50 protein-coding genes and 2 tRNA genes (1 of these 52 running past the window's edge) are annotated in these 56,177 nt (G+C 73.1%); 29 read left to right on the top strand and 23 right to left on the bottom strand.

All coding sequences use genetic code 11. The features are described 5' to 3' along the window. The 3 genes from ACFYMP_RS29220 to ACFYMP_RS29210 form a co-directional block, all read left to right on the top strand. Positions 1-517, top strand: partial view of an ABC transporter permease gene (locus ACFYMP_RS29220; protein WP_388863146.1) — the 3' portion only. 371 nt of this gene lie to the left of the window's left edge; the window shows 517 of its 888 coding nt (coding positions 372-888); its start codon lies beyond the left edge, outside the window; it ends in the stop codon at positions 515-517. A 93-nt stretch (positions 518-610) separates the two neighbouring features. Beyond that, the gene (locus ACFYMP_RS29215) at positions 611-1,636 is read left to right on the top strand and encodes an ATP-binding cassette domain-containing protein (protein ID WP_388863145.1); all 1,026 of its coding nucleotides are present in this window, start codon (positions 611-613) and stop codon (positions 1,634-1,636) included. Between the two features lie 247 nt (positions 1,637-1,883). After that, positions 1,884-2,573: a DUF1707 domain-containing protein gene (locus tag ACFYMP_RS29210; protein ID WP_388863166.1), complete on the top strand. Its 690-nt coding sequence runs from the start codon at positions 1,884-1,886 to the stop codon at positions 2,571-2,573. Between the two features lie 78 nt (positions 2,574-2,651). On the opposite strand, the gene ACFYMP_RS29205 is transcribed toward ACFYMP_RS29210, so the two are convergent. Beyond that, positions 2,652-3,971, bottom strand: coding sequence for an SGNH/GDSL hydrolase family protein (locus tag ACFYMP_RS29205; protein WP_388863144.1), 1,320 nt, complete (start codon positions 3,969-3,971; stop codon positions 2,652-2,654). A 260-nt stretch (positions 3,972-4,231) separates the two neighbouring features. On the opposite strand from ACFYMP_RS29205, the gene ACFYMP_RS29200 reads away from it, so the two are divergent. Both ACFYMP_RS29200 and ACFYMP_RS29195 read left to right on the top strand, forming a co-directional pair. Further along, on the top strand, positions 4,232-5,746 hold the full coding sequence (locus tag ACFYMP_RS29200) for a DUF445 domain-containing protein (RefSeq protein WP_388863143.1): 1,515 nt from the start codon (positions 4,232-4,234) through the stop codon (positions 5,744-5,746). A 170-nt stretch (positions 5,747-5,916) separates the two neighbouring features. Next, on the top strand, positions 5,917-7,611 hold the full coding sequence (locus ACFYMP_RS29195) for an MFS transporter (RefSeq protein ID WP_388863142.1): 1,695 nt from the start codon (positions 5,917-5,919) through the stop codon (positions 7,609-7,611). A gap of 125 nt (positions 7,612-7,736) precedes the next feature. Here ACFYMP_RS29195 and ACFYMP_RS29190 read toward each other — a convergent pair whose 3' ends face one another. Then, complete coding sequence (locus tag ACFYMP_RS29190; RefSeq protein ID WP_388863141.1) at positions 7,737-9,491, bottom strand: discoidin domain-containing protein; 1,755 nt, start codon at positions 9,489-9,491, stop codon at positions 7,737-7,739. Positions 9,492-9,710: 219 nt separating this feature from the next. Further along, entirely contained in the window at positions 9,711-11,066 is a 1,356-nt protein-coding gene (locus ACFYMP_RS29185; RefSeq protein ID WP_388863140.1) for an MFS transporter, read from the bottom strand. A gap of 156 nt (positions 11,067-11,222) precedes the next feature. Here ACFYMP_RS29185 and ACFYMP_RS29180 point away from each other — a divergent pair, with 156 nt between their 5' ends. Together ACFYMP_RS29180 and ACFYMP_RS29175 are read left to right on the top strand one after the other, a co-directional pair. After that, complete coding sequence (locus tag ACFYMP_RS29180; protein ID WP_388863165.1) at positions 11,223-12,254, top strand: GlxA family transcriptional regulator; 1,032 nt, start codon at positions 11,223-11,225, stop codon at positions 12,252-12,254. An 84-nt stretch (positions 12,255-12,338) separates the two neighbouring features. Beyond that, the gene (locus tag ACFYMP_RS29175) at positions 12,339-12,647 is read left to right on the top strand and encodes a hypothetical protein (RefSeq protein ID WP_388863139.1); all 309 of its coding nucleotides are present in this window, start codon (positions 12,339-12,341) and stop codon (positions 12,645-12,647) included. A 42-nt stretch (positions 12,648-12,689) separates the two neighbouring features. Here ACFYMP_RS29175 and ACFYMP_RS29170 read toward each other — a convergent pair whose 3' ends face one another. After that, entirely contained in the window at positions 12,690-13,727 is a 1,038-nt protein-coding gene (locus tag ACFYMP_RS29170) for a hypothetical protein (RefSeq protein WP_388863138.1), read from the bottom strand. A 544-nt stretch (positions 13,728-14,271) separates the two neighbouring features. Between ACFYMP_RS29170 and ACFYMP_RS29165 the strand changes: the two genes are divergently transcribed. The 4 genes from ACFYMP_RS29165 to ACFYMP_RS29150 all read left to right on the top strand — a co-directional run bounded on the left by ACFYMP_RS29165 (position 14,272) and on the right by ACFYMP_RS29150 (position 19,845). Then, positions 14,272-14,997 (top strand): hypothetical protein, encoded by a 726-nt coding sequence (locus ACFYMP_RS29165; RefSeq protein WP_388863137.1) that lies wholly within the window; start codon positions 14,272-14,274, stop codon positions 14,995-14,997. 127 nt (positions 14,998-15,124) lie between these two features. Next, positions 15,125-16,555: a hypothetical protein gene (locus ACFYMP_RS29160; RefSeq protein ID WP_388863136.1), complete on the top strand. Its 1,431-nt coding sequence runs from the start codon at positions 15,125-15,127 to the stop codon at positions 16,553-16,555. Further along, positions 16,552-18,369: a DEAD/DEAH box helicase gene (locus ACFYMP_RS29155; protein ID WP_388863135.1), complete on the top strand. Its 1,818-nt coding sequence runs from the start codon at positions 16,552-16,554 to the stop codon at positions 18,367-18,369. The genes ACFYMP_RS29160 and ACFYMP_RS29155 overlap by 4 nt, the downstream gene beginning before the upstream one ends. Before the next feature lie 129 nt (positions 18,370-18,498). Beyond that, positions 18,499-19,845 (top strand): DNA cytosine methyltransferase, encoded by a 1,347-nt coding sequence (locus ACFYMP_RS29150; protein WP_388863134.1) that lies wholly within the window; start codon positions 18,499-18,501, stop codon positions 19,843-19,845. Here ACFYMP_RS29150 and ACFYMP_RS29145 read toward each other — a convergent pair. From ACFYMP_RS29145 to ACFYMP_RS29135, 3 genes are all read right to left on the bottom strand, one after another. Beyond that, complete coding sequence (locus ACFYMP_RS29145) at positions 19,783-20,241, bottom strand: very short patch repair endonuclease (protein WP_388863133.1); 459 nt, start codon at positions 20,239-20,241, stop codon at positions 19,783-19,785. The genes ACFYMP_RS29150 and ACFYMP_RS29145 overlap by 63 nt on opposite strands. Positions 20,242-20,324: 83 nt before the next feature. Further along, positions 20,325-21,395: an SEC-C domain-containing protein gene (locus ACFYMP_RS29140; protein WP_388863132.1), complete on the bottom strand. Its 1,071-nt coding sequence runs from the start codon at positions 21,393-21,395 to the stop codon at positions 20,325-20,327. Between the two features lie 150 nt (positions 21,396-21,545). Beyond that, a complete protein-coding gene (locus tag ACFYMP_RS29135) occupies positions 21,546-23,093 on the bottom strand; it encodes an MFS transporter (protein WP_388863131.1) in 1,548 nt (515 codons plus the stop codon). Between the two features lie 136 nt (positions 23,094-23,229). On the opposite strand from ACFYMP_RS29135, the gene ACFYMP_RS29130 reads away from it, so the two are divergent. From ACFYMP_RS29130 to ACFYMP_RS29120, 3 genes are all read left to right on the top strand, one after another. After that, entirely contained in the window at positions 23,230-23,766 is a 537-nt protein-coding gene (locus ACFYMP_RS29130) for a winged helix-turn-helix transcriptional regulator (protein WP_388863130.1), read from the top strand. Positions 23,767-24,100: 334 nt separating this feature from the next. Next, positions 24,101-24,442, top strand: a complete 342-nt coding sequence (locus ACFYMP_RS29125; protein ID WP_388863129.1) for a DUF6412 domain-containing protein — start codon at positions 24,101-24,103, stop codon at positions 24,440-24,442. A gap of 217 nt (positions 24,443-24,659) precedes the next feature. Beyond that, entirely contained in the window at positions 24,660-25,478 is an 819-nt protein-coding gene (locus ACFYMP_RS29120; RefSeq protein ID WP_388863128.1) for a YidC/Oxa1 family membrane protein insertase, read from the top strand. A 144-nt stretch (positions 25,479-25,622) separates the two neighbouring features. On the opposite strand, the gene ACFYMP_RS29115 is transcribed toward ACFYMP_RS29120, so the two are convergent. Next, positions 25,623-26,129 (bottom strand): heme-degrading domain-containing protein, encoded by a 507-nt coding sequence (locus ACFYMP_RS29115; RefSeq protein ID WP_388863127.1) that lies wholly within the window; start codon positions 26,127-26,129, stop codon positions 25,623-25,625. Next, positions 26,126-27,268 carry a Gfo/Idh/MocA family oxidoreductase gene (locus tag ACFYMP_RS29110; protein ID WP_388863126.1) on the bottom strand — a complete coding sequence of 381 codons (1,143 nt, stop codon included), beginning with the start codon at positions 27,266-27,268 and terminating at the stop codon, positions 26,126-26,128. Before ACFYMP_RS29110 ends, ACFYMP_RS29115 begins: the two co-directional genes overlap by 4 nt. 206 nt (positions 27,269-27,474) lie before the next feature. Here ACFYMP_RS29110 and ACFYMP_RS29105 point away from each other — a divergent pair, with 206 nt between their 5' ends. Beyond that, entirely contained in the window at positions 27,475-28,584 is a 1,110-nt protein-coding gene (locus ACFYMP_RS29105) for an ROK family transcriptional regulator (protein ID WP_388863164.1), read from the top strand. A 122-nt stretch (positions 28,585-28,706) separates the two neighbouring features. On the opposite strand, the gene ACFYMP_RS29100 is transcribed toward ACFYMP_RS29105, so the two are convergent. Then, entirely contained in the window at positions 28,707-29,486 is a 780-nt protein-coding gene (locus ACFYMP_RS29100; RefSeq protein ID WP_388863125.1) for an HAD-IIA family hydrolase, read from the bottom strand. Between the two features lie 461 nt (positions 29,487-29,947). Here ACFYMP_RS29100 and ACFYMP_RS29095 point away from each other — a divergent pair, with 461 nt between their 5' ends. Both ACFYMP_RS29095 and ACFYMP_RS29090 read left to right on the top strand, forming a co-directional pair. Beyond that, the gene (locus ACFYMP_RS29095; RefSeq protein ID WP_388863124.1) at positions 29,948-31,321 is read left to right on the top strand and encodes an FG-GAP repeat domain-containing protein; all 1,374 of its coding nucleotides are present in this window, start codon (positions 29,948-29,950) and stop codon (positions 31,319-31,321) included. A 469-nt stretch (positions 31,322-31,790) separates the two neighbouring features. Further along, entirely contained in the window at positions 31,791-32,444 is a 654-nt protein-coding gene (locus tag ACFYMP_RS29090; RefSeq protein WP_388863123.1) for a transglycosylase SLT domain-containing protein, read from the top strand. Positions 32,445-32,555: 111 nt separating this feature from the next. On the opposite strand, the gene ACFYMP_RS29085 is transcribed toward ACFYMP_RS29090, so the two are convergent. Continuing rightward, positions 32,556-34,616: a BTAD domain-containing putative transcriptional regulator gene (locus ACFYMP_RS29085; RefSeq protein WP_388863122.1), complete on the bottom strand. Its 2,061-nt coding sequence runs from the start codon at positions 34,614-34,616 to the stop codon at positions 32,556-32,558. 101 nt (positions 34,617-34,717) lie between these two features. Here ACFYMP_RS29085 and ACFYMP_RS29080 point away from each other — a divergent pair, with 101 nt between their 5' ends. After that, positions 34,718-35,638, top strand: a complete 921-nt coding sequence (locus tag ACFYMP_RS29080; RefSeq protein WP_388863121.1) for an alpha/beta fold hydrolase — start codon at positions 34,718-34,720, stop codon at positions 35,636-35,638. Between the two features lie 37 nt (positions 35,639-35,675). On the opposite strand, the gene ACFYMP_RS29075 is transcribed toward ACFYMP_RS29080, so the two are convergent. After that, entirely contained in the window at positions 35,676-37,325 is a 1,650-nt protein-coding gene (locus ACFYMP_RS29075) for a glycosyltransferase family 39 protein (protein ID WP_388863120.1), read from the bottom strand. Between the two features lie 437 nt (positions 37,326-37,762). Between ACFYMP_RS29075 and ACFYMP_RS29070 the strand changes: the two genes are divergently transcribed. Both ACFYMP_RS29070 and ACFYMP_RS29065 read left to right on the top strand, forming a co-directional pair. Further along, positions 37,763-38,323, top strand: a complete 561-nt coding sequence (locus ACFYMP_RS29070) for a hypothetical protein (protein ID WP_388863119.1) — start codon at positions 37,763-37,765, stop codon at positions 38,321-38,323. Between the two features lies 1 nt (position 38,324). Continuing rightward, a complete protein-coding gene (locus tag ACFYMP_RS29065; RefSeq protein WP_388863118.1) occupies positions 38,325-39,011 on the top strand; it encodes a class F sortase in 687 nt (228 codons plus the stop codon). Between the two features lie 115 nt (positions 39,012-39,126). Here ACFYMP_RS29065 and ACFYMP_RS29060 read toward each other — a convergent pair. After that, positions 39,127-39,200: transfer RNA gene (locus ACFYMP_RS29060), tRNA-Lys, on the bottom strand. A 198-nt stretch (positions 39,201-39,398) separates the two neighbouring features. Between ACFYMP_RS29060 and ACFYMP_RS29055 the strand changes: the two genes are divergently transcribed. Both ACFYMP_RS29055 and ACFYMP_RS29050 read left to right on the top strand, forming a co-directional pair. Then, complete coding sequence (locus tag ACFYMP_RS29055) at positions 39,399-40,682, top strand: peptidoglycan-binding protein (protein WP_388863117.1); 1,284 nt, start codon at positions 39,399-39,401, stop codon at positions 40,680-40,682. A 47-nt stretch (positions 40,683-40,729) separates the two neighbouring features. Then, the gene (locus ACFYMP_RS29050; protein WP_388863116.1) at positions 40,730-42,139 is read left to right on the top strand and encodes an SPFH domain-containing protein; all 1,410 of its coding nucleotides are present in this window, start codon (positions 40,730-40,732) and stop codon (positions 42,137-42,139) included. 149 nt (positions 42,140-42,288) lie between these two features. Here ACFYMP_RS29050 and ACFYMP_RS29045 read toward each other — a convergent pair. Beyond that, positions 42,289-42,362 (bottom strand) — tRNA-Lys (locus ACFYMP_RS29045). Further along, positions 42,353-42,769, bottom strand: a complete 417-nt coding sequence (locus ACFYMP_RS29040; RefSeq protein WP_388863115.1) for a hypothetical protein — start codon at positions 42,767-42,769, stop codon at positions 42,353-42,355. The genes ACFYMP_RS29045 and ACFYMP_RS29040 overlap by 10 nt, the downstream gene beginning before the upstream one ends. Before the next feature lie 139 nt (positions 42,770-42,908). Here ACFYMP_RS29040 and ACFYMP_RS29035 point away from each other — a divergent pair, with 139 nt between their 5' ends. Further along, positions 42,909-43,382: a hypothetical protein gene (locus ACFYMP_RS29035; RefSeq protein WP_388863114.1), complete on the top strand. Its 474-nt coding sequence runs from the start codon at positions 42,909-42,911 to the stop codon at positions 43,380-43,382. Positions 43,383-43,472: 90 nt separating this feature from the next. On the opposite strand, the gene ehuA is transcribed toward ACFYMP_RS29035, so the two are convergent. The 4 genes from ehuA to ehuB form a co-directional block, all read right to left on the bottom strand. Beyond that, positions 43,473-44,321 (bottom strand): ectoine/hydroxyectoine ABC transporter ATP-binding protein EhuA, encoded by an 849-nt coding sequence (ehuA, locus tag ACFYMP_RS29030; RefSeq protein ID WP_388863113.1) that lies wholly within the window; start codon positions 44,319-44,321, stop codon positions 43,473-43,475. Then, a complete protein-coding gene (ehuD, locus tag ACFYMP_RS29025; RefSeq protein WP_388863112.1) occupies positions 44,311-44,955 on the bottom strand; it encodes an ectoine/hydroxyectoine ABC transporter permease subunit EhuD in 645 nt (214 codons plus the stop codon). Before ehuD ends, ehuA begins: the two co-directional genes overlap by 11 nt. Further along, the gene (ehuC, locus tag ACFYMP_RS29020) at positions 44,952-45,686 is read right to left on the bottom strand and encodes an ectoine/hydroxyectoine ABC transporter permease subunit EhuC (protein ID WP_388863111.1); all 735 of its coding nucleotides are present in this window, start codon (positions 45,684-45,686) and stop codon (positions 44,952-44,954) included. The genes ehuD and ehuC overlap by 4 nt, the downstream gene beginning before the upstream one ends. 99 nt (positions 45,687-45,785) lie before the next feature. Further along, positions 45,786-46,682 carry an ectoine/hydroxyectoine ABC transporter substrate-binding protein EhuB gene (ehuB, locus tag ACFYMP_RS29015; protein WP_388863110.1) on the bottom strand — a complete coding sequence of 299 codons (897 nt, stop codon included), beginning with the start codon at positions 46,680-46,682 and terminating at the stop codon, positions 45,786-45,788. Between the two features lie 186 nt (positions 46,683-46,868). Here ehuB and ACFYMP_RS29010 point away from each other — a divergent pair, with 186 nt between their 5' ends. Further along, on the top strand, positions 46,869-47,372 hold the full coding sequence (locus tag ACFYMP_RS29010; protein WP_388863109.1) for a DUF3830 family protein: 504 nt from the start codon (positions 46,869-46,871) through the stop codon (positions 47,370-47,372). A gap of 51 nt (positions 47,373-47,423) precedes the next feature. On the opposite strand, the gene ACFYMP_RS29005 is transcribed toward ACFYMP_RS29010, so the two are convergent. Both ACFYMP_RS29005 and ACFYMP_RS29000 read right to left on the bottom strand, forming a co-directional pair. Next, positions 47,424-48,920, bottom strand: a complete 1,497-nt coding sequence (locus ACFYMP_RS29005) for an amidase (protein WP_388863108.1) — start codon at positions 48,918-48,920, stop codon at positions 47,424-47,426. Positions 48,921-49,002: 82 nt separating this feature from the next. Continuing rightward, a complete protein-coding gene (locus tag ACFYMP_RS29000) occupies positions 49,003-49,998 on the bottom strand; it encodes a D-2-hydroxyacid dehydrogenase (RefSeq protein WP_388863107.1) in 996 nt (331 codons plus the stop codon). Between the two features lie 394 nt (positions 49,999-50,392). On the opposite strand from ACFYMP_RS29000, the gene ACFYMP_RS28995 reads away from it, so the two are divergent. The 4 genes from ACFYMP_RS28995 (at position 50,393) to ACFYMP_RS28980 (ending at position 54,338) form a co-directional block, all read left to right on the top strand. After that, a complete protein-coding gene (locus ACFYMP_RS28995; RefSeq protein ID WP_388863106.1) occupies positions 50,393-51,193 on the top strand; it encodes an aspartate/glutamate racemase family protein in 801 nt (266 codons plus the stop codon). 61 nt (positions 51,194-51,254) lie between these two features. Beyond that, positions 51,255-51,989, top strand: a complete 735-nt coding sequence (locus tag ACFYMP_RS28990; RefSeq protein ID WP_388863105.1) for a decarboxylase — start codon at positions 51,255-51,257, stop codon at positions 51,987-51,989. 498 nt (positions 51,990-52,487) lie between these two features. Continuing rightward, the gene (locus ACFYMP_RS28985; RefSeq protein ID WP_388863104.1) at positions 52,488-52,841 is read left to right on the top strand and encodes a beta/gamma crystallin domain-containing protein; all 354 of its coding nucleotides are present in this window, start codon (positions 52,488-52,490) and stop codon (positions 52,839-52,841) included. A 411-nt stretch (positions 52,842-53,252) separates the two neighbouring features. Further along, positions 53,253-54,338, top strand: coding sequence for an LLM class flavin-dependent oxidoreductase (locus ACFYMP_RS28980; RefSeq protein ID WP_388863103.1), 1,086 nt, complete (start codon positions 53,253-53,255; stop codon positions 54,336-54,338). A gap of 65 nt (positions 54,339-54,403) precedes the next feature. On the opposite strand, the gene ACFYMP_RS28975 is transcribed toward ACFYMP_RS28980, so the two are convergent. Then, complete coding sequence (locus ACFYMP_RS28975; RefSeq protein ID WP_388863102.1) at positions 54,404-54,583, bottom strand: DUF397 domain-containing protein; 180 nt, start codon at positions 54,581-54,583, stop codon at positions 54,404-54,406. Continuing rightward, positions 54,580-55,395 carry a helix-turn-helix domain-containing protein gene (locus ACFYMP_RS28970; protein ID WP_388863101.1) on the bottom strand — a complete coding sequence of 272 codons (816 nt, stop codon included), beginning with the start codon at positions 55,393-55,395 and terminating at the stop codon, positions 54,580-54,582. The genes ACFYMP_RS28975 and ACFYMP_RS28970 overlap by 4 nt, the downstream gene beginning before the upstream one ends. Positions 55,396-55,485: 90 nt before the next feature. On the opposite strand from ACFYMP_RS28970, the gene ACFYMP_RS28965 reads away from it, so the two are divergent. Then, positions 55,486-55,956, top strand: a complete 471-nt coding sequence (locus tag ACFYMP_RS28965) for an ATP-binding protein (protein ID WP_388863100.1) — start codon at positions 55,486-55,488, stop codon at positions 55,954-55,956. Positions 55,957-56,177: the final 221 nt, after the last annotated feature.

Below are 56,177 nucleotides of genomic sequence, written 5' to 3'. Positions count from 1 at the left end.
CACGCTGCTGGTGCGGCCCGCCCCGGTGCTCGCGCAGATCGCGGCGGACCAGTTCTCGATGAACCGGCTCGGCCGTATCGCGCAGGGTCTGTTCGTCCTGGCGTACGGGCTGTTCGCGGTCGACGTGCAGTGGGGCGTGGTGAAGGTCGCCGCGGTGCCGTTCATGGTGCTGAGCGGGGCGGGGATCTTCGCGGCGGTGTACGTCGCGGGCGCCGCCTTCCAGTTCCTCGCGCTGGACGGCGCGGAGGTGGAGAACGCGTTCACGTACGGCGGCCAGACGATGCTCCAGTACCCGCCGACGCTGTTCACCAAGGACGTGCTGCGGGCGGTCACCTTCGTCCTGCCGCTGTCCTTCGTGAACTGGGTGCCGGCCGCCTATGTGCTGGGGCGTCCGCTGCCGCTGGGGCTGCCCGGCTGGTGCGCGCTGCTGCCGCCGGTGGTCGCCGCGGCGTGTCTGGCGCTCGCGGGCCTGGGCTGGCGCGCGGGGCTGCGCTCGTACCGCAGTACCGGCAGTTGAGGACGGGAAGGCGCCGGGCGCGTGGGGCAGAGGGCGCGGGACGCCGTACGGGGATCGAGAGCCGAGAGTCGAGAGGCGGGAGTGGTGGTGACGGTGGCTGATGCGGAGCGGGGTGGCGGTGGCCCGGCGGCGGGGGACGAGGGGTTCATCGTCCTGGACGGGCTGGAGAAGGTATTCGACGTGCGCCGCAGGACGGGTTTCCTGCGGTACGAGCGGCGCGAGGTGCGGGCCGTGGACGGGATCTCGTTCCGGGTGGCGCGCGGCGAGATGGTCGGCTACATCGGGCCCAACGGGGCGGGCAAGTCCACGACGATCAAGATGCTGACCGGCATCCTCACGCCGAGCGGCGGCCGGCTGCGGGTGGCCGGTCTGGACCCGGCGCGCGAGCGGACCGGGCTGGCGCGCCGGATCGGCGTCGTGTTCGGGCAGCGTACGACGCTGTGGTGGGACCTGCCGCTGATCGACTCGTACCGGCTGATGCGGCGCATGTACCGGGTCCCCGACGCGCGGTACCGGGCGAACCTGGAGCGCTGTGTCGAGCGACTGGATCTCGGCGCGCTGCTGAACGTGCCCGTGCGGCAGTTGTCACTGGGGCAGCGGATGCGCGGGGACATCGCGGCGGCGCTGCTGCACGAGCCCGAGGTGCTGTACCTGGACGAGCCGACGATCGGCCTCGACGTCGTGTCGAAGGCGAAGGTCCGGGAGTTCCTGCGCGAGCTGAACACGGAGACCGGCACGACGGTGCTGCTCACCACGCACGACCTGACCGACATCGAGCAGTTGTGCCGCCGCGTCATGGTCATCGACCACGGCCGGCTCGTGTACGACGGGGGGCTCGCCGGTCTGCGCGAGGCGGGGGAGAGCGAGCGGACCCTCGTCGTCGACCTGGAGCGTGAGCTGCCGCCGATCGAGCTGGCCGGGGCGCGCACCGTGCGGGTCGAGGGGCCGCGCCAGTGGCTGGCCTTCCCGGCGGCGGACTCGGCGGCGCCGCTCGTGGCGCGGATCGCGGCCGACTACCCCCTCGCCGACCTGTCGGTGCGGGAGCCGGACATCGAGGCGGTGATCTCACGGATGTACTCGGAGCGGGTCCCGAGCCCGAGCCCCGAGCCCGAGTCCTAGCCCGGTCCCGGTCCCGGGCCGGGGGCGGCGGGGTGAGCGGGCCGGGCGCGGCGGGACGACCCGGCCGAGGGCGCGGTAACCCTCGTGGCCGGGGGCGCCGCCCTCATAAGCTGGGTCCATGAGCGATGAGCTGCCCGAACCACCCAGACTCTCCAAGGGACTTGAGATATCCGAGGGTTCCGGGAGATCCGGGGGCCCCGGCCGGAAGGACCCCCCGGGCCCGTCGCCCGCCCCCGCCCGAGCCGGGCTGCGGGCCTCCGACGCCGACCGGGACCGGGTCGCCGAACTCCTGCGTGAGGCGGTGGCCGAGGGCCGGCTCGACATGGAGGAGTTCGGTACCCGGCTCGACGCCGCCTACCGGGCACGGACGTACGGGGAGCTGGAGCCGCTGACCCGCGACCTGCCCGCGGCCTTCAGCGCGCCGTCCGCGGGGACGCGGCCCGCCGTCGGTGACGACTGGTCGTGGCGCGTGGGCCGGCAGCCGACCTCGCGCGGGGCCTTCGCGCTGTTCGGCGGCTTCGGGCGCTCGGGCCGCTGGGTGGCGCCGAAGCTGTTCACCGCGTTCGCGATGTGGGGCGGCGGTGAGATCGACCTGCGCGAGGCGGACTTCGAGGGCCGCGAGACGGTCATCTGCTGCTTCACGATCTGGGGCGGCATAGCGGTGATCGTGCCGCCGGAGCTGAACGTCCGGGTCACCGGTACCGGCATCATGGGCGGCTTCGGCGGCGACCGGGTGCAGGAGGGCGAACCCGACGCCCCGCAGGTCACGGTCACCGGCTTCGCCCTGATGGGCGGTGTCGGCGTCAAGCGCAAACTGCGCAAGGCCGAGAAGCGGCGCCTCAAGGAACTGGAGCGAGAACTACGGGAGCGGGACCGGGAGCGGGAGCGGGACCGGGACCCGGAGAGGCGGGAGGGACAGGGAGCAGGCGGGCGGTAGGACCGCGAACGTGCTCGCGACCGCCCGGTCCCGGCCCGCCCCGGTCCCGCCCCGCCCCGGTCCCGCCCCGCGTCACGCTCAGAGCTGCGCGGGTGCCGCGCCCTTCAGGTCGGTGAGGTTCACCGTCAGGGCCATCCGCCGGTAGCCCTCGTCGGTGAGGTGCAGGTGGTCGCCCGAGTCGTAGACCGCGCGCAGCCGCGTCGGGGCGGCCGGGTCGCGCACGGCGCGGTCGAAGTCGGCGTACGCGTCGAAGACCCGGCCCGAGCGGATCTCGGCGTTGACGGCCTGCCGTACGTTCTCGGTGCGCGGGCTCCAGCCCCGGTGCCCCTCGAACGGCATGAGCGTGGCCCCGGACACGTGCAGGCCCTTCGCGTGCGCCCGCGCCACCAGCTCCCGCAGGCCCTGGGTGATGCGCCGGGCGTCCGTCTGCCGCGGCGGGCGGATGACGTCGTTGATGCCGAGGTCGATGAAGACGGCCTTGACGCCGGTGCGGCCCAGGACGTCCCGGTCGAAGCGGTCGAGGGCGCTGGGGTTGTCGGCGGGCCGCCCGGCGCCCGGGAGCAGGACGCGGTTCCCGCTGATGCCCGCGTTGACGACGCTGTAGCGGGGCGCGCCCTGCTCGGTGCGCAGCCGCTGGAGGAGGTAGTCCGTCCAGCGGTGGTTGGCGCCGGTCGTGGAGGTGATGCCGTCGGTGAGCGAGTCGCCGAGCGCCACGAGGGTGCCCTGCGCCTGGTCGCTGAGTACGTCCACGGCCGTCAGGTACCGCCAGTACGGCGTCTGCTCGGTGTAGGCGCCGCCGTCCGGGTCGGTCGTGCGGTCGCCGTTCGCGAGGTAGCTGATCTGCCGCGCGTGGGCGTGGAAGGTGACGGGGCCGGACGGGGTCGGCGAGTACGTCGTGACGAGGAGGTCGGCGCCGCGCGGTACGGCCATCCGGACCGCGTCGCTGACGGTCTGCCCGCCCGCGGGGACGACGACGCCCGCGCTGCCGTTGAAGGTCAGGCGGTGCATGGAGCCGGTGGCCGCCGTCGGATTGCTGGGGGCCGCGGCCAGGGCGATCGTCGCGCTGGACACGGACAGCGGCTGCTGCCCGTACAGGTTGGAGAGGGTGACGCGGGCCGCCTCGCCGCCGAGGCCGGTGCGCACCACGTTGCGGATCGAGCGGCCGGCGAGACCGGTCACCTCGGTGCCGGGCTCGGCGCCGCCGGGTGCGGCGGACCAGGCGCTGATCCAGGTGCCCGCGGAGGCGGGGGCGGCGGAGCCGTGTGGGTGCGGGGCGGCGCTCAGCGTGTCCTGGGTGCTGCCCCCGGGACCGCCCGCGAGCGCGTGGACCGCTGCGGACACCAGCACCACGAGAGCGGCGACGGTGGCCAGCACGACATAACCGTGACGCTTGGTCATGCGCGTTGTGTTCTCCTCGGACAGGGGGAGCCCGAGGCTCCGGTCGGACAGTCCCATGATGGGACACGGGCGGGTGGCTGCTGTTCGCGTGCCCCCGTTCCGACAGACGCCGTAAACCGAAGATCCGTTCCCGTGCCGGGGCGGAAGGGGACAATGCGTACCGGCACCATGGGGACGAAACATGAGGCCACGGCGGCGGTACGGGCCCGGGAAACGGGGCACGGACGACGCGAGGGGACAGCGAGCGGAGGGCCGGGCTGATGAGCGGTACCGAGGACGGTGAGGCGAATATCACGGGCGCGCACACCCGTGAGGGGCCTGAGCCGGTCACGTCGGGCGGGCCGGGTGGTCTGGCCGGAGAGGGCGCGGCGGCCGGAGCGGGCGCGGCGGCCGGAGCGGGCGCGCTGCGCGGCGGGGGTGCTTCCCGGGGAGGCCCCCCGCGGGGCGGTTCCTCGCGGGGCGGTTCCTCGCGGGGCGGGGCCTCCGGCTCGTCCGGGGGCGGCGGGCGCAGCCCGGTCGACCTGACGCCCGCCGACGAGGAGAAGCGGCGCGGGGTGCGCCGTATGAAGGCTTTCGCGGGCGGGCTGCTGCTGTTCGTCGCGGTGGTCTACGCGCTCGCGACCTGGGCCGAGCACGCGGGGGCCGGCGCGTGGGCCGGGTACGTCGCGGCGGCTGCCGAGGCCGGCATGGTCGGCGCGCTCGCCGACTGGTTCGCGGTGACCGCCCTGTTCCGGCATCCGCTGGGCCTGCCGATCCCGCACACCGCGATCATCCCGCACAAGAAGGACCAGCTCGGCGCGTCCCTCGGCTCCTTCGTCGGGGAGAACTTCCTCTCCGCCGACGTCGTACGGGACCGGCTGCGGGCCGTCGGCATCGGCGGCCGGCTCGGCACGTGGCTCGCCGCACCGGCGCACGCCGACCGGGTCACCGCGGAACTCGCCACCGCCCTGCGCGGGGCGCTCACCGTGCTGCGCGACTCCGACGTGCAGGCCGTCGTCGGGGAGGCGATCACCCGGCGCGCCTCCAGCCAGGAGGTGGCGCCCGGCATGGGCAAGCTGCTGGAGCGGATCGTCACGGACGGCGGGCACCGCAAGCTCGTCGACCTCGTGTGCGTACGCGCCCACGACTGGCTGGTCCTGCACGGCGATCAGGTGATGGACGCCGTGCAGGGCGGGGCGCCCGGGTGGACGCCCCGCTTCGTCGACAAGCGGATCGGTGAGCGGGTCTACAAGGAGCTGCTGCGGTTCGTCACCGAGATGCGGGACATGCCGGGGCATCCCGCGCGCGGCGCCGTCGACCGTTTCCTGACGGACTTCGCGGGCGACCTCCAGTCCGACCCGGAGACCCGGGCGCGGGTGGAGCGCCTCAAGAACGAGGTGCTGGGACGCGGCGAGGTGCAGGACCTCATCGCCTCGGTGTGGGGGGCGGTCCGGCAGATGATCGTGGCCGCCGCCGAGGACGAGCGGAGCGAACTGCGGCTGCGGGTGCGCGCCTCGCTGCTGTCGCTGGGCGCGCGCCTCGCGGGCGACGACCGGCTGCGCGCCAAGGTCGACGGCTGGGTCGAGGGCGCGGCGGTGTACGTCGTGACGACGTACCGGGGGGAGATCACCTCGCTCATCACGGACACCGTGGCCGGCTGGGACGCCGAGCACACCTCGCGGAAGATCGAGGCGAACATCGGCCGTGACCTCCAGTTCATCCGGATCAACGGCACGGTGGTCGGCTCGCTCGCGGGGCTGGTGATCTTCGCCGTGTCGCGGGCGCTGGGGGCCTGAGGGCGGGGGCCGGAGCGGGCGGGGCGCCGGGCCCGGCGCCCCGCCGGGTTCACCACGTGTGGGTGAGTGTCACCGCGTGTGCGGCGGCGGCACCCGGGCACCTGGCGGATATTGGAATCCGTCTGCGGTCCCCGCAGTGTTGCGCCCGCCCGGACGAGGAGGTAGCTGCCGTGACGACCCCCGCCGCATCGGAGGAACCCGGAAGCAGGGACCAGCGACCGGGAGGTCCGGGCAGAGGCGGCGGCGGGAGCGGGCCGGGGGACGGCCGGGGCCCGGGGCGCGCCCGCGAGAACTCTCCCGGCGGTACGGCCGGCGGTCCTGACGCGCGGGACGAGGTGGCCGCGCCCGGCGACTCCGGGACCGGCGTCGTCACCACCGCCGTACCGGCCCGGCTGGACCGGCTGCCGTGGTCGCGCTGGCACTGGATGATCGTCATCGGCCTCGGCACGGTGTGGATTCTCGACGGCCTCGAAGTGACGACGGTCGGCAACATCGCGAGCCGCCTGTCGGAGGACGGTTCGGGGCTGGCCATCACCTCCGCGCAGGTCACCGGCCTGGCCGCCGCCCTGTACGTGGCCGGCGCCTGCGCGGGCGCGCTGTTCTTCGGCTGGCTCACCGACCGCTTCGGCCGCAAGAAGCTGTTCATGGTGACCCTCGCCGTGTACCTGGCGGCGACGGCGATGACCGCTCTCTCCTTCAACGCCTGGTGGTTCTTCGTCTTCCGCTTCCTCACCGGTTTCGGCATCGGCGGGGAGTACGCGGCCATCAACTCCGCGATCGACGAGCTGATCCCCTCGAAGTACCGGGGCCGGGTCGACCTCATCATCAACGGCAGCTACTGGCTGGGCGCGGTCGGCGGGGCGCTCCTGTCGATCGTCATGCTGAACACCGACTACTTCCCGAAGGACCTGGGCTGGCGCCTCACCTTCGCGCTCGGCGTCGTCCTCGGCCTGGTGATCCTGCTCGTACGGCGGCACGTGCCGGAGAGCCCGCGCTGGCAGTTCATCCACGGCCACGGAGAGGAGGCCGACGAGCTCGTCGGCTCCGTCGAGCGGGAGGTGGAGAAGGAGAAGCACGAGAAGCTGCCGGAGCCGGCCGGCGAGATCACGATCCACGAGCGCAAGAGCATCGGCTTCGGCCTCATCGCGAAGACCGTCTTCCACAGCTACCCCAAGCGCGCCGTGCTCGGACTGTCCCTCTTCATCGGGCAGGCCTTCCTCTACAACGCGATCACCTTCGGCTTCGGCGCGATCCTCACCACGTTCTACGACGTCAAGAGCGGTCACACCGGCTACTACTTCGCGGTCATCGCGGCGGGCAACTTCATCGGCCCGCTCGTGCTGGGCAAGCTGTTCGACACGATCGGGCGGCGCGTCATGATCGCCGGTACGTACATCCTGCCGGGCATCCTGCTGTTCGTCACGGCCTGGCTCTTCGACCGGGGCTCGCTCAACGCCAACACCCTCACGGCGTGCTGGTGCGTCGTGCTGTTCTTCGCCTCGGCCGGGGCGAGCAGCGCGTACCTGACGGTGTCCGAGGTCTTCCCGATGGAGACCAGGGCCATGGCCATCGCCTTCTTCTACGCGATCGGCACGGCGGCCGGCGGGATCAGCGGCCCGCTCGTCTTCGCCGACCTCACCGAGTCGGGCGTCCCCGGCGACACGGCCCTGGCCTTCTGCATCGGCGCGGGCCTCATGTGCGCGGCGGGCGTCGTCGCGGCCTTCCTCGCCGTCAACGCCGAGCAGCGCTCCCTGGAGGACATCGCGACACCGCTGTCCCAGGCGGAGAAGGGCAGCGGCGGCGGAACCGGGAAGCGGCCCGGCGGTGGCGGCGGCCCGGCGCCCGTGGGCGGCGCGGCGGGCTGACCCGGCGCGGTGGGCCCGGAGCAGTACGACGGGCCGGGAGCAGTACGACGGACCGGGCCGGCGCGGACACGCCGGCCCGGCCCGTACGAAGGGAGCGGGAAGAGGTCAGGACGGGGCGGGCGGGCTCAGCTCGCGTACACCGACAGGCCGGAGAGCTGGGCGGCCGGCCACCCCGTGTTCCCGGTGAACCGCACCCGTACGTACCGGGCGGTGGCCGCCGAGGCGAGCTGCACGGTCACCGTGTTGCCCTTGGCCGGGTCGAAGACGCGGCCCGCCGAGGCGGACAGCGAGGAGAACGCCGACCCGTCCGCCGAGCCCAGCACCTCCAGCGTCTGGGTCCGGGTGGACCACGCCGGGTCCGGCGGCAGGGCCAGCACGATCCGCTTCACGGGCCGGGCGGAACCCAGATCGACCTGGACCCACTGCGGGAAGGCACCGTTGGCGCTCTCCCAGTACGAACGGTCGTTGCCGTCCACGGCGTTGGCCGCGCCGTACTGCTGCGTCTGACTGCTCGCGCTCGCCGCGCCCCGCAACGCCAGGTCGCCCTTGGGTACTTCGGGGGTGGTGCCGCCGACCACGGGCTGCGTGGGGCGTACGGCGGTGAGCGGGATCTCACCGCGCAGCAGCCGGCCGCCGTCCCCGGTCAGCCGCAGGTAGTAGTCGGAGGAGCAGGGCGTACCGTCCTCGTCGAGCGGTCTGATGCCCGAACCGGCGGGCACCTGCGAGGAGTTCTCGGCGGTCTTCGCGATCTGATTGCCCTCGTTGTACTCGTCGAACATCGAGATGTAGATGCCCTGCACGCCGACGCGCTTCATGTTGTAGAACTGCCGCCACATGAAGTCGCCGTGCGCCCGGTGGCCGGACTGGAGATCGCCCGGCAGGACACAGGGCTGGTAGTCGATGCCGTGCGCGTCGCACTCCGCCTGGTCGGGGGTGTTGACGTTGGCGTAGAAGTTGTCGGCGTCGGCGATCGAGCCGATCCGGCCCACCATCCAGGGCGACAGCATGTCCAGCGCCCGGTACACCTCCATGTAGCCCGGCCGGGAGTCCTCGACGCCGCGCCGCCAGTGCGTCGGCACCCCGCCCATGACGTAACAGCCCTGCGCCTTGAACCAGTTGACGACGTCCAGGCACACCTCGGCCGACCACGCCTTATTGGCCTCGTTGAAGCCGAAGCCCCAGATGCCGACGACGGGCTTCCCGTTCTGCCGCGCGTACGCCGGGGACTCGGTGTACGCCCGCATCTTCGCGGTCCAGTCCGCCTTCATCTCCGGCTGCATGTTCGTCCAGCCGGTCGCGTCGTACATGATGTAGAACTTCACGCCGGCCCGTTCGGCGGCCGAGCGCACCTTCGCCGCCATCGCGTCCCGCGTGGCGCCCTCCCCGCCGTTGGGGTTGAACCGCTGGAGCGCCGCGGTGTCGATCCCGTACTGCCGCATCCACGCGAAGTGCGTGTCCACGGTCTGCTGGTCGTACGAGGAGAACAGCGTGGCCGGCTGGCCGCCGCCGAGCGCCGGGTAGGCCGTGCGGTACGTGTGCGTGTAGTCGCGTACGTCGGGCCAGCTCACGATCGCCGTGTTGCTCGGGGACGGCGACTGGCCCCAGTTCTGCGCCCAGTGCCACCAGCCGTTGATCGGGGCGCCGTCGCCCGAGCACGCGAACCAGCCCTGGTAGCCGACGGTGATCTTGCCGACCACGTCCCCGGGCGGGGAGGCGGCAGGGGCCGCGGACGGGGCGGTGGAGGCGGCTCGCGCGCTTCCGGCGGTCGCGACGCCGGCCGCCGTGGTCCCGGCGGCGGCCAGCGCGCCGGCGAGCACGGTACGTCTGCCGACGGGGTTCGGGGTGCTCGTGCCTGTGTCGGTGCTGGTACCTGATGCCATGGGGGTGGTCCTCGCAATCGGCTCTGGAGGTGGGGGTCTTGCGGGGAGGTGCACAGGGTCGGGGTGGGTGCGGTGGCGCAGGGTCGGGGAGCGTGCGGTGGCGTGGAAGTGGGTGCGTGAGGTGCCTGCGGTCGCCAAGGGGCGGTGCGGGACAACCTAGGGACGGCGAGCCGCGCCGACAAGACGCGCGACCGCAATTTCTTGACGCCTGAGCACAATTCACGGCGTGCGTGACGCAAAATCATTGCTTTCGGCCGAGTCGTCGACGGCGGCCGCGCCTTCCCGGCCTCCCCGGCCCGTGCGGCCTCTGTGGCCCGTGCGGCTCCTGTGGTCCGTGTGGACGGCGAGGGACAGCAGCGCCGCCCCCGCGCACAGGCCGCCGGCCGCGACCCACACCGGGTCGTAGCTGCCGAACACTTCGCGCGCCACGCCCCCGGCCCAGGCGAGCAGCGCGGCGCCGAGCTGGTGCGCGCCGTTGACCCACCCGAAGACGACCGGGCCCGCGGCGCCGAAACGGCTGCGGCACAGTGCGATCACCGGCGGTACGGTCGCGACGTCCAGGGCCCCGAAGACGGCCGCGAACGCCAGGAGTTGAGGGTCGGCGCCGGGGCCGAGCAGCAGCGGGAGCAGGCACAGGACGAGGCCGCGCGCGGCGAGGACACCGCCGAGCAGGAGGCGCGCGTCGAACCGGTCGGTGAGCCGTCCCGCGCCCAGCGTCCCCACGACATTGCAGAACCCGACCAGGGCGAGCAGCGAGGAGGCGGTGGTGGCGGGCATCCCGTGGTCGTGCGCGGCCGGGGTGAAGTGCGTCCACATGACCCCGTTCGTCGAGGCGCCGCACACCGCGAACACCCCCGCGAGCAGCCAGAACACCCGAGTCCTCGCCGCACGCAGCAGCACGGGAAGGGCGCCCGGTGCGCGCGAGCCGCGCGAGCCGGCCGCCCGGTGCGGAGGCTCCCGCAGGAGCAGCAGGACGAGGACGGCGACGGACAGCGCGGCACCCCCGAGAACGCGCAACGCGCTCTCCCAGCCGGGCCCCGACACGAGGCGGGACAGTACGGGCAGCAGACCGAACTGCCCCAGCACGGAGGCCGCCGTGAGCACCCCGGCGACCAGCCCCCGCCGCCGCCCGGACCAGCGCCCCGACAGCGTCGCCGCGAAGGCCATCGACAGGCCGCCACACCCGAGACCGACGAACACCCCCCAGAACAGCACGAGTTGCCACAGGCGCGTCAGCACGGTCCCGGTGAGCAGCGCCCCGCCCCCGGCGAGCACCAGCGCCCCCGCCGCCACGGCCCGCATCCCCAGCCGCTCCATCAGCGCGGCGGCGAACGGCGCGGTGACCCCGTACAGCGTCATGGTCACGGCCAGCACGGCGCCCACGGCCCCCGTGGACCAGCCGTACCGCTCCCGCCAGGGCCCGGTGAGCAGCCCGCCGAGCGGCAGGAACGCCCCGGCGCACCACACCGCGAGGAACCCGGCGCACACGGCGGCCCGAGCTCCGGGACGAGGGAGACGGAGGCCGGACGGGACGCCGGACGGAAGGACGGAGGAGGTGCGGGGGAAAACCTTCATAGGGACGACGGTGGCGCGCCCCCGCCGACCGCCCCAGTGGCCAGAAGGCCATCATGTGCAAAGATCTGGCCACGAGGACGGTACGGTCTGGCTACAAGGACGGTCGGGTCACGAGGGCGGTCCGGCCACGAGGACGTTCCGGTGGGAGGTACGGCGATGGTTCCGGAGCGGCAGGGCGGGCCGGACCGGGTGGCGGTCCTGGTGCGCCACGGGGTCATGCCGCTCGAACTGGGCCTCGTCCACCAGCTGTTCGGCGCGGCACGCGGACCGGCGGGGGAGCGGTTGTACGAGGTGGTGACCTGCGCCCCCGAGCCCGGCCTGATCCGCACGGACGCCGACTTCCCGGTGTACGCCGCCCACGGCCCCGAGGCGCTGGCCACGGCGCGCACCCTCGTGGTCCCCGCCTCGCACGAGAGCGACGAGGCACTGGAGGAGGGCGCGTCGCGGGACGAGCCGTGGGCGGGCCACCTGCTGGAGGCGGCACGTCCCGGCTCGGGGCGCCGGGTCGCCTCGATCTGCACCGGAGCCTTCGTCCTGGCCGCCCTCGGCCTGCTGGACGGCCGCACCGCGACGACGCACTGGAAGTCGGCCGCCCGCCTGGCACGCGCGTTCCCCCGCGTACGGGTGGACCCCGAAGTCCTGTACGTCGACGAGTCCGGCGCGGGAGAAGGCGTCCTGACCTCGGCGGGCGAGGCGGCCGGCATCGACCTGTGCCTGCACCTGATCCGCGCCGACCACGGCACCTCGGTCGCGGCACAGGTGGCCCGTACGACCGTGGTCCCGCCGCACCGGGAAGGCGGACAGGCCCAGTACATCCCGGCCCCCGTCCCCGACCGCCGCGACACCGGAACGGCGCCGACGCGGGCCTGGGCCCTCACCCGCCTCGCCGAGCCCCTGACCCTGCGGGAACTCGCGGAGAACGCCTCGATGAGCGTGCGCACCTTCAGCCGCCGCTTCGCCGCGGAGACGGGCACCACCCCGATGCGCTGGCTCCTGGACCGCCGCGTCGACCACGCGCGGCGCCTGCTGGAGGCCACCGACGACACGGTCGACACGGTCGCCGCCCGCTCCGGCTTCGGCACGACCGCGGCGCTGCGCGCCCACTTCCAGGACCGCGTCGGCGTCCCCCCGAGCACCTACCGCTCCACCTTCCGGGGCCCCGGAAGGACCCGCGAGCCGGGGGATTAACCTCGGACGAAGCAGACACCCACCCCGCATCTGGACGGCGACCCCGGACGGCCCGCCCAGGGCAGAACACGACGGAGGCCCCCGATGCCCAAGATCCCCACGGCCCCGATAGCGGCAGCCGGCCTGCTCGGCGGCTACGCCACGGCCCGCTGGACGAAGAACCGCAGGCTCGGCGGCGCCGTCCTCGCGGCAGCCGGCACGATCACCCACCTCCAGTGGCGCCACGCCCAGGGCCCCCGCACCGCCACCGCCCTGACCGCCACCTACCTCACCGCCTTCGGCGCCTCCCACCCCCTCGCCAAAAAACTCGGCGCCTGGCCCGCCGTCCTCACGGTCACCAGCGCGGTGGCGGGGGCGGCTTGGGTGGGGGTGGACCGCAAGCGGGAAGCGTAAGCAGACCGCTCTCCGTCAGCGGCGACCCGCGGCCCGCCCGGTTCACGAAGAACGGCGGGCTGCGGTCGTGAGGAGAGTGCGGAGACTGGTGGTCGCCTCTGCCTCATGGAGCGTGAGTGCGGCGTGGATCACATCGCTTGCCCGGCGCCGCCTCGCGTACGCGGTGAGCAGGCTGTCCGCCAGTCCGTCGAGGCCCGACTCCTGGAGGAGCCGAACGGTCGTCCCCATCTCTGCAGGTGTCAGGCTCTGGGTCGTCTCCAGGAGCAGAGCCAGGGCGGCCTCCCCGTCCTGACTCCCGCCTGTGTGGCGTCCGCTTAGGCCGCTTAGGCCGATGATGCGACGCACCAGCTGTTCCGCCGCCGGCTGCGGAACGGCTGGCCGGGCCAGACTGCTGTCTGGGGCCGCGCCCCCGTCCTCGTTTCGCTCGTCCGGAGCCGCGACAGCTTGCCGGTCCCCACTGTCCTGGCCGACCGGCAACTTCGTGGAAGGGGTGCGGACGGCGGTGTTGGCCGCCACTGCCAGCTCTTCTCCCTGCCGGGGAATGCTCGCCAAGCCGGCTTGCTCCAGGCGTCTCCGGAGGGTTTCTGCCTCCATACGCAAAGCCTCGTTCTTGGCGGCGAGCGCGGCGTTCTCCGCGGCGGTGTTGCGGCAGGAAGCGCAACACCGCTTCGTGAGCGTCTTCTCCCGCATGGCCTGCACTTCTTCGAGACTCACGCCGACCCGGTCCGCGCCAGATCGCTCGACGGCGAGTCCGTACAGGGCTGCGGCGAACCCGGCGTCGGGGGTGCGGCGGCCCGAGAGGTACCGGGAGTAGGCGGACTTGACGACTGGATACCTCCTCTTGCTCAGGGCCGAGATCACTTCGGTGGCTGTCCGCAGGCCGGTGAGCGCATGGAGATGCTGGAAGACGTCACGCATGTCCTGCCGCTCTGGCGTCATCGAGGCGGACGCCGGAGCGGCTGCGGTGGCTACGGCGCTGGCTGCCCGGGTGTCGGCGGTCGCGCCTTTCCGGTTGCGGGGAAAAGGCGCAACAAGACGCCCCTGTGCTGCGGCCCGGCCGTGCTGGCTGTTGTTTGCCACCAAAGCTCACCTTCTTGGCTCGTGTGTCCAGTGCGGATTCTGCTTAGTTGCCGGTCAGTTTCGCAGATGGATGGATGCTCGAAGGATACGTGCCGCGATCACAGTAGTTGCCAGCTGAACGCGCAACCCCGTAACGCCGTGGACATGGCCGGGCTTTTCGGGGAGGGTTTTCCCTGCCCCGCTACGGCCTTCTCCGTTCTGGGGTCTGGCGCTGCCGGGCTTCTCTGCCTGGTTGTCAGGCGAGAAGGGGTGTCTGTGCTGTTGGCTGTTGGCTGTTGCGTGAGAGGCTGCCGCGTGACGTGAAGGGAGAGGGGGATGTGTCCAGGTCGTGGGAGATCTGGCCTGCTTTTCGTTGTATTGCGTCTTTCGTCGCACTGTGTCAGTCCTGCTAGCGGAAGGCTCCTTTTTCGGCGCCGAGAAATCCCCTTGTCTGTGCAGGGGGTAGGCTCATGAAATTGGGATTTCGTGAGGGAAGGTTTCGGTGCTGTCGTTACCGGCAGGCGGTAGACGGAATGTCCGAACAGATGTGGAGGTATCGGAAAAGGTGACGTTTTCTCCCGAAAGTCTGCCGGATTGGCAGAATCCCGTCATCCGGGGGATGAAGCATGTGGGGGGCCGGGTCCGGGTCGCTCTGTGGCTCATCCAGGTCGTAGGTGAGGGCAACCCCTTCACGAAGGCGGAGCTGCGTGCCGCCTTCCCGGGGGATGCGCAGATCGACCGGCGTCTGCGCGACCTTCGCGACTGGGGATGGGTGGTTCACACGAGCCGTGACGACCCCAGCCTCAGGCAGGAAGAACAGCGTTTCGTCAGCGCTGGCGTGGCGGTCTGGATCCCGCATCAGACCCGCCCGGAAGAGGTCGGCGCGAAGGGCACCGTGAACAGTGCCGAACGTGCCCGCATCATGCGGGAGGACGACTACATGTGCCGTATCTGCGGCATCACCGCAGGCGAGGGATACGAGGATGGGCTCAGCACCGCGAAGCTGGTGTTGTCCCGCCGGGATGTCTCACGGCTGGATGGCACCACGGAAACCACTCGCGTCACGCTCTGCGAGCGTTGTGCGCGCGGTGCCTCGCCCAAGGTGGACATCCCCGGCTACATGTCGGCGGTGAGCCAGCTCTCTGACCTGGAACGGCGTGCCCTGCGCCGCTGCATGAAGGAAGGGCGGCGTCAGCGGAGCGAGGTCGAAGAGCTCTGGGGGGTCTTCGGCACACTGCCGGCCTCGGCCCGTCAGGAGATCCAGAACTCCCTCGACGAGTCTGAAGACTGAGGTTCCCCGTTCTGTCTCCGGCGTGCGTTGTGGGCCGGCCGGGCCAGGTGTCCGGCCCGGCCGGCCCACAACGTCCTAGCACTGCTTTCCTTACCGGTTACTGGTTCATCAGCAGAGAAGAGTGATCGTGCACAGCGAAACCCAGCTCCCGCCCCGCGCCGAGGAGTTCAGCGAACTCATCAAGAAGAGGCTGGAGGATGTCCGCACCAGTGGCGGCACACGCGAGACCGTGACCATCGAGTGGAACAGCCAGTTCCTCCACGTCGAGGTCGTCGAACTCCCGCTCAGCAGCGTGTACTACAACCCATGGACCCACCGCATCCGGGCCCAGCGGAGCCTCGACCCCGCTCTGGACAGGAAGATCGACGCTGAACCGTACGGCGATGACGGGCAGGCGTACCTGGGCACCCTGCTCACGGCGCTCCCCTCTGACCCCACCCGCCGCGATCCGGCTTACGAGAGTCTCAAGGCCGAACTCAAGGAGTTTGGCCAGAGCGAGCCCGGTCTGGTGACGCACCACGGCGTTCTGGTCAACGGCAACACCCGTGCGGCGGCACTGCGTGAGCTGGGCGAGCGGTCCATCCGTGTGGGAGTGCTGCCGGCGTCCTTCACCGCGGAGGACGTCAGCGCGGTCGAACTCGCCCTCCAGCTGCGCAAGGACAACAAGCGCGACTACTCCTACATCAACCGTCTGCTGGCGATGGAGGAGCAGGCGTCGATGGGCAGGACCCCGACACAGATCGCCCGTGAGTTCCGGGTCCAGGAGAAGACGTATCACCAGGAACGCTGGATTCTCAGCACGATCCGGGAGCTGATCAAGCGGAGCACCACCGCGGAGGGTGCGCAGCTCAGGCTGATCGACTTCGAGTTCGACCAGGAGAAGCTGAAGGAGTTGGAGCGGCTCTACAAGAAGGTCGCCTCGGCGGAGCCGGATGAGGCAGAGCTGATCAAGGAGTGGCGACTGGCTGGCATCTTGCTGGACTTCTCCAAGACGGACGTACGGCACATCGACCAGAACTTCGTCCAGCAGGAGTACCTGACGGACACGCTTCCGCCGGCGCTGCGCAATCTGACGGGGGACACCGCTCCTGCGGAGATCGCCATTCCCGGACTGGACGTCACCGTCAGCGCGGCCTCCTCGCGGGTGGCCGAAGCCCGTGCGCTCAACGACCGCATCATGCAGGCGAAGGCGGCCAGGACGGGTACGGCGCAGATCAGCGCCGAGCGTAAGGCCGAGATGGAAGGCATCCTCAAGAGCGCCGGAGCCGCGTTCGACGCCGCGATCGACCGGGCCGGCCGGGACGCCCGTATCCGCAAGCGCAAGCAATTGGCCCCGGCCCGGGTGGTGGAAGCGTGCGCGAACATCGATCAGGGCACTGACGAGCTCGTCAAGGCACGCACGAGTCACAGCCTTGACGAGGAGTCCCTTGACGAGGCGCTGCTCCAGCTCAAGGCCAGCCTCAGCAGGCTGGCCCGGCAGGCCGGCCGGGTCCCCGGAGAGCCGGGTGCGGGCGTCTCGTGGCTGCTCGACGCGGTGAGCAAGGGAGAGCGCCCGTGACAACCGCAAGCACAGCCGGAGGAACGTCACTGCGGCTGGAACTCGACCCCCTGCGCACGGGAGTCCTGCTGCGCGTCACCGGGGAATACCAGCAGGCCTTGGTGCAGTTGTCCGGGCTGTTCCCCTCGGGAAGCCAGCTGAATGCCCTGACAGCCCAGGTTGAGCTGGACGACTTCCTGGGGAATATCCAGCATCTGGCTTCCTGGCCGGATCCAGCCGGCGTGCTGTGGGCGGAGGATCTCAAGGCCCTCTTCCTCGGCAACCATGCTGACGCACAGCGGGTCAAGCGGCGTCTGAGTGACCAGGCCGGTCCGGACGAGGTAGCGGCCGCGGATGTCCTGGCACTGCTCGGCCCGGAGTGGACAGCGGACCTCACGGGCTTCCAGCGCCGGGACATCGCCAAGCTGCTCTCCTTGCAGCACGGCGCGAACTTCAGTGTTCCCGGTGCGGGAAAGACCCGCGTCGGCCTCGCGGTCTACGCCACCCAGCGCCACCAGGGGAGGGCTGAACGTCTCCTGGTGGTCTGTCCCAAGTCCGCCTACGAGTCCTGGCGGTACGAGACGGCCGTCTGCTTCCGGCAGAGCCTGCGCGTGCATCTGGTAGGTGAGGGCCCGATGGATACCTGGGCTGAAGTGGTCATGGTCAACTACGAACGGCTGGACCGCTCCCTGCCGAGGCTGTCGGCGTGGCTGTCCGAAAAGCCCTCGATGATCATTCTGGATGAGGCGCACCGCATGAAGCTAGGCGTGCGCGGCACCTATGGAGCGGCTTGTATGGCGCTCGGACCGCTGGCCCGTCACCGGCTCATCCTGACCGGGACCCCCGCTCCTAATGGGCGCCGGGATCTGGAGAATCTGATGGGCTTCGTCTGGCCCGGCCATGGGCAGCGCGCGGTGGAGGCTGCGGTGGCTGGTGGCGACCTAGCCCAGGCGAGTAAGGCCCTGCAGCCGTTGTTCACACGGACCACCAAGCAGGAGCTGGGCCTGCCCCCGATGGATGTCCGCCTGCGGCTGGTGGACATGCCGCCGCTGCACAAGCAGATCTACGAGGCATTGCTGGAGAAAGGAACGGAGGGCCGGGAAGATCTCAGCGCTCTCGGCAGGACGGCCCTGCGCCTGCTGATGGCTGCGACGAGCCCTGCCCTTCTCGTGGAAGGGAGCAGCAGGTATGAGCCGCTCGCCTACCAGCTGCCCCCGCTGGACGTGCCTCGCAGCAGTTCGTTGTTCGCCTTGCTCCAGCAACTGCCCGACTACGAGCTGTCCCCGAAGTACGCCGAGGCCGGGGCCATCGTGGCAGAGAACGCACAGCAGGGAAAGAAGACGCTGATCTGGACGACCTTCGTGCGCAGCCTCACCACGCTCGAACGACTGCTTTCGAAGTTCGCCCCGGCCTCGGTCTACGGCGGCACCCCGGATCGCGAGGAACAGCTCCGGAGATTCCGGGAAGATCCCTCCTGCATGGTGCTGATCTCCAACCCCGCCACCCTCGGTGAGGGAATCAGCCTGCACCACGCGGTCCACGATGCCGTCTATGTCGACCGGGACTTCATGGCCGGCCGGTTCCTGCAGAGCCTCGACCGCATTCACCGTCTCGGGCTCGCCCCTGGCACCGAGACCTCTGTCACAGTCCTGGCTGCCCGGCACACCGTGGATGAGGTCGTAGCCGCGCGGCTCGACCAGAAACTTGAGTTCATGGGCGCGATCCTTGACGATCCGGCTGTGCGGGAACTGTCCGACCTGGAGGAGGAGCCATCCGTCGCCGCCGGCCTGGACTCCGCCGATATGGAGGCTCTCCTTGCACACGTGAGCGGGTAGGGTGCGGTGTGGCCTGCCGTTTGCGGCAGGCCACACACCGCCTGACGCTGGAACTCGTGTGGTGCCCTGATCACACTGTGCAGCCTGCTGGTCAGGTGGTCGCTCTGTGTCCATACGAGGAGTTCAGCCATGGCTGGCGATCACCCGCGCCCGCATTTCGAAAAGCCGCTCACTTCCGTGGAGATCTGTGCTGGCGCGGGCGGACAGGCTCTGGGATTGCACAAATCCGGGTTCGAGCATCTCTCACTGGTGGAGTGGGACCCCAATGCGGTGACCACGCTTGCGACCAACTCTGTCACCACGTTTGGGTGGGAGCAGCAGAAGGCCGATGCGCTGCGTGCCACGGATGTGCGTGATTTCAAGGACACGGCAGAGTTCAAAGCCCTGCGAGAGGTCGAGGGCGGCATCGATCTCTTTGCTGGTGGCGTCCCCTGCCCGCCTTTTTCTCTCGCGGGCCACCAGCTCGGTCCTGATGACGAGCGGGACCTCTTTCCAGCCGCCCTTGAGCTGATCGGCCTGTTGAAGCCCAGGGCGGTCATGCTGGAAAACGTACGGGGAATCCTTGAGCCCCCTGAGGTATTTATCGACTACCGGCGGTACATCCTCGATGAATTGCGTTCATTTGGATATCGCGTTCCGGAAATCGACCCGAAGGCTCCCGCGCGCGTGCAGGCCAGGGCGATGAAGTCGGTCTGGCACCGGATGGACGCCAGCAGTTTTGGCGTCACCCAGCTGCGCCCCCGGGCCGTCCTGATCGTTTTCCTGGAGGATGCGATCAGAGATCAGCGTTTCCGCTGGCCAGTGCGGTCGGAAGAGGGCGCCGAAAGCGTCTTCGAGAAGCTGCATGACGGTATGCGGGCACGGTACCGGGAATTCTGGGACGAACGCCCTCTTGGTCCCGGCACCCGCACAGGGCGGGAGGCTTTCGAAAGCTGGGAGAGGAAAGCGAAGGAAGCGGACGCGCGTGGTCTGCGGGTCGCTCCCACTCTCGTCGGCGGATCACGGAAACACGGCGGAGCTGACCTGGGTCCCACCCGTGCGAAGCGGGCGTGGCAGGTCTGGGGAGTCAATGGTGAAGGGCTTGCCAATGACATGAAGGACTGTGACCCCGAGCGCGATCTCTTCCGCGACAAGGGGCCCATGCTGACGGTGGAGCAGGCCGCCGCCATTCAGGGATTCCCGGCAAGCTGGGTATTCGAGGGGAAGAAGACCACTCGCTACCGGCAGGTGGGCAACGCGTTTCCCCCGCCCGTGGCGGAAGCGGCCGGGCGCGCCATCGCAGCGGTCCTCCGCCCCGGAATGCGAGAGGAGTTGCTGAAGCCCTATCGCATGGAAGGTGAGGCGTTTGTCACCCCCGAGACCCGCGAAGAGATGCTGCCTGTGATCACGGACCCGGAGCCCCTGGTGCAGGAATCACTGCTTAACGCCGCGGCGGGCAATGACCGTCGCCGCGATCCGGTCAGCGCACTCTTCTGAGGGCTCGTGCTCCCAGAAGCGGAGCACGAGCCAGCCGGCGTCCCTGAGTCTCTGGTCTGTGTCGCGGTCGCGGGCCACGTTGCGCACGATCTTTTCTGACCAGTAACCCGAGTTGACCTTGGGTGCCTGGTAGTGCTCAGGGCAGCCATGCCAGTAGCAGCCGTCGACGAACACCGCGACCTTCGCCGGGCGGAAGACGAGGTCGGCGGTGCGGCGGAGTCCGGGTTCGGGGCGGGCGGAGACCCGGTACCGCAGCCCTCGTGCGTGCACGAGGCGCCGTATCAGGAACTCTGGCTTCGTGTCCCTGCTGCGGATCGCCTGCATATTGCGGCGGCGGCCAGCCGAGGACGCCCAGGACCCCTCTGGACGTCCCTCCCAGGTGGCGCTCTCTTCCATGGTTCCGAGGCTAACCTTCGCCGGCCAGCGGCCCGTGGCCGAGGCCGGAGAGTCCGCCACTGGCTGGCTCTGTCACGCGCGGCTCACTGTGCCGCCACCCCATGACACCCCCCGTACCCCCGTCCCGACCCGCACCAGCACGGGGTGTCGGGCTGTGGGGGCCAGGGGAGGGCTCGGGCTCGGGTGGCGAGGGTGGTGGTGTAGAGGGGGAGGAGGTGGGGGTCGGTGGGGTGGGCGGTTTCGGCGGCGGCGAAGGCCTCGTAGGAGGGGACGGTCGCCTCGACGACGCCCAGGTTGGGGGTGCCGGAGGCCGAGAGGTCGCGGAGGGCCGATTCGACTGCCGCCGTGTGGAGTTCGTGGGCCGTGTGCTTGTCGTCGGAGGGGTACTCCGAGGAGAGGTCCGGGTAGGCGGCCAGGAGTTCGGTGAGTTCCGCGGCCGGCCAGTGGAGGACCGCCACCGGGTAGGGGCGGGAGAGGGCGGCGCGGTAGGTGCCCAGTTCGGCCTGGATGCGGTTGATCTCGGCGCGCAGTTCCTCCGGGTTGTCCGAGCCCAGGGACCAAGTGCGGTTCGGGTCGTGGAGTTCGTCCAGGGGGAGCGCCGCCGTGTTCAGTGTGTCGGCCAGCGCGTCCCAGTCGTCGTGCGGGGCGCCCAGCAGGCGGCGCACCCGGTGCCTGCCGAGCAGCAGGGGGCGCGTCTCGTACGGCGGTGGGGTGGTGCCCTCGACGAGGAGGGTCGCGCCTTCCGTGAACGTGTCGTGCGCCTCCTGGAGTTCGTCGTGCGCCTCCAGGGCCTCGCCCGCCACGATCCACGGCGCGGGGGTGCGCGGGGCCGCCGAGCGGACGCCCGTGATGATCGCCCGAGCCTCCGCCTCGTGGCCGTACTCCCAGAGGTTCGCCGCCTTCAGCGCGCGGATCAGGACCGGGTCCTCCGGGGACTCGGCGGCCAGCAGGCCGTCGTACAGCGCCGAGGCACGCTCGCGGTTGTCGGCCAGTTCGTGGTGGGCCGCCGCCCGCAGGAGCAGTTGTTCCGCGTCCTCCGGGTACCGGCGGGCCATGCGTTCCAGGCGCGCGGCTTCCTCCAGGTGGGCCTTCCGGTCCACGTCGGTACCTGCGGGGGTCGCCGGGGTGGTGGGCGTGGGCGTGTCGGGGCGCATAGCGCCACCGTAGCGCTGTCGGCGCGGGGAGTGGAGGGGCGGGCGGGGTGCCGGGCCCGGCGGACGCGGCGGTCGCCCCGCCGTGCCCGACCCGGCCCCGGTACGTGCGCCCGTCACGTGCGTCCGTCACGAGCGCCCGTCACGTGCCGGTCACTCGCGCCGCCCCGCCAGTACCAGCACGGTGACCGCTCCGACGACCGACAGCGCCGCCGACACCAGAACGGTCCGGTCCAGGCCCGCCGACAGTGCCGCGGCCGGGGTGGCGCCGTCGGCCGTCGTGGCGAGCGCGATCGACAGGGCCACGCCCGCGGAGGACCCCAGGTAGCGCGCCGTGTTGTTCGCGCCCGAGCCCATCGCGGCCCGTTCCGGGGGCACGCTCTCGACCGCGAGCAGGGGGAGGGCGGCGTTCAGCAGTCCGCTGCCCGCGCCCGCGATCAGCAGGCCGGGGACCAGGCGCGGCCACGTCGAGCCCTCCGACAGCCCGTCCCACAGGGCCAGTACGCCGGCCGTCGAGAGCAGGAAGCCCGCCGCGAGACGCAGGGGAGGGGTGAGGGCGGCCGGCAGGCGGCGGGCCAGCAGCGCCACCGCGAACGCCGTGCCCGACCACACCGCCGAGAGCAGCGCCACCCCGAACGTGCCCAGGTGCAGCGCCGACTGCGCCAGCGTCGGGAAGTAGCTGAAGAAGCCGATGACCGCGAGGCCCGTGAACAGGCCGCCCGCCGTCGCGCCCACGAAGCGCCGCTGCCGCAGCAGGGACAGGTCGAGCATCGGCGCCGAGGCGCGCCGCTCCACGAGCCGGAACACGTGGCCCAGCGCGAGGGCCGCCGCGAACAGGCCCCACACCGGTGCCCGCAGCCAGCCGTCCCTGCCGAGGGTCAGCGCGGCCAGCAGCGCGGCCGAGGCGCCGCCCAGCGCCAGCGCGCCCAGCAGGTCGGGGCGGCCGGGACGAGGGGCCCGTGATTCGGTGAGCACCCGCAGGCCGTAGCCCGCGACGGCCAGTGCCAGCAGGCCCAGGACCAGATAGCCGGAGCGCCAGTCCGCGCCCGCCACGCCGCCGTGCCCGGCCAGCGGGCCCATCGCCCCCGTGAGCAGCGGGCCCAGCGCGATACCGCCGGTGACCCCGGCGCCCCAGATCCCCGTCGCCCTGATCCGGGCGGCGCCCGGCGGGTACGCCTGGACCAGCAGGCCCAGGCTGCTCGTGAGCACCGCCGCGCTCGCCGCGCCCTGGACGATCCTGGCCACCGTGAACAGGGCCGTCGTCGTGGCCAGCGCGCCCAGCGCCGTCGTGACGCCGAGCGTGAGCATGCCGAGGAGGAAGACCCTGCGGCGGCCGTGGTCGTCGGCGAGCGAGCCCGCCACCAGCAGGAGCGCCGCCAGGCCGAGCGGGGTGCCGTTGAGCAGCCAGGACTGCGCCGAGACGCTCGTGTGCAAGGTCGCGACCGTCGAGGGGACCGTCGCCAGCGGGGCCGTGTAGTTCATGATCGTCACGATGGTCGCCGCCGTCGTGACGGCGAGCGTGGCCGCCGGAGTGCGGGGCCGCCGCCCGGCCGCCGGAGTAGGGGGCCGTCCCGGCACCGGAGCGAGGGACCCCCCAGCCGCGGCCTCCGGGGCGCCGTCGCGCTCCGCCCGCTCTCGGGCCGCCCGCCCCCGGGCGCGTCGCTCCGGGTCCGGGCGGGTGGCCGGTTCCGTCTCCGTCATGAGTTCCCCCTTCGGCCGCCGTACGGCAGCACCTCGTCCACCTGGGTTCGGTGAATGAACCTTCGGTGGCGTGGGAGTCTAGCAGGGTCGGTTCGTTCAGTGAACTGATTGCGGGGGGCGTCGTAAAGTGGGCTCCATGGCTCTCGGCAAGGACTACGCGCAGCAGCAGTGCTCCATCGCCCGCGCGCTGGAGGTGGTCGGGGAGCGCTGGACCCTGCTGATCCTTCGCGACGCCTTCTACGGCGTGCGCCGCTACAACGACTTCCTCGGGCACCTCGGCATCCCGCGCGCCGTACTGGCCGCGCGCCTCCAGACCCTCACCGAGCACGGCCTGCTGGAGAAGCGCCGCTACCAGGAATCCCCGCCGCGCGAGGAGTACGTCCTGAGCGGGCGCGGGCGCGCGCTGTGGCCGACGCTCCACTCCCTGGGCGTCTGGGGGCGGGAGAGCTTCGGGGAGGGCGCGCCGCTGCGGGAGTTCCGGCACCGCGACTGCGGCACGACGATCGGGGTCTGGGGCGAGTGCCCGCACTGCGGGCGGGCCGTGGCCCTCGAAGAGATCGACATGGTGCCGGGGCCCGGCCTCGACCCCGATCCGCGCGACCCCGTCAGCCGCGTCCTGCTCGCGCCCCGCCGGCTCCTCGAACCCGTCGTGACCGACTCGCGCACGTCGTGAGGGCGGTGGGCTCGCGCACGTCGTGAGGGCGGTGGGCCCGCGTACGGCGTGAGGGTGCTGGGCTCGCGCGCGTCGTGTGGGCGGCGGGCTCCAGACCCAGCCCCGGAGCCCGGCCCCCGGCCCCGCCCCGTGCCCGCCCCGGTGGCGAAGTCACCCCGTACCAGGGCCCCCTATCAGAGCCCTGTAGCCGAGTCGCCCGCGCATACCGTGCCTTTACCGGGGCTCCTGTATAAACGGATACGGTGCGCCCGGACCGGGGGCCCGCCGACGGACGTACGAGGACCGCGGACGTACGCACGACTGAACTGCGGACGTACGCACGACTGAGGGGCAGGTGGCCGTGAAGGCAGGAGCGCTGACCGTGCCCCGCGTCACCTCAGGTCTTCCGCGGTCCGTCACGCTCGTTCTGCTGCTGCTCGCCGGGGCGCTCGTCGCCGAGGGCGGGCCGCTGTCCGGTGCCGTCGCGGGGGCCGTCGCCATCGCCGCGACCGGTGCCGCGCTCGCGCTGTGCGCCCTGGTGGCCTCGCGCAGCGTCCCCGTCGTCGCCCGCACCCGGGTCCGTACGGCCATGCGGGACCGCGAGCGGCGAACCGCCTTCCTGCCCCAGCGGGACCCGGACGCCTCGGGGCGTCCCAGGCCCCGAGCACCCGGCCGCCGTCTCCCGACGGCTGCCTGACCCCTCCCGCTTCTCGCTCCGCCCGGACGGCCCGCGCCCTCGCGCTCTCGCGTGGCGCCCTGGCCCTCCGGCGCCGCCCAGCGGACGGCCGCCGTCACGCCGGTCAACGCTCCGTAGTCACCCCACCGCGGCCCGGCTCTCCGGGCCGCGCCGGTGACCCCGATCCCGTGATCCGCCGCGCCCCGGCGCGGCGCGAGACGTCCCGGAGGGCTCCGTCTTGTCTGGTTTCTTCGTCACCTTCGCCGATCTCGTCGCGCATGTCGCCGACGTGATCGAGCCCGTCTTCCACACCACCGCGACCGCCGCCGCGATCGTGCTGTTCACCGCCTGCGTACGGCTGCTCGTCCTGCCGCTGTCCCGGGCCGCCGCGCGCGGACAGCGGGCCCGCGCGAGACTGGCCCCCGAACTCGCCGAGCTGCGCGGCAAGTACGCCAAGGAGCCCGAGAAGTTGCAGCGCGCCGTCATGGAACTGCACGCCCGCGAGAAGGTCTCCCCGCTCTCCGGCTGCCTGCCGATGCTGTTCCAGGTGCCGGCGTTCATGCTGCTCTACCACGTGTTCTCCAGCTCGCGGCTCGGCGGCGAGGCCAACGAACTGCTCGGCCACCCCCTCTTCGCCGCCCCGCTCGGCGGACGCTGGAAGGACGCGCTCGCCGACGGCGGGATGTTCGGCGCGCCCGGCCTCGTCTACGTCGGGATCTTCTGCGTCGTCCTCGTCGTCGCGAGCTTCACCTACCGCAGGAACAAGCGGCAGACGGCCGCGGCCGGCTCGCCCGTCGCCTCGCTCACCGCGGCCCCCTCGGGGGCGGCGGGGCAGGAGGGACAGGCCGTACCCGGGCTCGGGGCGATCACCCGGATCATGCCGTTCATGTCCTTCATGACGCTGATCAGCGTCGCCGTCGTACCGCTCGCCGCCGCGCTCTACATCGTCACCAGTACGACGTGGAGCGCCGTCGAACGCGCCGTGCTCTACCGCGATATGCCGCGGCCGGCCACCGGCACGTCGGCCGGGGCGCTGCCCGCCTCCGCCGCCTCCTGAGGCGCCAGGACGCCGCGGACGGCTGAGAGCGTCCGGACGGCGGCCGGCCCCGCGCCCCGTGCGGGGGACGCGGGGCCGGCCGCCGTCCGCCGGGGCGACGCGACGTCACCCCCGGCTCCACCTGCCGGCGTCAGTTCACCGGCGTCACCTCGCCGCGAACTCCTCCAGAGCCGCCACGACGAGCGCGTGGTCCTCGGTCTGCGGCAGGCCGGACACGGCGACCGTGCCGACGACCCCGGCGACCCCCGCGACCAGCAGCGGGAAGGCCCCGCCGTGCGCCGCGTAACGGTCCGGGTCCAGTCGCGAGGACTCCTCGAAGGTGCTGCCCTTGGCGCGGAACCGGGAGCCGACCAGCAGCGAACTCTCGCCGTACCGCTCCACGACCCGGCGCTTGCGCTCCAGCCACGCGTCGTTGTCCGCGCTCGAACCGGGCAGCGCCGCGTGGAAGAGCTGCTGTGCCCCGCGCCGGATGTCGATCGCGACGGGCGCCTCCCGCTCCCGGGCGAGCCGCACCAGCAGCACGCCCAGCTCCCACGCGTCCTCGTACGTGAACGAGGTCAGGGTCAGCCGCCGCTGCTGCTCGACGAGTTCCGCGAGGTCCCGCGGGGTCGAGGGCAGCGTCGTGGACGCCCCCGAGGGCTGTGCGGTCATGAACGGGCCTCCAGTTCCACGGTCCGGCCCTCACGTGCCGAGAGCCGGGCCGCCTCGATGACGTCCAGCGTGGCGGCCGCGTCCCGCGCGGTCACCGGGTTGGGCGCGCCCTCACGCAGGGCCGCGGCGACCGCCGCGTAGTACGCCGGGTAGGCGCCCGGACGGGTGGGCACCGGGGTGCCCTCGCCGGACATCGGGGACTCGCCCGCGCCGATCCGGCCCCACAACTGCTCGGCCTCCTCGCCCCACGGGGCGCCGGCGTCCGGGCGGGCCCCCTCGCGCAGCGCCGCCTCCTGCGGGTCGAGGCCGTACTTGACGTACCCCGCCTTCGAGCCGAGGACCCGGAAGCGCGGGCCGAGCTGCGCCGTCGTCGCCGAGACCCACAGGTGCGAGCGGACCCCGCCGGTGTGGGTCAGCGCGAGGAACGTGTCGTCGTCGGTGGCGGCGCCCGCGCGCCGTACGTCCGACTCCGCGTACACCCGCTCCACCGGGCCGAACAGGGTCACCGCCTGGTCCACGACGTGGCTGCCGAGGTCGTACAGCAGGCCGCCGATCTCGGCCGGGTCGCCCGACTCGCGCCAGCCGCCCTTCAACTGCGGCCGCCAGCGCTCGAACCGGGACTCGAAGCGCCACACGTCGCCGAGCGAACCGTCCGCGATCAGGTCGCGCACCGTCAGGAAGTCGTTGTCCCAGCGGCGGTTCTGGAACACGGACAGCAGCAGTCCGCGCTCCTCCGCGAGGAGCGCCAGTTCGCGGGCCTGCGCCGCGGTGCCCGCGACCGGCTTGTCCACGACCACCGGCAGGCCCGCCTCCAGCACCGCCCGCGCGAGCGGTACGTGCGTCTTGTTCGGGGAGGCCACGACCACGAGGTCGAGTCCGTCCGCGCGGGACAGCAGCTCCTCGGCGTCCGCCGCGAAACGCACCTCGGGGAACTCGGCGCGCGCCTGCTGCCTCCGCTCCTCGCTGCGCGTCACGATCGTGTCCAGGACGAGGCCCTCGGTCGCGGTCACGAGCGGGGCGTGGAAGACGGAACCCGCGAGCCCGTAGCCGATCAGCCCGACGCGCAGCGGCGGGGCGTCGGCGTCCACGGGCACGGTGACGGGGTCGGGCACGGTCTCTTCTTCAGTCGTACGAGGCATACCGCCCACTTTGGCAACGCTGTTGCCAAAGTGCAAGCGGACAGCACAATGGAGGGGTGAATCCCGTACCTCCCGCCGTGCCCGACGACCATCCACTCCCCGCGGGCCCCGCCCTCCACCGTTCCCCCGCCGAAGCCGAAGCCGAAGCCGAAGCCGAAGCCGAAGCCGAGGCCGTCGCGGGCCGGACCGGGGCGGGGCTCGGCGCGCTGCGCGGCCACAACACCGCCCTCGTGCTCGACCTCCTGCGCGCGGCGGGAGCGGAGGGGATCAGCAGGCCGGAGCTGGCCGCCCGCACCGGCCTGACCCCGCAGGCGGTCAGCAAGATCGCCGCGCGGCTGCGGTCGGGGGGACTGGTCGCCGACGCGGGACGGCGCCCCTCCACCGGCGGCAAACCGGCCACCGCGCTGCGTCTGGTCCCGGGCGCCGCGCACGCGCTCGGCGTCCACCTCGACCGCGACGAACTGCGCACCGTCCGCACCGATCTCGCGGGTACCGTCCTCGCCGCGCACCGCGCCCCGCTCGATCTCGCGGCGGGCGCGGAGGCGGTGGTCGAGACGGTCGCGCAGGGGGTGGCGGCGGTCGCGGAGGGGGCGGCGGCAGCGACCGCCGGGGAGGCGTCACCGGCCGTCCACGGCCACGAACCGCCCACGCGAGCCGGCGTCCTGCTCGGCGCGGGGGTCGTCCTGCCCGGACCTCTGGACCACCGGCGCGGGGTGCTGCACCGCGTCTCCGGCCAGCCCGGCTGGGACGGCTACCCGCTGCGCGCCGTGCTCGCCCGGCGGCTCGGGCTGCCCGTCGTCCTCGACAAGGACACCAACGCCGCCGCGCTGGGCCCGGCCCTCGCCTCGGCGGCCCGCTCCTTCGCGTACCTGCACCTCGGTACGGGGCTGGGGGCCGGGCTCGTCCTGGACGGGGCGCTGCACCGGGGCGCGCGGACCGGCGCGGGGGAGTTCGGGCATCAGGTGCTCGACCTCGACGGGCCGCCCTGCGTGTGCGGGGACCGGGGCTGTGTCGAGGCGCTGTGTCTCGCGGCGCTGCGGTCGGGCGACGTCGCGGAGGCCGCCCGGGTGCTCGGCGTCGCCGCCGCGAACCTCGTCGGGCTGCTCGACATCGACCTCGTCCTGCTCGGCGGACGGCGCGTCGCGGCGGACCCGGGGCCGTTCCTCGCGGGCGTCGCCGAGGTGCTCGCCGCGCGGGCCCGCAGGACCGGCGACGCGGGCCCGGTGCCCGTACGGCAGGCCCCCGGCGCGGACCACGCCATCGCCGAGGGCGCCGCGCAGCTCGTCCTGGGCCCGGTGTTCGGGCGGGCGGTGTAGGGGGCCTGCCGTACGGGCAACGGGGCGCGCCGGGGCTCCGGGCGGTCCCGGTCCCGGTCCCGTCAGCTCCGCGCCCCCGTCGGCCCCGGCGGGGGCGCCCGGCCCGGCGGGGGCGCCCGGCCTCAGATCAGGTCGACGAGGTCCGCGATGGAGTCGACGACCGTCGTCGGCCGGAACGGGTAGCGGTCGATGTCGCCGAGCGTCGTCAGGCCGGTCAGCACCAGGAAGGTCTCCATCCCGGCCTCCAGGCCCGCGAGGACGTCGGTGTCCATGCGGTCGCCGATCATCGCCGAACTCTCCGAGTGCGCGCCGATCGCGTTCAGCCCGGTGCGCATCATGAGCGGGTTCGGCTTGCCGACGAAGTACGGCTCCTTGCCGGTGGCCTTCGTGATGAGCGCGGCCACGGAACCCGTCGCGGGCAGCGCGCCCTCAGGCGAGGGGCCGGTGTTGTCGGGGTTGGTCGCGATGAACCGCGCCCCGTTGTTGATGAGCCGGATCGCCTTCGTCAGCGCCTCGAAGGAGTACGTCCTCGTCTCGCCCAGGATCACGAAGTCCGGGTCGGAGTCGGTCAGGATGTAGCCCGCGTCGTGCAGGGCCGTGGTCAGCCCGGCCTCACCGATGACGAAGGCCGTCCCGTTGGGATGCTGGGTGTCCAGGAACTTCGCGGTGGCCAGCGCCGAGGTCCAGATGTTCCGCACCGGGACGTCGAGACCGATACGGCTGAGCCGGGCGTGCAGGTCGCGCGCCGTGTAGATCGAGTTGTTGGTCAGCACGAGGAAGGGCCGCCCGGTCTCCTGCAACCGCTTGATGAACGCGTCGGCGCCCGGCACCGGGACACCCTCGTGCATCAGCACGCCGTCCATGTCCGTGAGCCACGAGGTGATGGGCTTGCGCTCTGTCATGGGTGCTGACTCCTGGCCACTGGACGGGGCGGTCATCCCGGGGCCGCCCGAGAGGGCGGGCCGCCGAGGCCACCATCCTATTCGTTCACCCGTACGCCGGTCCCGGCCCTCGACGCGGCCCGGGGGAAGCCCGTGGGCAGTCCGTACGGAGGGTGACACGAGCCGGCCTCCCGCCCCGCGGCCGGCAGGCCGGGGCAGCCGAGGCCGCGGCGGCTCCGGGGCCCGCCACCAGAACGCGGTCGCGGTGTGCGGTGTACGGACCAAAGGCCGGGCGGACGGCGCACTGGTATCAAGGACCGGATCGACGGTGTACTGGTTCAGGGGCCGGATCGGTGAGAAGGGCGCACGGCGGGAACCGGTCACCGCGCGGGGGCGTCACCGTGCCCGGTGGGCCGGGAACCATGCCCGGCCCACCGGGGGCCACGTCCGGCGGTACGAGCGGCAGGCGGCGAGGGGGACGGGTGAAGGGGACGGGGCCGGTGCGGGGGCGCGGACGACGGCTGGCGGGCGTCCTGTTGTGCTGCGGGCTCCTGCTCACCGGATGCGGCGGGGGCGGAGGGCGGGACGGAGACGGGGGAGAAGGGGACGGTCGCGGTGGCGGCCCCGCCCGGCCCGCCCCCGGCGCCGCCCACCACCCGCCCGACCCCGCGGACCTGAACGGCGACGGGCGCGCCGACGCCGTCCTCTCCGACGGGCACACCGCCGTCGTGCTGTGGGGCGCGGACGACGGGCTGGACCCCCGGCGTACCACCCGGGTCGAGGCCACCGCCCAGCCCCTGCGCGCCGACGTGGACGGCGACGGCTTCACCGACCTCGTCGCCACCACCGGCCTCGCCGGGAAAGAGCGGACCCTGCTGCTGCGCGGCGGCCCGCGCGGGCTCGGCCGCCCGCAGCGGCTCCGCACCCCGCCCGGTTTCGTACCGGGTGCGGCCGGCGACTTCGACGGGGACGGCGCCGTCGACCTGTTCGACGGCGGCCGGGGCGGCAGGGGAGACAAGGGCGCGGCGCCCGGCCGGGCCGGGGGCCGGCTGCTGCGCGGGCCCTTCTCCGGCCTCGCGCCCGCCTCGGCGCACCGGCTCGACCTCGGGCAGCACGGTTACAGCAGCCCCTCCTCGGTCGCCGCCGGGGACTTCGACGGCGACGGGCGCACCGACCTCGTCCTCGGTTACGCCTACGACGCGCAGGAGGACGAGTCCGCCCCCGGCGACCTCACCCCGGTGCGGTACGAGCGGGGCGGCCCGGACGGACCGCGCCGGGACCGCGCGGCCGAGGCGCGTCTGATCCGGGCGGCCGGGAGCGCGGAGGGCGGCTTCGCCGCGTCCGCCGGCGACGTCGACGGCGACCGGGCCGCGGATCTCCTGGTCCCGGGCGCGGGGCCGGACGGGCGCGGACGGCTCACGGTGCTGCGCGGCGGCCCCGGCGGCCCGGGTACGGGACGGCCCGCGACCCGGGTCCTCGAAGGCCGGCAGCGGTACTTCGGCGCCACGGCGCTGGCCGGCCGGATCGACGGCGACGAGCGCCCCGACCTCGTCCTCGGCACCCCCGACGCCCGGCGCCACGACGGACTCGTCACCGTCACGACGGCCGGTGGCGGCCGGCAGCGGCTGACCGCCCTGGACGACTGGATGCCCGGCCGCCCCAACAAGGCCCACTGGAACGAGTTCCAGCCGCTGGCCCTGCTGGACACCGACGGCGACCACCACGACGACCTGCTCGCCCTCGCCCCCCGCCACGACGGCGGAAAGGGCGTGTACGTCCTCCTGCGCGGCACCGAGGACGGCCTGTCGACCGGCCACGTACGGCATTTCGCGCCCCGGGAGATCGGTCTGCGGTGAGCGCGCCCCGCCGGGACTGACCCAGGGTGTCCGGGCCGGTGCGCGCCGTCCACCGCCACCCGCCGCCGGGAGCGGCGCGGAGTGAGGGAGCGACCGCCCGGCGTAGCGGCCCGGTGGGTCCGGAAGGGGAAAAGCGCCGCCATCCTGTGGGGTGGGGCACAGGACGTGGGTCATAGACCGGGCCGGTTAGTAGTGGCCGTTCGCGTACGGGCGCTGTGGTGTGGGGGCCGGCCGCCGGCGCGGGTCCCGTCTACGAAGTGTCTTCGCAGGTCACATGGTTGCCAGGGCGGACAGCCGTTGCCCATGGTGGGTGACGTACCGGGGAGCCGAGCGCCGGACCCGGGCCCACGGGCGTCACACCAGGACGCCGGGCCCGCCTCCAGACACCGGCCCCAAGACACGCGGCGGACACGGAAGTCCGCCACGGAGCACCACCCCCCCACGGGGCGGACAAACCACCTCGCTCCCCGTGTCGCCGACACACACCTCGTCTGTAGTCGGCCTCCCCTTGCCGTCCCCCTTGGAGAGGTACCCCATGACTGCCATCCGCCGCGCCCTCAGCCCCCGCACCGCCACCACCGCCGCGATCGCCACCACCGGCGCCGCCGCCATCGCCCTGACCCTGGCCCCCCAGCAGGCCCACGCCGCCGACACCGCCCGCCCCACCACCACCACCACCGCGGCCGCGCTCACCACCCAGGCCGAGCACCTGGCCGCCACCGCCAAGAGCGCCGGCGACGCCCAGCCCGCCACCGCCACCACCTCGGTCACCACCCTGCAGACCAAGGGCCTCAAGAAGTACGGCAACCACCTCGACGGCTGGATCCGCACCTCGCTGGACATCATGCACGCCAAGGGCATCCCCGGCACCTACAAGGGCCTGCACTCCAACATCCTGCGCGAGTCCTCCGGCAACCCCCGCGCCATCAACAACTGGGACGTCAACGCCCGCGCCGGCGTCCCCTCCAAGGGCCTGCTGCAGATCATCAAGCCCACCTTCGAGCGCTTCCACGTCGCCGGCACCAAGAACGACCAGTACGACCCGGTCGCCAACATCGTCGCCTCCGCCAACTACGCCGCGCACCGCTACGGCACGATCGACCTCGTCCACTCCGCGTACTGAGGCGGCCCCACAGACCGCCTGAGTCCCGGGGAACCCCCGCACCCCGCACAGCGGTTCGCGGGCAGGGGGGCTCAGGCACCCCCCCTTTGGCCGGTGGCCGGGACGGACCTCTCACGAGTCCGCCCCGGCCACCGGCCCTTCCCCGCGCCCGTCCAGCTCCTCCAGCCACCGCGCGACCGGCCCGAGGCTCAGCAACCCGCTGCCCGCACCCGCGAGTTCCCCCGCCGCGGGGGCCAGTTCGGCGCGGGCGCGCTCCACGAGGCCCTCCTCGCCCAGCGCCCTCGCCGCCCGTCCCGTCAGGCACCACATGGCCTCCTGGAGGTGGTCGCGGGGCGGGTCCGGAGCGGTGCGCAGCGCCTCGCGGGCCCGCCCCGGACGGTCTCCCGCGAGCAGCAGGAGCGGCCGTGCCCACGGCTCGTACGGGCCCCAGTCCGCGTCCTCCAGTGGCCGCAGGGGCAGTTGGTGACGCAGCCGTACGCTCAGCAGCGCCAGCGGCAGCAACCCCCGCTCCAGGCCCGGCATCCCCGCGCCCTCCAGCAGGCCGGCGGCCTCCTCGTAGGCCGCGAGGGCGACCGGCGCCGGGGCCTCGCTCCACGCCGTGCGCAAGGCCCCGTACCAGGCGGTGAACGGGGTCACGAGCGGCAGTTCGTGGCGGGCCGCCAGCTCGTCGGCGGCCCGCGCGTGCGTGTCGGCCGCCTCGAAGTCGCCCAGCGCGCACCTCGCTTGCAGCCGGACCAGGCGGCCCAGCACCTCGTACGTCTCCAGGCCGGCCCGCGCGGACACCGCGAGGATCTCCGCGCCGATCGCGTCGCGTCGCGCGGCCAGACCGGAGCGGTGGAAGGTCTGGAGGAACACGCCGTTCAGCGCGAAGAGCAGGAGCGCCCGGTCCTGCCGCCGACGCGCGATCTCCTCCGCCTCCCGGGCCGCGCGCGGTCCGCGCGACCGCACCGCCGCCCGGGGCGGCCCGTGCGAGGTGCCGCGCGACTCGATCGCGACCGTGGCGAGCAGCCGGGCGCGCGCCGCCTCGTGGCCCTCCCCGGGCAAAGCCCGCAACGTGCGCTCCGCGGCCCCGGTCAGCCACGCGGCCTGCGCGGGATCGTCCGAGCGGGTCCACAGCGCGGGCACGTCGTACACGCCGATGACGCGGGCGGTCAGCTCCGGGTCGCCGAGCTGTTCGGCCGCCGCCACCGCCGCCACCCGGTTCAGCCGCGCCGCCTCCAGGCCGCCGCCCCCGGTCACCGCCAGATCGCGCAACAGGCCCGCGCTGGTCTCCAGTTGCCTGCGCGACCCGGCCGGGGCCGCGCCCCGCCAGGCCGCCGCGGCCCGCGCCCACACCTGCGCGGACCCGCCCTCGCCCCCGGCGGACAGGTGCTCCGCCTGCCGCAGTACGTCCTCCTCCAGGCGCTGCAGCCGCGGGCCCGGGTCCACGCCCAGGCGCTCGCGCAGCATGCCGCGCGCCCGCCGCAGCACCGACAGGGCGTCGGCCTGCCGGCCCGAGCCGTACAGGGCGGAGGCGAGCAGGTGCCAGCCCTCCTCGCGCCACGGGTGCCGCGCGACGTGCGCGTCCAGATCGGCCACGGCCTCGGCGGGACGGCCCCGCGCGATCCTGGCCGCCGCGTGCCGCTCGACGGCGTGCAGCCGCAGCTCCGCCAGGCGCGCCCGTTCCGCGTCCGTCCACGGCTCGCCCGCGAAATCCGCGTACGCCGGTCCCCGCCAGCTCTCCAGGGCCCGCGCGAGCAGCGGGACGGCGCGGGCCGGCGGGAGGAGGGCCGCCGACTCGACGGCCTCCTCGAACCGCCACGCGTCCACCGACCCGCGCGGGGCGCGCAGCGCGTAGCCGGGGCCCTCCGTGACGAGCAGCCGGGCCGGGGCCCTCGGCAACCGCTCCGGTTCCAGCGCCCGCCGCAGCCCCGCGACGAACGTGCGGACGGCGCTCACCGCGTCGCCCTCGGGCTCCTCCTGCCACAGGTCGGCGACCAGCCGGGCCACCGGGACGACGCGGCGGCGCGCGACGACGAGCCGGGCGAGGACGGCGCGGTGCCTGGGGCCCCGGAGCGGGACCGGCCGCCCCTGCTCGTCCCAGGCCGCCACCGGGCCGAGCACCCCGAAGTCGACACGCACGCAGGCCGCCCTTCCCGTCCCGGCCGCACCGCCCGCGACACGTTCATCCATTGCTCATCCACCCCGCCGACCCTGAAGGGGCAAGCGCGTGACCGGGCACGACGCGGGTCCCGCCCGCGTCAGCCCGCCCCTGAGAGAGACGAGGCCCCCCGATGACGGACACGATAAAGGCGACGCACGCGACGGCCGCGCCCCCCGCCCCCGCCCTGCCCGGGTTCGCGTACCACCGGGTACCCGTGGCCGACGGGGTGTCGCTCAACGTCGCCGTCGGCGGCGCCGGGTCCCCCGTCGTGCTGCTGCACGGCTTCCCGCAGACCCACCTCATGTGGCGGCACGTCGCCGCCGACCTGGCCGGGAGCCACACCGTCCTCTGCCCCGACCTGCGCGGCTACGGGGACAGCGACAAACCCCGCGAGGACGGCCCCGACACCTACTCCAAGCGCACCATGGCCGCCGACGTCGTCGCCCTCGCCCGGACCCTGGGGCACGAGCGGTTCGCGCTCGCCGGGCACGACCGGGGCGCGCTCGTCGCCTTCCGGGCCGGGCTCGACCACCCCGGCGCGGTGAGCCGGCTCGCCTGCCTCGACGTGCTGCCCACCCTCGACATGTGGGAGGCGCTGCGCGGCACCTCGGCGGCCGTCGGCTTCCACCTCTACCTGATGGCGCAGCCGCCCGGACTGCCCGAGGCGCTGATCTCCGCCGCGCCCGACGCCTTCTTCGGCCACTTCCTCGACCTGTGGGCGCGGGACCCCGGGGCGGTCCCCGGCGACGTACGCGCCGCCTATCTGCGCGCCTGCCGCGAGGCCGTCCCCTCGATCGTCGCCGACTACCGGGCCTCCGCCGGGACCGACGTCGAGCACGACGCGGCCGACCGCGCCGCGGGCCGCCGGCTCACCATGCCCGTGACCGTGCTCCAGCAGGACTGGGGTGCCGCCCTCGGCTACGAGGCCGCCTCCTTGTGGGGCGCCTGGGCCGAGGACCTCGAACACTCCACGGTGACCAGCGGCCACTTCATGGCCGAGGAGGCCCCGGAGGAGATCGCGCGCGCCCTGCGGGACCTGCTCGCACGCTGAGCCCGCCACGGGGGCGGGGCAGGGGACGCCGGGGCCCCTACCCGCACCTCCCCGGCCGGGCGAACAGGGTGACGCGGGCGCCCGTCACCTCGATGGTCCGGCAGGCCACGAAGCCGTGCCGCAGCCCCTCGCGTTTGGCGCGCTCGACGGGCCCCGTGTCGAGCGGCTCGTCCGGCGGGTCGCGCAGCGCGAGGACCCGGGAGGCGCGCGCGAGGCGCTCCCGTACGGCCCGCGCGGGCAGTTCGGTGCCCTGGAGGGTGCGCGAGGCCAGGGGCGAGTCCTTCAGCGCGAGATCCCGCAGGCCGAGGAACGCGCCCCGCTCCGACATGCTCCACTCGCGTCTCCTGCCCGGCATGAACAGCACGGCGTCCCCCGGCCGGGACAGCTCCCGTACGGCGCCCGCGACGGCGATCACGTCGTCCTTGCGGCTGTCCGGGGTGCGCGACACCGCGTACCAGGGCAGCAGCATCGCGCAGGTGGCGGCCGCCGCGCCCGTCACGCACAGCGCGCGCGGCGCCCGGTCCGTCCGCCGCAGCCCCGCGTACGCCCGGCTCAGGGCGGCCCCCGCGACCAGCCCGAGGCCCTGGAACGTGTAGAGGCAGTAACGGTCGATGTACCAGGGGTGCAGCAGCGAGGCGGTGATGAGCAGCCCGGAGGGCAGGACGAGCAGCGGCAGCCCGAGCGCGACCAGCCGCGACCCGGCGTCCCGTCCCCGGTCCCGCCGCACCCGCGACCGCGCCGGCCAGGCCGCGAGGGCCACGCGCGCCGCGAGCACGCCGAGGGCGGTCACCCCGAGGAAGAGGAACCAGTCCAGGGGGCTCGGCCGCCCGAGCCAGCCGAGCTGCGCGTCCGACTGGCCGAGGCTCACGACGGCGAGCGGGGCCACCCCGAGCAGCACCAGCCCCGAGGCCGCCGCCCACCTCCGCCGTACGGACCACGGCGCCCCGCCCCACACGAGCGTCACCCCGTGCGCGAGCAGCGCGAGGAACGCGAACTCGTGCAGCCAGCAGGCGACCAGGCCCAGCAGCCCGTAGGCCACCCAGGTCCCGCGTCCGCCCCGGCCGGACAGCGCCTTCGCGAAGAAGTACGTGCACCACGCGACCGCCGCCGACACGAGCGCGTACGAACGGCCCTCCTGCGCGTACTGCTGCGTGATCGGGACGAGCGCGTAGACGAGGCCCGACAGCAGCGCCGTGCGCGGACCGGCGTACCGCAGGGCCGTCGCCGCCACCCCCGCCGCCGCGAGCGCCGTCGCCAGCACCGAGGGCAGCCGCAGCGCCGTCAGACCGCCGTCCCACAGCGCGAACACCGTGTGCATCAGCACGTAGTACAGGCCGTGCACCGCGTCGATCCGGCCCAGCAGGTCCAACAGCTGGCCCGTGGAACGGTGCGCGACCTGATACGTCACCGACTCGTCGCGCCACATGCTGCCGCCCCGGTCCAGCCCGTACAGGCCGAGCAGGAGCGCGGCGAGGGCCGGGACGAGCACGGCGGCGACGCGCCGGACGCGGACGGCCGCCCGGCGCGGCCGGGCCCCCGCGCCCGCCGCCGGTCCGAGTTCCGAGGCGTGCGGTGCGCGGGTGTGCGGCACGATCACCCGGCCGGGCGACCCGGGACTCCCCCCTTCGCGGGGCGGGGCGGCCCGCGAGCGGACGTCGGTGATCGGTCGGGCACGGCGGCCGGACATGACTCCCCCTTGCCCCGCCCGGCCGACGACCCGGCCCGGCGGGAACGCTCCGTACTTCTTCTCCGCCCGGCCCCGACTCCCGGCGACCGGATTCCCCCACTCCGCGACCCACTCCGCGACGGACCGGACTTCCGGGGCCGCGTCCCCCTCTTGTGTCCCAGGACGTTCTCTCGTGCCCCGGAGTTCCGGAGCCGGCGAGGCGACGGCGCCGGCGGTGGCGTGAAACCGCCCACGCCTTCCGCGCCCAGAACCCGGTACGTACGGACATGGGGCCGTCCGGCGTCCGCCACCCGGTGCGCGCTGGTGTCCGTCCGCGCGCCCCGGCGGTGTGCCCCGGGCCGGTGCCGTGGCGCACCCGATCGGCCCAATACCCGCGCGCAGCGGATGCGTACGGCCTCCCGACCGAGGAACCTCCTGAGTACTGGAGGAGGTTCACCATGCGTTCACCGCTCATCACCGTCTGCGCCGGTGCGGTGGTCGCGGCTGCTGCCCTGGCGCCCGCTACCGCCGCCCACGCGGGCGAGGACCACTACCCGGGAAAGGGCCGTCCGGGCGAGGTCTCACTCACGCCGTCCACGATCGCCCCGGGAGGCAGCGTCGAGATCCGCGTCGACGGCTGCGACGGCACGACGGGCTCCGCGCGTTCCGCCGCCTTCGTCTCCGAGGTCGCCCTCAACGGCAAGGACGGCCGCGAGAACCCGCTGTACGGCGAGGCCACCGTCGACCACGACGCGAGGCCCGGCACCTACCGCGTGCACGTCGACTGCGACGGCTACCGGGGCCCCAAGGGCGCGCTCCAGGTCCTGGGCGGTGCCCGGCCCACGCCGACCGCCCCGGTCCACGCCGGGGGCGGGGCCACCGCCCGGATCGCCGCGAAGGAGGCCGCGCCCACCGGCCCGAGCACCTCGCAGACCGTGTTCGGCGGGGTCCTCGCGGGCGCCGCCGGAGTGATCATCGCGGGCCGCGTCGTGCGCCGCAGGCGCCGCCCCCAGGGCTGACGTGGGCGGGGCCGACGTGGGCCGGGGCGAGGGCCGTCCGGGGCGCCGCCCCGGCGGCGGCCGCGCGGTCACCGCGCTGACCTGGGCCCTCCTGCTCCTCGGGCTGTGGCTGTGGGGCAGGCACTCCGGGCTGACCGGCGGGCCCACCCCCTCCGCGCAGGGCGCCACCACCGGCCACCCTCCCGGCTTCGCCGGGCCGCCCGCGCACGAGCCCCTCGACCCGGTCACACCCGTACGCGTCGAGATCCCCTCGATACACGTCCGGGCCCCCGTCGCCGCGCGCGGCCTCGACAAGGCGGGGGCGATCGACCCGCCGCCGTACGGCAACCCCGGGCTCGTCGGCTGGTACGGCGGCGGGGTACGCCCGGGGGCGCGCGGCGCGGCGCTGCTCGTCGGGCACGTCGACACCGACACCCGGCCCGCCGTCTTCTACCACCTCTCGACGCTCCGGCCCGGCGACCGCGTCCGCGTCACCCGCAGGGACGGCTCGCGCGCCGAGTTCACCGTCGACGACGTCCAGGTCCTCGACCGCGCCGGGTTCGACGCGCGCCGCGCGTACGGGCCGCGCGACGCGAACCACTCCGAACTGCGGATCATCACGTGCGGCGGCGACTTCGACCGCGCACACCGTACGTACACCGCGAACGTCGTCGTCTCGGCGTACCTCACGGGCGCCGCCCCCCGCTGACCACCGCCGCGCCCGGTTCGGAACGGAACGGACCCACGCGGCCCCCCCCACCGGCGCCGGGACCTCACGGACGTACGAAAAGGCCCCCCGCCAAAGCGAGGGGCCTTCGTGTCGGTGCGCCGCCAGGGACTCGAACCCCGGACCCGCTGATTAAGAGTCAGCTGCTCTAACCAACTGAGCTAGCGGCGCCTGCTGACCTGGAGAACTTTACCGGACGCCGGAGGGTGCTGTGTGCCGGGCCGGGGTCCGGCGCTGGTGGCGGGGGCCGGGAGGCGGCGGGGCGGGTGTGGCATTCGGGTCGTCAACATGCGGTCCGGGCAAGGCGTTGGAAAACTGACGTTCCGACAGATTCCCGATGTTCTGCCCCTGAGGTGTGACGTGAATCTCATGACCGGTCCGTCGTTCGAGGAGTTCCTCCCGGAGGCGGACTGCCCCTGCCCAGGCTGCGCGCGGGAGCGCGGCGGCACGTCCCGGCCGCGGGCCCGGCCCCGCGGCCGCCCGGGGACGCGGGCCGCCCGGCACGCGCTCGTGGCGGCCCTCGCCGCCTCCTCCGTCCTCGGCCTCGCACCGGCCGCCGTCCCGGCGCCCGCGGCGCGGCCCGCCCCGGCCGGTTCCGCCGCCGGCGCGGGGGACGCCGCGGGCACGTGGCAGGGCGGGGCGGGACCGCTCCAGGGCGGGGCCGCGCCCGCGGACCCCGGGGAGCGGGGCGGGCCGGTCGCGCGGACCACCAGGGCGGCGATCATCGCGCGGGCCAAGTCGTGGGTCGCGCAGGGCGTGCCCTACAGCCTGACCGCCTTCCACTCGGACGGGTACCGGCAGGACTGCTCGGGCTTCGTCTCGATGGCCTGGGGCCTGGGCTCCAACCAGTGGACGGGCAGCCTCCCCTCCTTCGGCACCCGCATCACCAAGGCGCTCCTGCGGCCCGGCGACATCCTGCTCTTCCACAATCCGGCCGACCCGGAGAAGGGCTCGCACGTCACGGTCTTCGGCGGCTGGGAGGACTCCGCGCACACCCGGTACACGGCGTACGAGCAGACCCCGCCCGGCACCCGGCGCCAGTCCACCCCGTACGCCTACTGGACCAACTCCGCCCAGTACGTCCCCTACCGTCCCGACCACCTCGCCTCCGGTACGGGCGGCTCCCGGGCGGAGCACGGGGCGTACCCGGGGGCGGGCGCGCTCGGGCCCGGAGCGCGGGGGCACGCGGTGACCCGGCTCGGCGACATGCTGGTGCGGCGCGGCGGCGGCCGCTTCTACGCGGTGGGCCCGGGGCCGCGCTGGAGCGAGAGCGACCGGCGGGCGACCCGGGCCTTCCAGCGCGCCCAGGGCTGGAGGGGCGAACCGGCCGACGGCCTGCCCGGCTCCCGCACCTGGGAGTACCTGATCACCGGGCGCGGCAAGGACATCCCCGCCGCCGCGTCCTCCCGCGCGCTGCCCCGGTACCCGGGTGCGGAGGCTTTCCGCCCCGGCCGCCCGGACCCCGCCGTCACCCGGCTCGGCCGCCGCCTCGTGGAGAAGGGGTTCGGCGGGTTCTACGCGGTAGGACCGGGCCCCCGCTGGGGAGAGTCCGACCGGCGGGCGACCCGGGCCTTCCAGCGCGCCCAGGGCTGGCGCGGCGCGTCGGCCGACGGCCACCCGGGCCCCGAGACCTGGCGCCGCCTCTTCTCCTGACACCCGGCGGGAGACGGAACTCCGTCCGCGAACCGAGGAGACACACGATGAGCACGACGACACCGCAGGACGGGACACGCGACGAGGACGGGACGAGGGAGGGGGACGGAACACGCGGCGAGGGCGCCCGGCGGCGCGCGGCGACGGGCGCCCGCCTCGCCGGGGAGGCCCCTGCGGCGGGGCCGCCCCGTCACGAGTCCACGATGGAGATCCCGGTGCACCTCCTGTTCCGCGACGACCCGCGCCACGGCCTCCGCGACGACCTCCGCGACGGGCCCGGGGGCGGCCTCGCGGCCGCACCGGCGGACGGAGCGGCGGACGGAGCGGAGGCGGGCCCGCCGGACGGGCCGGGGGACGGACTCGTGCACGGCGTGGGAGGGCTCTCCCTCCTCCCGCCCGCCGCCGGGCCGTCAAGCGCGCCGCGCTGGGACCGGTGGCGCCCCGCGGCCCCCGGCCGCTCCCCGGGCGCCCGCGCGGGCCGGGGCGCCACCGAAGACGCCCCGGACGCCGGCCCCGCGCCGGGCCGCCGCCCAGGGCGCCCGAAGAAGGAGACGGCGCCGTGGGGGCGTCCGCGTGGCGGTGACCGGGTGGCGCCCGTCCCGAGCCCCGACGAGCGCCCCGCCCTGTCGCTGCCGGGGCTGCCGGTGCTCGCGGCGGGGCTGCTGGCCACGGTCGGCGCGGTGGGCCTGCTGTGGCGGGAGCGTCCCGAGCCGGGCCCGGCGACCGTGCTGGCCGCGCTGCTGTGCGGGGTACTGGCCCTGTTCGCCTTCGCCGGACTGGAACGCGGCCGGGTCGGTACGGCCACGGTACTGACGCTCGCGGGCCGCTACCGGGGCACCGTCCGGCGCACCGGCCTGCTGTGGGCCGACCCGCTGCCGCGCCGCCGCCCCGTGGACGTACGGCTGCGGCACTGGCGCAGCGAGCCGATGCCGGCCGTGGACGCGCGCGGGGTCGGGCTGCGCGTCGTCCTGCTCGTGGTGTGGCGGGTCGCGGACACCGCGCGCGCGGGCTTCGCCGTCGAGGACCACGCCGCGTACCTGCGCGACACCGTCGAGTCGGCGGCCGGCGCCGTCCTGGCCCGCCTCCCGATGGACGCCCCGGCGGGCAGCCCCTCACTGCGCGACACCGAGGCGCTCGGCGCGGCCCTCACCCGGCAGGTCGCCGCCGACGCGGAACCGGTGGGCCTCGACATCGAGGCGGTACGGCCGCTGCGCCTCGTCTACGCCCCCGAGTTCGCCTCCGCCATGCACCGCACCCGGATCGCCGCGCTCGACGCCGACCACCGCGAGGCCACACTCACCACCGTCCTGGACGCGGTCGAGGACACCCTCGCCCAGCTCACCGCGCGCGGACTGGCCCCCATCGACGAGGCCGGGCGCCGCACCCTCGTGAAGGACCTCACGGTGGCGTTCTGGGAGGGACGGGGCGGGGAGCGCTGGGATCAGGGGGTGGGGTAGGCGTCCCGGTGACGACCGACGGCGGGAATCCGGGGGACCGGCGGCCGTTCCCGAGGGTGTACACGGCCCGGTGCCCGCCGGCCGGCCGCCTGATCCGGTCGCGCGGACACGAAGAAGCCCCCCGCCAAAGCGAGGGGCCTTCGTGTCGGTGCGCCGCCAGGGACTCGAACCCCGGACCCGCTGATTAAGAGTCAGCTGCTCTAACCAACTGAGCTAGCGGCGCTTGCTGACGTGGAAATCATACCCAAGGTTTCGGGGTGCCCGGGACCACCCCGGCGACGGCCCCACCGGGCGCTGTATCGCCAGGGACAGCAGGACCGGGGTGGCGCCCCGGTTCAGGGTGTCCGCCGCCCGGTAGAGGCGGTGCGCGTGCTCGCACTCGCTGTTGAGGGAGGAGCCGAGCAGGGACAGCGTCTCGCCGGTGACGTACCCGCCGTCGCTCAGGCGCTCGACGTAGCCCTCGGCGCGCAACATCTCCAGCAGGGCGGCGAGGCGGTCCGGGGGCAGACCGGTGTCCCGCTCGACGTCGGCGGGCGCCGCCCCGGTCCCGTGCCGGGAGATCGTCCCCAGGACCCGCGGGGCGTCCCGCACCGACCGGTGCGGCTTCGGCGGCTCGTGTGTCAACGGCACGTCCTCCCCCTGCTGCGGATTTATGCATTCCTTTTGCGGCGATTATCTGGACAAGGCGTTGTTGCCCGGGAACCCGGGAGATAGTTTCGGTGCCGCGGGCGGAATGCGCGTGGTTCGGCCGACGATGGGGGAGTGCGCTGTGAAGCTGAATTCCAGGAGGATCAGGACGGGGATCGCGGTCGGGGCGATGGCCTCCGCCGCCGTGGTGTGGGCCGTGGGCCCGGCCGCCGCGCTGACGGTGTACAAGGAGCACGCGCGCGCGGCGGCCGGGCCGCCCGACAGCACGTCGAAGGCGCCGTGTGTCACGGTCCTGAACGAGAAACACCAGACGGGGGCGCAAGGCTGTTTCGAGAAGTACGGGGACGTGTTCTGGATCAAGGACAGGGCGGCCGACGGACACCACGTCGAGATGTCGGGAACGACCAACAGCCAGGAGGGGAAGGTCGGCTTCCGCTGTTGGGAGGACGGCGGTTCCGCGGCCGGGTGGCAGAAGTGCACCAGTTTCTCGGGGAAAATACCCGAGACCTCCACGGAGAGGGTGATTTACACGGTGGCGATCTACGAGGGCAGTAAGTACATCAACGGCATCACGCAGATCTCGGCGACGAAATAGCCGGCCGCGGGCCGTCGTCAAGCGCAAAGGGCGCACCGGGGAATTCCCGGTGCGCCCTTTGCGTAGGTGCCGGTCGCTCGCGGGGGCCGGTCACAGCACCGCGCGCAGAAACTCCTGGGTGCGGTCGTGCTCGGGCGCGGTGAAGATCTGCTCGGGCGAGCCGGACTCGATGACGCGCCCCGAGTCGAACATCATGACGCGGTCCGAGATGTCCCGCGCGAAGTTCATCTCGTGGGTCACGCACAGCATCGTGATCTCGGTGCTCGTGGCGATGTCCCGCAGGACGTCCAGGACCCCCGCGACCAGCTCCGGGTCGAGGGCCGAGGTCACCTCGTCGAGCAGCAGGATCTCGGGCCGCATCGCGAGGGCGCGGGCGATGGCCACGCGCTGCTGCTGGCCGCCGGAGAGCTGTGTGGGGTGCGCGTCGACCTTCTCGCGCAGCCCGACGAGGTCGAGCAGTTCGCGGGCGCGCTCCTCGGCCTCGGCGCGCGGGACGCCCAGGACGTTGACCGGGGCCTCGGTGATGTTCTGCAGCACGCTCATGTTGGGGAACAGGTTGAACTGCTGGAAGACCATGCCGATCTTCTTGCGGACCTGCCGCTGGTGCTTCTCGGTCGCGGGCTTCAGCTTCCCGTCGGGGGCGCGCAGGTGGCTCAGCGGTTCCCCGTCGACCCAGATCACCCCGTCGCTGACCTTCTCCAGGGTCATCAGCAGCCGCAGGATCGTGGTCTTGCCCGAGCCGGAGGGCCCGATGAGCGTGACGTGCTGTCCGCGCTGGACGGTGAAGTCGAGGTGGTCGAGGACGACGTGGTCCCCGTACCGCTTCACCACCTGCTCGAAGTGGACGAGGCCGGCCGAGGCGTCCCGTCCGCTCAGGGGCGTCTCCTCGCGGGGGGCCGGCACCGGCTTGTCGGTCGGCTGCACGGGTTCAGTGGCCAAGGCGCTTCTCCAGCTTTCTCATCAGCAGCGAGGTCGGGTAGCTCGCCACCAGGAAGATCAGTCCCGCGAGGGTGAAGGTCTCCGCGTACGCGAAGTGCGCCGAGCCGTACTCGCGGGCCTGCAGGACCATCTCGCCGACCGTGATGACGGCCAGGAGCGGGGTCTCCTTGAACATGGCGATGGCGTAGTTGCCGAGTGCGGGAAGGACGTTGCGCACCGCCTGCGGCAGGATCACGGCCTGCCAGGTGCGGCGCGGCGACATCGACAGCGCGCGGCACGCCTCCCACTGCCCCTTCGGCACCGCGTCGATGCCGGCGCGGTACGCCTCGCCCATGTACGAGGCGTAGTGGACACCGAGTACGACGATCCCGATGACCAGGGGCTCGACGGTGTTGAAGACCGCCCAGGTTCCGGCGAGCTGGACCAGGAGCGGAGTGGAGCGGATGAACTCCATGACCGCCTTGACCGGCAGCCGCACCCAGCGGGTCGGGGCCCGGCCCGCCATCGCGACGAACAGGCCGAGGACGGCGGCGACGAGGGTGCCGAGCGCGGTGGCCAGCAGCGTCGTCCAGAAGCCGTCGAGCAGGAGGGGGAAGGAATCGCCGAACGCGTCCCATTTCCACTCGTAGTTCACTTGACACCCCCGGTGGGCGCGGAGGCCAGTTCAGCGCTGCGGCTGCGCAGCAGCCCGCCCGGATCGCGCTGTCCCAGCCGGGACTTGGCGGCGCGTTCCAGGGCGTTCATCGCGAGCGTCAGCGCGTAGGCGAGCAGGAAGTAGATGACCAGCAGCGTCAGATAGGCCCAGGCGGTCGCGCCCGTACGGTCGCGCAGCTCCTGGACCACGGCCGTCAGGTCGGCCGCCGTGATCAGCCACATCAGCGGGGTCGCCTTCAGCAGCATGATCAGCAGATTGGTGAAGGACGGGATCATCTGCACCCACGCCTGGGGCAGGATCACCCGGCGCATCCGCTGGAAGGGCGTCATGTTGAGGGCGATCGCCGCCTCGTACTGGGCCCTCGGCACGGCGTTGAGCGCGCCGCGCACCACCTCGGAGCCGTACGCCCCGTAGTTGAGGCCGAAGGCGACCACCCCGCAGAACAGGGGCGTCAGTTCGTAGCCGGTGAGCATCGGCAGCGCGTAGTACAGCCAGAAGAGCTGCACGTACAGGGAGGTGCCGCGGAAGAACTCCACGAGGACCCGGGACACCCCGCGCACCAGCATGGGGCGGCTGTTCGCCATGAAGCCGAAGACGAAGGACAGGACGAAGGCCGCGAGGCCGCCGAGCAGGGTCGCCTCCACGGTGACCCACAGGCCCGAGCCGACGTCGCCGATCCGGTCGAAGAAGAGCGAGAAGAAGTCACCCATGCGCCCGCGCCCCCCGCGTCCGCCTCGTCCGGGTGATCCTCCCCGGCCCGTGCGGGCCGCCGGCCGCGCGCGGGAGGGACAGGGACTGGTGCACGCTCATCAGCCCTTGCACAGGTCGGCGGTCTTCAGGTCCGCCGGGGGCGCCTCGGTCTCCGAGAAGCCGTACGGCTTGAGCAGTCGCGCGAACTCCGCCTTGTCCGAAGTGATCTTCTTGAGCTGCTCGTTGAAGGCGTCGCGCAGTTCCTCGCTGCCCTTGCGGAACACCGCGCCCCCGGGGCTGTACTGCTTCTTCCCGTCCAGCTCGGGCACGAAGGCCTCGGTGACCTCCAGGCCCGGGTTGGTCTTCGCGAGCCAGCGCAGCGAGATCCCGGTGAGCACGAAGGCGTCGACCCGGCCGCCCTTGACGGCGTCCGCCCCGTCCTGCTGCTTCTGGATCGTCTTGATCTTGCCGCCGGAGATCCCGGCGCCCTCGACGTAACTCTTCTCCACCGCACCGGACATGACGGCGAGCGTCGCGCCCGTGGCCTTCGCGGAGGCCAGGTCGGTGATCTTCTTCGGATTGCCCGCCTTGACCAGCATCGCGGTCGGCGAGATGAACTCGGGCTCCGAGAACAGGGCGTTCTCGCAGCGCTCGGGCGTGATCGCCATCCCCGCGCTGATCACGTCGTACTTCCCGGCCTGGAGTCCGGGGATCAGGCCGTCGAACTCCGAGAAGGTCGGGCGCAGTTCGTCCACACCGAGCGCCTTGAATATCCGGGCGTGCAGCGTCGGCGCCTCGCCCCTGAGCTTGCCGCCGTCCTTGTAGCCGTACGGCGCCTCGTTGGCGTACGCGACCTTCACGTACCCCTGCTTCTTCAGCTTGTCGAGGCCGCCACCGGAACCACCGGAGTCGGTCTTGCTGCACGCGGCGAGGAAACCGGACACGGACAGTGCGCCGCCGACAGCCGCGGTGCGGGTGAGGAAACCTCGCCTGGACAGGTGGGGGAACTCGGCCATGGGTGTGCTACCTCCGGGACGTGCACCTCGGTTGGATACAAGGGGGCCGCCTTCCCGAGGGCGGGAAACTATGCGGAAACCCCTGCCGGTGTGACCCGATGGTGGCCGGAAGGTGACCTTCCCGTTGTCATATCACGGAGAAATAGGGAGGTATGGCGATTGCCGTGACGGGGGAGGCTCCTGGGCATGGCTGAGCGATTCCTGGAAATCTCCCTCGACAAGCGTCAGGTGAGCTGTACGGCGAAGCTCCTCGACGACCGCGCCCCGATCACCTGCGCCGCCGTATGGGACGCACTGCCCCTCGCGGGCGACGTGTACCACGCGAAGTACGCGCGAAACGAGGTCTACGCCCTCTTCCCGCCCTTCGCGGCCGAGGAACCGCCCCTGGAGAACCCGACCGTCACCCCCATCCCCGGCGACCTCTGCTACTTCTCCTTCAACGGCACCCAGCTCGGCAGCCAGGCGTACGGCTACGGGTCGACCGGCGCGGGCGTGCGGGCCGGGGCGACCCTCGTGGACCTCGCGCTGTTCTACGAGCGCAACAACCTCCTGATCAACGGCGACCTCGGCTGGATTCCCGGCATCGTGTGGGGCCAGGTCGTCGAAGGGCTCGACGCGATGGCGGACGCCTGCCAGGACCTGTGGCGCTCGGGCGCGGTCGGGGAGTCGCTGAGCTTCCGCCGGGCCTGACGGCGGGCGGCCGGGCCGGGGGGCGAAGAACGATCCCCGGCCCCGCCCCGCTCACAGCGCGGGCGCCGGTACGGAGTCCGCGACCCCCGCCTCGTACAGCGCGTGCGCCGCGCGCAGCACGAGCGCGTCCGCGTGCCGGGCCGCGACGAGCTGCACACCGACCGGCAGCCCCCGCGCGTCCACCCCGCACGGCACGGTCGCCGCCGGCTGCTGCGTCAGGTTGAACGGGTACGTGAACGGGGTCCAGCCCGTCCACCGCGCCAGCCCCGAACCGGCGGGCGTCTCGCGGCCCGCCTCGAAGGCGGTGAGCGGCAGCGTCGGCGTCACCAGCAGGTCGTACGTCTCGTGGAAACGGCCCATGCGCCGCCCCAGGTCCATCCGTGCGTCGACCGCCGCGAGGTAGTCCAGCGCGCTGTACCGCTCCGCCCGCGCGCACACCTCCGCGAGCCCCGGATCGAGCAGCGCCCGCTGCTCGGGCCCCAAGTGCTGGACCACGCGCGCCGCCCCCGCGAACCACAGGGTGTGGAAGGACCGCGAGGGATCGGTGAAGTCGGGGTCCGCCTCCTCCACGTACGCGCCGAGCCCCGCGAGCAGTTCCACCGCCCCGCGTACGGCGCGGGACACCCCGGGGTCCACCGCGACCTGCCCGCCCAGATGCGGCGAGTACGCGACGCGCAGCCCCCGCACCCCCTCGCGCAGCCCCGAGCGGAAACTGCCCGGGGCGGGCGGCAGCGCCGACCAGTCCCGCGCGTCGGGCCGCCCGATCACGTCCAGCATGAGCGCCGCGTCGGCCGCGTCCCGCGTCATCGGCCCGACGTGCGAGAGCGTCCCGTAGGCGCTCGCCGGGTACAACGGCACCCGCCCGTACGTCGGTTTGAGCCCGAAGATCCCGCAGAACGCGGCCGGTATCCGGATCGAGCCGCCCCCGTCCGTGCCCAGCGCCAGCGGGCCCGCGCCGATCGCGACGGCCGCCGCCGCGCCCCCGGAGGAGCCGCCCGAGGTGCGCGTCGAATCGTACGGATTGCGGGTGACGCCGGTCAGCGGGCTGTCCGTCACGCCCTTCCAGCCGAACTCCGGCGTCGTCGTCTTCCCGAGGAACACCGCGCCCTGCTCCCGCAGCCGCGCCACCGAGGGCGCGTCCTCCTCGCCGACCGAGGCGGGGACCGTACGCGAGCCGCGCCGGGTCGCCGTCCCGCGCTGCACCAGGATGTCCTTGACGGTGACCGGCACCCCGTCGAGCAGACCGGCCGGCTCCCCGCGCCGCCAGCGCCGCGCCGACTCCTCGGCCCGCGCGAGCGCGCCCGACGCGTCGACCCGGGTGAAGGCGTTGAGCGTGGGCTCCGCCGTCTCGATCCGCTCCAGCGCCGCCCGGGTCGCCTCCACCGGGTCGAAGGAACCGGAGCGGTAGCCCTCCAGCAGTTGTACGGCGCTGAGCGCCGAGAGCCCGGAACGCCCCGCGAGCGCCGCACCACCACCGGCCTCCGCGAACTCCGTGGGCCGCGCGGGCTCTGCCCCGCCCGTCTCTCCTGTAGCCGTCCGCTCGGTCAACTGGCCTCCCCTGTCGGGTACCTCTGCCGGGTGCTGCGCGCAGTACCGCGCCGGCTCGCCCCGCCGGACGCGGCACGTGGTCTCAGGCGCCTGGGACATACCCACGTTCCTTGTCGACCACGTTCCACAGCGGCTTTCCGTCCGCCCAAGCCTCGTACAGATCCACGAACTGCGCACCGAGCCGGTCGCGCCAGCCCGCCACGTCCCCGCTCATGTGCGGCGAGACCAGCAGGCCGGGGGCCGTCCACAGCGGGCTGTCGGCGGGCAGCGGCTCGTGCTGGAACACGTCGAGCGCGGCACCGGCCAGCGAGCGACTGGTGAGCGCGGTCAACAATGCCTCCTCGTCCACGAGTTGACCACGCCCGATGTTGAGGAAGTGCGCGGAGGGCTGGAGCAGGGCGAAGCGGCGCGCGCCGAACATGCCCCGGGTCTCCTCGGTGAGCGGGGCCGCGCACACCACCCAGTCGGCGCGGGCCAGCAGCCGGTCCAGGTCCTCGGGACCGTGCACCCCGGCGCGCGCCCGCCGCCCCACGAGCGCCGTCGTGACACCGAGCGCCCCCAGGGTCGTGGTGACGGCCCGTCCGATCGGTCCGGTGCCCACGACACAGGCCCGCGTCCCGGCCACCGAACGGCTCTCGCGGTGCCTCCACTCGCGCCGCCGCTGGGCCTCCAGCGTGCCCGGCAGGTCCTTGGCCAGGGCGAGGACGAGGGCGGCGACGTACTCGGCGATCGGCTGGTCGAAGACGCCCCGCGCGTTGGTCACCACGGTGTCGCTCGCGGCGAGTTCAGGACACAGCAGCCGGTCGACGCCCGCGCTCGCCGTATGTGTCCACAGCGGCCGCCGCCCCCCGCCCGGCCAGGCGTCCCGTACCGCGTCCGACAGGAAGTCCCAGACCAACAGGACGTCCGCTCGCGGGAGTTCGGCGGCCAGTCCGGCCTCGTCGGTGTACGCGACCTCGGCCCGGCCCAGGAGGGCGCCCAGGCGCGGGCGGGGCGTTCCCGGCGGCCCGTCGAGCACGAGAACCCGAGGCCGGGACGGGCGCGGGCGGCTCGCGCCGCGGTGGGCGGAGACCGACATACCGGGGAAACCGTTTCGCAATCCGGGTTCGCTTCCCTGAGTGGGTGACCGCACCCGGAAGGAGGGCGCGGAGCGTCCGGAAGACGCTGATTGACCACGCTCGCAGCCGGCCCTACCTTCGTCAACACGCCCCCCACAGGGGCGGAAGAACCACTCGTACCACCGGGTGACGGCGTACCCGTACCGCGGTGGAGCGCTGCTCCCGCGCGGCCGGAAGCCCCCCGCCACCAGCGGTTTCCGCAAGGTTCTGTCCCGACGTCCCCGCCTTCGCCGGTGTCCCGATCGGCTCCGTATCCACCGGGCTCGACCTGTGCCGGCCCGGCCGCACCTCCCGGCCGCCGGCCGGCCTCCTCCCGCCATGATCGAGCTGTTCGACCGAACAATGGGGCCAGCTATGGACGTCTCCTTTCTCGGTGGACCCCACCCGCAGCGCGGTGTGGGTGTCGTCGCCCCCTTCGACTTCGCCCTCGACCGCGAACTGTGGCGCTGGGTGCCCGACGAGGTGTCGCTGCACCTCACCCGTACCCCCTTCGTCCCCGTCGAGGTGAGTCTCGACCTCGCGCGGCTGGTCAGCGAGCACGAGACGCTGCGCGACGCGACCCGCGCGCTGAGCGCCGCCGAACCCCGGGTCCTCGCCTACGCGTGCACCTCGGGCAGTTTCGTCGGCGGCGTCGCCGGGGAGCGCGCGATGTGCCAGGCGATGGAGAGCGGCGGCGAGGTGCCCGCGCTCACCACCTCGGGCGCCCTCCTGGAGGCGCTCACGGAACTGGGGGTGCGGCGCGTCGCGATCGTCACCCCTTACACCCGTTCCGTCACGCAGTCCCTGGAGGACTACCTCGCCGAGGCCGGTGTCACCGTGGCCGGCCGGGAGGGGCTGGGGCTGACCCGGCACATCTGGAAAGTCCCCTACCGCGACGTGGCCGACATGGCGCGTCATGCTGGGAGGGGAACGGCGGACGCGGGGCCGCCGGAGGCGCTGTTCATCAGCTGTACGAATCTGCCCACCTACGACGTGATCCCCCAGTTGGAGGCGGAACTGCGGATACCGGTGCTGTCCGCCAATCAGGTGACGATGTGGGCCGCGCTGCGCCGGATCGGGGCCGGGGCCGTGGGCCCGTACCAGGCTCTGCTGAGCGAGGCGGCGCGCGGCTCGCTCGCGCTGCCGGAGGGTCCGCCCGCACTGCCCGAACTCTGAGTGGGTAGGCGCACAGGACGCAGCGCACCGACGACCGCGTCGCAGAGGAAGGGAGCACGAAGTGACCTCACTCGGATTCCTGTATCCGGGCCACTCCGCCGAGGACGACTACCCGAGGATCGAGCAGATCCTCGCGAGTGACATCCGGCTGCCACTGGTCCACACCGATATCGGGGAGGACGCGCACCGGGTCGACGCCCTCCTGGAGATGGGCTCCGCCAAGCGGCTCGCGGGCGGGGTCGAGGAACTACGGCTCGCGGGGGCCGAGGCCGTCGTCTGGGCCTGCACGAGCGGCAGCTTCGTCTTCGGCTGGGAGGGCGCGCAGGAACAGGTGGACAACCTCGCGGCCGTCGCGGGCCTGCCCGCCTCCAGCACGAGTTTCGCCTTCGCGCGGGCGGCGGCCGAGATCGGCGTCCGCAAGGTCGCCGTGGCCGCGACCTACCCAAAGGACGTGGCCGCCCACTTCGTCTCCTTCCTGGCCTCCGCCGGCATCGAGGTGGTGTCGTTGAAGGGCGCGGGCGTCATCACGGCGGCCGAGGTCGGCACCTGGGGCCGCGAGGAGGTCCTGCGCCTGGCCCGCGAGGGCGACCATCCGGACGCCGAGGCGGTCCTGCTGCCGGATACGGCCCTGCACACGGCGGCGTACCTGCGCGACCTGGAGGAGGCCCTCGGCAAGCCCGTCCTCACCGCGAATCAGGTCACGGTGTGGGAGGCCCTGCGCCTCACGTCCCGCAAGGTGCGGGAACCCTCCCTCGGCACGCTCTTCACGCAGAAGCCGGTGGTGACGGCGCCCTGAGACGGGGCGGCGTACGGCCTGACGGCTCCGCTGGACGCGGGCCGAGGTGACGGAGCCGCTGGACGCGGGCCGAGGTGACGGACGGCGCCGTGACGAGCGGTGACCGGCCCGCGTGAGCCCGAGGGAGGGCGGCAGGCCCCCCGCCCCCGAGAGAGGGCGGCAGGCCCCCCGCCCCTCATTCCTTCTTCCTCGCCGACGGCCGAGGGCGTCAACCGGCGTCCTCGGCCGTCGGCGTTCTCGATCTTGCGGGCTTACCCCCCGAGCGCGTGTGCCCACGTGACCAGCGCGGTTACCGGTTCGTTCCCCGGATGAAGTCCTCCGCGGACTTCCGGCGCCCGCTTCGGCGGGCGGTGTCCTGGGGCTCTGCGGCGCTACCCGCGGAGGGGCGGCGGAACCCGAGGGCACGGAAGCGGCCACCTCACCCGCGGGGCGACTCACGGTGACGAGAAGAGGCCACTTCTCCGCTGTCCGGTTCGACACTCGCATTGAGGAGAGCCTGTGATCTCGACAACGAAGAGGGCCATGCGGTCCGGGGCCGTGGCCTTCGCCGCGGCAGCCGCGTTCACCATGACCGTGCCGACCGGTGACGCCTTCGCCATCGACCACATCCCGTGCCGCGCAGGGGAGAACTACCTGAAGATCTGGTCGCACCTCAACGGGCGCACGAGCGTCGACTGCTACGCCAACCGCGGGAAGACCAACTTCGGCGGCTGGTGGGTCGACAAGATCTCCACGGGCAACAACGACCTGATCTACTCCGACGCCAACGGCGACTCGGTGAAGATCGATCGCTGGCACGAGATCTCCTTCCCGAACCGCCCCCCGAAGGTCAACGCCATCGAAATCCTGTAACCGGGAACCCGGTAACCGAGCTGCCGGGCCGGCGCCCGGACATCAGCCGGTGACACGCACCTCCGTCTCCCGTCGGCCGGCGCCGCCGGGAGGCGGAGGCTGCTTCTTTCGAGCCCCTTCCCGTCTGCGCTGCCGCGAGACGGGCACTGCTTCTCTCTAGGCCGTCCCCGGTTGCCGCCGCAGCGAGACGGGGACTCCCTCTTCTTCGTGCCCGCCCTCGACGGCGCCCCACCCGGGAAACGCGGGTCCTCCTTCTTCTTTTGAGCCCGTCCGGCGATTGAGGACACCGCGCGGAGCGCGGAAGCCGGCGACAGCGCGACAGCGCGCAGGGAACAGTCGCCGGGAATAACCGGAGCCGCCCTCCCGTTACACCCTTCCGCACACCCAGCCGCACGCAGGAAGGCCCACCCGGTGGACGAGATCCGAGGCGAAGCCCAAGGCACCGCCCCCGTACCCCTCTCCGTACTCGACCTCGTCACGGTCGGTGCGGGGCACAGCGCCGGTGAGGCCCTCGCCACCGGAGTGGAGATCGCGAAGACGGCGGAGCGGCACGGCTATCACCGCTACTGGGTCGCCGAGCACCACTCGATGCCGGGCATCGCCTCGTCCTCCCCGGCGGTGATCCTCGCGCACATGGCCGCGCACACGGACCGTATCCGCCTCGGTTCGGGTGGCGTCATGCTCCCCAACCACGCGCCGCTCGTCATCGCCGAGCAGTTCGGCACGCTGGAGGCCCTGGCCCCCGGCCGCGTCGACCTGGGCCTGGGCCGCGCCCCCGGCACCGACGGCGCGACGGCCGCCGCCCTGCGCCGTACGGAGCGTCTGCACGAGGGCGCCGACGACTTCCCGCAGCAGCTCGCCGAACTGACCCGCTTCCTGGACGACGACTTCCCCGACGGCCACGCCTACCGCCGCATCCACGCGGTGCCGGGCCCGGTCCAGGCGACCTCGGCCGGCGCCGTGCAGTCCCCGCACCGCCCGCCGCTGTGGCTGCTCGGCTCCTCCGGCTTCAGCGCGCAGCTCGCCGCGATGCTGGGCCTGCCCTTCGCCTTCGCGCACCACTTCTCGGCGCAGAACACGATCCCGGCGCTGGACCTGTACCGGGAGAACTTCCGCCCCTCGGCCGTCCTCTCCGAGCCGTACGCCCTGATCGGTGTGGCCGCGCTCGCGACGGAGGACGAGAAGGAGGCCCGCCGCCAGGTCATGACGGGCGCGCTGAGCATGCTGCGCCTGCGCACCGGCCGCCCCGGACTGGTCCCGACCCCCGAGGAGGCCGAGGCGTACGAGTTCGGCCCGATGGAGGAGGACTTCGTGAACGGCTGGCTCTCCAACATCGTCCACGGCACCCCCGACGCCGTACGCGAGGGCCTGAACGACCTCCAGAAGCGCACCGGCGCCGACGAACTCATGATCACGGCGAACGCGCACGGCGGCGACATCCGCAAGCGCTCGTACGAGCTGATCGCCGAGTCGTACGGGATTCCGGCGACCGCCTGACCCGTACCCGCACGCGCACACTCATCGCGAGGCCGCACCCCGCCGGGGTGCGGCCTCCGCGCCGTTCAGTGCCCGGTGGCGCGGACGAACTCGGCCCAGGCGGAGGGGGCGAGGTGGAGATGCGGGGTGTCCGGGGTCTTGGAGTCGCGGACGTGGACGGTGTGGGGGAGGGGGGCGATCTCCACGCAGTTGCCGCCCTCGTTGTCGCTGTAAGTGGACTTGGTCCAGCTCAGCTCATCGCTCATAGCTCGCTTGCCACCTTTCCGATGTACTGCACGGATTCCTCGATGCTGAGGGCGTGCATCCGGATCATGCCATGCGTCTGAACCAGCTCACTCACCTTGCCCGCATCGGCGTAGAGAGCGCCGGTCTTGTGCCCCTCGATGTAGGCGTACCGGGAGTGGTCCGGGTTGTCGAGCAGGGTCAACGATCCCATCAGCGCCAGTCCGTTCGCAGCGTTCAACGGCAGGATCTGAACCCTCACGTTGAACAAGGAGGCGAGCTCCTGAAGGTGCTTCAACTGGGCACGCATCACGGCAGGCCCCCCGACCGCACTTCTTAGCGCCGCCTCGTAAATCACGAAAGTGTGCATGACCGTCCGGCGTGTACGCATGCGCTCCTTCCGTTCCAGGCGGGCCCGCACCCGGGTCTCGATCTCCTCCTCGTCCAGGGGCGGGCAGGTATCGACCATGAGCGCACGCAGGTATGGCTCGTCTTGGAGCAAGCCGGGAATCAGGAGAGCCTCGTAGTTCACGATGGCCAGCGCTTCCGCCTCCGCTGCCATGAACTCCCTGGCCCGCGAAGGAAACTTCTCCGGCTTCAGGTACTCCGTCGCGGCCAAAAGCTTCCCCTTGGCCCCGCACACCGCGTCCGCGATCTCCAGCAACCGCCTCGTCGGCTTCCGGCGGCCGTACTCCATCGACTTCACGTACTCGACGCCGTAGTTGCACTCGGCGGCGAGCTGTTCGCGGGTCAGCCCGGCCTCCTCGCGCCACAGCCTGACCTGACTGCCGGCGTACCGCCACGCCATGGGCGGTTCCGCCATCTCCTCGCTCACGGTTCTCTCCGTAAACCTCGGGGGTACAACGCGCAGCCGCACCCGGGTCGCTTCTACCGCACGTAACCAGAAAGGAACAGCCTGTGTGCTGTGAATCACTCAACGTCCCTCCCCAAGGGCGACATCGAATTCCGTCTCGGCCGCTCCCGCCGCACCCCGGCGCGGGCCAGAGAACTCTTCCGTGACCAGGCGCGCTGCTGGAAGCTCGCGGAGGAGGTGACGCGGACGGCCGAACTGCTGCTGAGCGAACTGGTCACCAACGCCGTCCTGCACGGCCGGGTCTCACCGGGCCGCGAGGTGTGGGTGCGGTGCGCGCTGTGGAAGGGGGGACCCTTGCGGGTGGAGGTCATGGACGCGGACGGACGCCTGCCCGCCCCCAGGGAGGAGCAGCCGGCGGAGGACGACGAGACCGGGCGCGGGCTGCGCATCGTCGCGACGCTCGCGGACCGCTGGGACGCCCACCCCAGGGAGTGCGGCATCGGCAAGACGGTGTGGTTCGAACTCGACGGCGTCTGGCCGGAAGCGAAGCCCGAGAGTGCCGCACAACGCCCTTCTTCGTGAACGGGTGTCCGTGGCAATGTGGCCACCGCAGAACGGCGTCGCGCGGGGGAGACGAGAGCGGTGGCTGCGTACCGTCCGACGGACTGGCACGTCCTGGACCTGGACAAGGACCCGGTACCGGGTGATCCGCAGCGAGTGAAGAAGCTCGCGGCCTCACTGCACGACTTCGCGGACGACGTGGCCCAAGTCCTGCGCGACATCAAGGGGATGGCGGGCGAGGA

The organism is Streptomyces sp. NPDC007088, from assembly GCF_042869355.1.
Classification (GTDB): Bacteria; Actinomycetota; Actinomycetes; order Streptomycetales; family Streptomycetaceae; genus Streptomyces.
The sequence above is the reverse complement of the archived record's forward strand: the minus strand, read 5'-3'. Positions and strand labels throughout refer to the sequence as shown.

What these genes read in the sequence shown, in the direction of transcription:
- ACFYMP_RS29205 (WP_388863144.1), bottom strand. Translation starts at nt 3,971, where the DNA reads ATGACCAAGCGTCACGGTTATGTCGTGCTGGCCACCGTCGCCGCTCTC.
- ACFYMP_RS29200 (WP_388863143.1), top strand. Translation starts at nt 4,232, where the DNA reads ATGAGCGGTACCGAGGACGGTGAGGCGAATATCACGGGCGCGCACACC.
- ACFYMP_RS29190 (WP_388863141.1), bottom strand. Translation starts at nt 9,491, where the DNA reads ATGGCATCAGGTACCAGCACCGACACAGGCACGAGCACCCCGAACCCC.
- ACFYMP_RS29185 (WP_388863140.1), bottom strand. Translation starts at nt 11,066, where the DNA reads ATGAAGGTTTTCCCCCGCACCTCCTCCGTCCTTCCGTCCGGCGTCCCG.
- ACFYMP_RS29180 (WP_388863165.1), top strand. Translation starts at nt 11,223, where the DNA reads ATGGTTCCGGAGCGGCAGGGCGGGCCGGACCGGGTGGCGGTCCTGGTG.
- ACFYMP_RS29175 (WP_388863139.1), top strand. Translation starts at nt 12,339, where the DNA reads ATGCCCAAGATCCCCACGGCCCCGATAGCGGCAGCCGGCCTGCTCGGC.
- ACFYMP_RS29150 (WP_388863134.1), top strand. Translation starts at nt 18,499, where the DNA reads ATGGCTGGCGATCACCCGCGCCCGCATTTCGAAAAGCCGCTCACTTCC.
- ACFYMP_RS29145 (WP_388863133.1), bottom strand. Translation starts at nt 20,241, where the DNA reads ATGGAAGAGAGCGCCACCTGGGAGGGACGTCCAGAGGGGTCCTGGGCG.
- ACFYMP_RS29140 (WP_388863132.1), bottom strand. Translation starts at nt 21,395, where the DNA reads ATGCGCCCCGACACGCCCACGCCCACCACCCCGGCGACCCCCGCAGGT.
- ACFYMP_RS29135 (WP_388863131.1), bottom strand. Translation starts at nt 23,093, where the DNA reads ATGACGGAGACGGAACCGGCCACCCGCCCGGACCCGGAGCGACGCGCC.
- ACFYMP_RS29130 (WP_388863130.1), top strand. Translation starts at nt 23,230, where the DNA reads ATGGCTCTCGGCAAGGACTACGCGCAGCAGCAGTGCTCCATCGCCCGC.
- ACFYMP_RS29115 (WP_388863127.1), bottom strand. Translation starts at nt 26,129, where the DNA reads ATGACCGCACAGCCCTCGGGGGCGTCCACGACGCTGCCCTCGACCCCG.
- ACFYMP_RS29110 (WP_388863126.1), bottom strand. Translation starts at nt 27,268, where the DNA reads ATGCCTCGTACGACTGAAGAAGAGACCGTGCCCGACCCCGTCACCGTG.
- ACFYMP_RS29100 (WP_388863125.1), bottom strand. Translation starts at nt 29,486, where the DNA reads ATGACAGAGCGCAAGCCCATCACCTCGTGGCTCACGGACATGGACGGC.
- ACFYMP_RS29085 (WP_388863122.1), bottom strand. Translation starts at nt 34,616, where the DNA reads ATGGATGAACGTGTCGCGGGCGGTGCGGCCGGGACGGGAAGGGCGGCC.
- ACFYMP_RS29080 (WP_388863121.1), top strand. Translation starts at nt 34,718, where the DNA reads ATGACGGACACGATAAAGGCGACGCACGCGACGGCCGCGCCCCCCGCC.
- ACFYMP_RS29075 (WP_388863120.1), bottom strand. Translation starts at nt 37,325, where the DNA reads ATGTCCGGCCGCCGTGCCCGACCGATCACCGACGTCCGCTCGCGGGCC.
- ACFYMP_RS29070 (WP_388863119.1), top strand. Translation starts at nt 37,763, where the DNA reads ATGCGTTCACCGCTCATCACCGTCTGCGCCGGTGCGGTGGTCGCGGCT.
- ACFYMP_RS29055 (WP_388863117.1), top strand. Translation starts at nt 39,399, where the DNA reads ATGACCGGTCCGTCGTTCGAGGAGTTCCTCCCGGAGGCGGACTGCCCC.
- ACFYMP_RS29050 (WP_388863116.1), top strand. Translation starts at nt 40,730, where the DNA reads ATGAGCACGACGACACCGCAGGACGGGACACGCGACGAGGACGGGACG.
- ehuC (WP_388863111.1), bottom strand. Translation starts at nt 45,686, where the DNA reads ATGGGTGACTTCTTCTCGCTCTTCTTCGACCGGATCGGCGACGTCGGC.
- ehuB (WP_388863110.1), bottom strand. Translation starts at nt 46,682, where the DNA reads ATGGCCGAGTTCCCCCACCTGTCCAGGCGAGGTTTCCTCACCCGCACC.
- ACFYMP_RS29010 (WP_388863109.1), top strand. Translation starts at nt 46,869, where the DNA reads ATGGCTGAGCGATTCCTGGAAATCTCCCTCGACAAGCGTCAGGTGAGC.
- ACFYMP_RS29000 (WP_388863107.1), bottom strand. Translation starts at nt 49,998, where the DNA reads ATGTCGGTCTCCGCCCACCGCGGCGCGAGCCGCCCGCGCCCGTCCCGG.
- ACFYMP_RS28995 (WP_388863106.1), top strand. Translation starts at nt 50,393, where the DNA reads ATGGACGTCTCCTTTCTCGGTGGACCCCACCCGCAGCGCGGTGTGGGT.
- ACFYMP_RS28975 (WP_388863102.1), bottom strand. Translation starts at nt 54,583, where the DNA reads ATGAGCGATGAGCTGAGCTGGACCAAGTCCACTTACAGCGACAACGAG.